This is a genomic window from Devosia sp. MC1541 (genome assembly GCF_012847305.1).
Lineage (GTDB): Bacteria > Pseudomonadota > Alphaproteobacteria > Rhizobiales > Devosiaceae > Devosia.
In genome coordinates, this window is sequence record NZ_JABBDZ010000014.1 from 1 (window position 1) to 56,961 (window position 56,961).

At 58.4% G+C, this 56,961-nt stretch carries 50 protein-coding genes, 1 tRNA gene and 1 pseudogene (1 of these 52 only partly in view); 32 read left to right on the top strand and 20 right to left on the bottom strand.

Annotation, left to right across the window (positions count from 1 at the left end; translation table 11 throughout):
• Positions 1-282 precede the first annotated feature (282 nt).
• Positions 283-2,391: an ATP-dependent DNA helicase RecG gene (gene recG / locus HKD40_RS13585; protein WP_169196323.1), complete on the bottom strand. Its 2,109-nt coding sequence runs from the start codon at positions 2,389-2,391 to the stop codon at positions 283-285.
• A 2-nt stretch (positions 2,392-2,393) separates the two neighbouring features.
• Here recG and HKD40_RS17700 point away from each other — a divergent pair, with 2 nt between their 5' ends.
• The 3 genes from HKD40_RS17700 (at position 2,394) to HKD40_RS13600 (ending at position 7,200) form a co-directional block, all read left to right on the top strand.
• Positions 2,394-2,855 carry a succinate dehydrogenase assembly factor 2 gene (locus HKD40_RS17700; RefSeq protein WP_199531661.1) on the top strand — a complete coding sequence of 154 codons (462 nt, stop codon included), beginning with the start codon at positions 2,394-2,396 and terminating at the stop codon, positions 2,853-2,855.
• Between the two features lie 53 nt (positions 2,856-2,908).
• Complete coding sequence (gene mfd / locus HKD40_RS13595; RefSeq protein ID WP_248306075.1) at positions 2,909-6,340, top strand: transcription-repair coupling factor; 3,432 nt, start codon at positions 2,909-2,911, stop codon at positions 6,338-6,340.
• Between the two features lie 143 nt (positions 6,341-6,483).
• Positions 6,484-7,200 carry an invasion associated locus B family protein gene (locus HKD40_RS13600; protein ID WP_169196325.1) on the top strand — a complete coding sequence of 239 codons (717 nt, stop codon included), beginning with the start codon at positions 6,484-6,486 and terminating at the stop codon, positions 7,198-7,200.
• Positions 7,201-7,277: 77 nt separating this feature from the next.
• Here HKD40_RS13600 and HKD40_RS13605 read toward each other — a convergent pair whose 3' ends face one another.
• Entirely contained in the window at positions 7,278-8,435 is a 1,158-nt protein-coding gene (locus HKD40_RS13605) for an FAD-dependent monooxygenase (RefSeq protein ID WP_169196326.1), read from the bottom strand.
• A gap of 207 nt (positions 8,436-8,642) precedes the next feature.
• Here HKD40_RS13605 and HKD40_RS13610 point away from each other — a divergent pair, with 207 nt between their 5' ends.
• The 5 genes from HKD40_RS13610 to HKD40_RS13630 all read left to right on the top strand — a co-directional run bounded on the left by HKD40_RS13610 (position 8,643) and on the right by HKD40_RS13630 (position 13,430).
• A complete protein-coding gene (locus HKD40_RS13610) occupies positions 8,643-9,572 on the top strand; it encodes a TerC family protein (RefSeq protein ID WP_169196327.1) in 930 nt (309 codons plus the stop codon).
• A complete protein-coding gene (locus HKD40_RS13615; RefSeq protein WP_169196328.1) occupies positions 9,569-10,537 on the top strand; it encodes a quinone oxidoreductase in 969 nt (322 codons plus the stop codon). Before HKD40_RS13610 ends, HKD40_RS13615 begins: the two co-directional genes overlap by 4 nt.
• A 60-nt stretch (positions 10,538-10,597) precedes the next feature.
• Positions 10,598-10,687: transfer RNA gene (locus HKD40_RS13620), tRNA-Ser, on the top strand.
• Positions 10,688-10,891: 204 nt separating this feature from the next.
• A complete protein-coding gene (locus HKD40_RS13625) occupies positions 10,892-11,335 on the top strand; it encodes a hypothetical protein (protein WP_169196329.1) in 444 nt (147 codons plus the stop codon).
• A gap of 178 nt (positions 11,336-11,513) precedes the next feature.
• A complete protein-coding gene (locus tag HKD40_RS13630; protein ID WP_169196330.1) occupies positions 11,514-13,430 on the top strand; it encodes a beta-L-arabinofuranosidase domain-containing protein in 1,917 nt (638 codons plus the stop codon).
• 128 nt (positions 13,431-13,558) lie between these two features.
• Here the strand turns inward: HKD40_RS13630 and HKD40_RS13635 are convergent, their stop codons facing one another.
• The 5 genes from HKD40_RS13635 to HKD40_RS13655 form a co-directional block, all read right to left on the bottom strand.
• Positions 13,559-14,437, bottom strand: a complete 879-nt coding sequence (locus HKD40_RS13635; RefSeq protein WP_199368475.1) for a carbohydrate ABC transporter permease — start codon at positions 14,435-14,437, stop codon at positions 13,559-13,561.
• A 5-nt stretch (positions 14,438-14,442) separates the two neighbouring features.
• The gene (locus tag HKD40_RS13640; protein ID WP_169196332.1) at positions 14,443-15,321 is read right to left on the bottom strand and encodes a sugar ABC transporter permease; all 879 of its coding nucleotides are present in this window, start codon (positions 15,319-15,321) and stop codon (positions 14,443-14,445) included.
• 90 nt (positions 15,322-15,411) lie between these two features.
• Entirely contained in the window at positions 15,412-16,692 is a 1,281-nt protein-coding gene (locus tag HKD40_RS13645) for an extracellular solute-binding protein (RefSeq protein ID WP_169196333.1), read from the bottom strand.
• Between the two features lie 171 nt (positions 16,693-16,863).
• Entirely contained in the window at positions 16,864-17,949 is a 1,086-nt protein-coding gene (ugpC, locus tag HKD40_RS13650) for a sn-glycerol-3-phosphate ABC transporter ATP-binding protein UgpC (RefSeq protein WP_169196334.1), read from the bottom strand.
• Between the two features lie 163 nt (positions 17,950-18,112).
• Positions 18,113-20,884, bottom strand: coding sequence for a glycoside hydrolase family 2 TIM barrel-domain containing protein (locus tag HKD40_RS13655; protein WP_169196335.1), 2,772 nt, complete (start codon positions 20,882-20,884; stop codon positions 18,113-18,115).
• Between the two features lie 141 nt (positions 20,885-21,025).
• On the opposite strand from HKD40_RS13655, the gene HKD40_RS13660 reads away from it, so the two are divergent.
• Positions 21,026-22,048, top strand: coding sequence for a LacI family DNA-binding transcriptional regulator (locus tag HKD40_RS13660; RefSeq protein WP_169196336.1), 1,023 nt, complete (start codon positions 21,026-21,028; stop codon positions 22,046-22,048).
• Here the strand turns inward: HKD40_RS13660 and HKD40_RS13665 are convergent.
• Positions 22,045-23,049, bottom strand: coding sequence for a LacI family DNA-binding transcriptional regulator (locus tag HKD40_RS13665; protein ID WP_169196337.1), 1,005 nt, complete (start codon positions 23,047-23,049; stop codon positions 22,045-22,047). The genes HKD40_RS13660 and HKD40_RS13665 overlap by 4 nt on opposite strands.
• Before the next feature lie 184 nt (positions 23,050-23,233).
• A complete protein-coding gene (locus tag HKD40_RS13670) occupies positions 23,234-24,748 on the bottom strand; it encodes an alpha-N-arabinofuranosidase (RefSeq protein ID WP_169196338.1) in 1,515 nt (504 codons plus the stop codon).
• A gap of 250 nt (positions 24,749-24,998) precedes the next feature.
• On the opposite strand from HKD40_RS13670, the gene HKD40_RS13675 reads away from it, so the two are divergent.
• The 7 genes from HKD40_RS13675 (at position 24,999) to pxpA (ending at position 30,679) form a co-directional block, all read left to right on the top strand.
• Positions 24,999-26,000: a Tim44 domain-containing protein gene (locus HKD40_RS13675; protein WP_169196339.1), complete on the top strand. Its 1,002-nt coding sequence runs from the start codon at positions 24,999-25,001 to the stop codon at positions 25,998-26,000.
• Positions 26,001-26,141: 141 nt separating this feature from the next.
• Positions 26,142-27,536 (top strand): L-serine ammonia-lyase, encoded by a 1,395-nt coding sequence (locus HKD40_RS13680; RefSeq protein WP_169196340.1) that lies wholly within the window; start codon positions 26,142-26,144, stop codon positions 27,534-27,536.
• A gap of 117 nt (positions 27,537-27,653) precedes the next feature.
• Positions 27,654-27,890 (top strand): hypothetical protein, encoded by a 237-nt coding sequence (locus HKD40_RS13685; protein WP_169196341.1) that lies wholly within the window; start codon positions 27,654-27,656, stop codon positions 27,888-27,890.
• A gap of 119 nt (positions 27,891-28,009) precedes the next feature.
• Positions 28,010-28,186: a hypothetical protein gene (locus tag HKD40_RS13690; RefSeq protein WP_169196342.1), complete on the top strand. Its 177-nt coding sequence runs from the start codon at positions 28,010-28,012 to the stop codon at positions 28,184-28,186.
• Positions 28,187-28,290: 104 nt separating this feature from the next.
• Positions 28,291-28,959 (top strand): allophanate hydrolase subunit 1, encoded by a 669-nt coding sequence (locus HKD40_RS13695; protein ID WP_169196343.1) that lies wholly within the window; start codon positions 28,291-28,293, stop codon positions 28,957-28,959.
• The gene (locus tag HKD40_RS13700; RefSeq protein WP_169196344.1) at positions 28,956-29,858 is read left to right on the top strand and encodes a biotin-dependent carboxyltransferase family protein; all 903 of its coding nucleotides are present in this window, start codon (positions 28,956-28,958) and stop codon (positions 29,856-29,858) included. The genes HKD40_RS13695 and HKD40_RS13700 overlap by 4 nt, the downstream gene beginning before the upstream one ends.
• On the top strand, positions 29,855-30,679 hold the full coding sequence (pxpA, locus tag HKD40_RS13705) for a 5-oxoprolinase subunit PxpA (RefSeq protein ID WP_169196345.1): 825 nt from the start codon (positions 29,855-29,857) through the stop codon (positions 30,677-30,679). The genes HKD40_RS13700 and pxpA overlap by 4 nt, the downstream gene beginning before the upstream one ends.
• 38 nt (positions 30,680-30,717) lie before the next feature.
• On the opposite strand, the gene HKD40_RS13710 is transcribed toward pxpA, so the two are convergent.
• The 5 genes from HKD40_RS13710 to HKD40_RS13730 all read right to left on the bottom strand — a co-directional run bounded on the left by HKD40_RS13710 (position 30,718) and on the right by HKD40_RS13730 (position 35,909).
• Entirely contained in the window at positions 30,718-31,434 is a 717-nt protein-coding gene (locus tag HKD40_RS13710) for an ABC transporter ATP-binding protein (protein WP_248306078.1), read from the bottom strand.
• A 50-nt stretch (positions 31,435-31,484) separates the two neighbouring features.
• On the bottom strand, positions 31,485-32,249 hold the full coding sequence (locus HKD40_RS13715; protein ID WP_169196347.1) for an ABC transporter ATP-binding protein: 765 nt from the start codon (positions 32,247-32,249) through the stop codon (positions 31,485-31,487).
• A gap of 11 nt (positions 32,250-32,260) precedes the next feature.
• Positions 32,261-33,397 (bottom strand): branched-chain amino acid ABC transporter permease, encoded by a 1,137-nt coding sequence (locus HKD40_RS13720; protein ID WP_169196348.1) that lies wholly within the window; start codon positions 33,395-33,397, stop codon positions 32,261-32,263.
• Between the two features lies 1 nt (position 33,398).
• Positions 33,399-34,430 (bottom strand): branched-chain amino acid ABC transporter permease, encoded by a 1,032-nt coding sequence (locus tag HKD40_RS13725; RefSeq protein WP_169196349.1) that lies wholly within the window; start codon positions 34,428-34,430, stop codon positions 33,399-33,401.
• A gap of 120 nt (positions 34,431-34,550) precedes the next feature.
• On the bottom strand, positions 34,551-35,909 hold the full coding sequence (locus HKD40_RS13730) for a substrate-binding protein (protein ID WP_169196350.1): 1,359 nt from the start codon (positions 35,907-35,909) through the stop codon (positions 34,551-34,553).
• 191 nt (positions 35,910-36,100) lie between these two features.
• Here HKD40_RS13730 and HKD40_RS13735 point away from each other — a divergent pair, with 191 nt between their 5' ends.
• Genes HKD40_RS13735 through HKD40_RS13750 form a run of 4 tightly spaced genes read left to right on the top strand, consistent with a single transcriptional unit; the run spans position 36,101 to position 41,087 of the window.
• The gene (locus HKD40_RS13735) at positions 36,101-37,729 is read left to right on the top strand and encodes a short-chain fatty acyl-CoA regulator family protein (protein WP_282567898.1); all 1,629 of its coding nucleotides are present in this window, start codon (positions 36,101-36,103) and stop codon (positions 37,727-37,729) included.
• 53 nt (positions 37,730-37,782) lie between these two features.
• Positions 37,783-38,157 carry a response regulator gene (locus HKD40_RS13740; RefSeq protein ID WP_169196352.1) on the top strand — a complete coding sequence of 125 codons (375 nt, stop codon included), beginning with the start codon at positions 37,783-37,785 and terminating at the stop codon, positions 38,155-38,157.
• Complete coding sequence (locus tag HKD40_RS13745; RefSeq protein WP_169196353.1) at positions 38,150-38,380, top strand: hypothetical protein; 231 nt, start codon at positions 38,150-38,152, stop codon at positions 38,378-38,380. The genes HKD40_RS13740 and HKD40_RS13745 overlap by 8 nt, the downstream gene beginning before the upstream one ends.
• A 4-nt stretch (positions 38,381-38,384) precedes the next feature.
• Positions 38,385-41,087: a sensor histidine kinase gene (locus HKD40_RS13750; protein WP_169196354.1), complete on the top strand. Its 2,703-nt coding sequence runs from the start codon at positions 38,385-38,387 to the stop codon at positions 41,085-41,087.
• Position 41,088: 1 nt separating this feature from the next.
• Here HKD40_RS13750 and HKD40_RS13755 read toward each other — a convergent pair whose 3' ends face one another.
• Positions 41,089-41,907: a potassium channel family protein gene (locus HKD40_RS13755; RefSeq protein WP_169196355.1), complete on the bottom strand. Its 819-nt coding sequence runs from the start codon at positions 41,905-41,907 to the stop codon at positions 41,089-41,091.
• 178 nt (positions 41,908-42,085) lie between these two features.
• Between HKD40_RS13755 and HKD40_RS13760 the strand changes: the two genes are divergently transcribed.
• The 3 genes from HKD40_RS13760 to HKD40_RS13770 all read left to right on the top strand — a co-directional run bounded on the left by HKD40_RS13760 (position 42,086) and on the right by HKD40_RS13770 (position 44,862).
• The gene (locus tag HKD40_RS13760) at positions 42,086-42,826 is read left to right on the top strand and encodes a glycosyltransferase family 2 protein (protein WP_169196356.1); all 741 of its coding nucleotides are present in this window, start codon (positions 42,086-42,088) and stop codon (positions 42,824-42,826) included.
• A gap of 75 nt (positions 42,827-42,901) precedes the next feature.
• The gene (locus tag HKD40_RS13765) at positions 42,902-44,587 is read left to right on the top strand and encodes a flagellar hook-length control protein FliK (protein ID WP_169196357.1); all 1,686 of its coding nucleotides are present in this window, start codon (positions 42,902-42,904) and stop codon (positions 44,585-44,587) included.
• Positions 44,584-44,862, top strand: a complete 279-nt coding sequence (locus HKD40_RS13770; protein WP_169196358.1) for an EscU/YscU/HrcU family type III secretion system export apparatus switch protein — start codon at positions 44,584-44,586, stop codon at positions 44,860-44,862. Before HKD40_RS13765 ends, HKD40_RS13770 begins: the two co-directional genes overlap by 4 nt.
• 5 nt (positions 44,863-44,867) lie before the next feature.
• Here HKD40_RS13770 and HKD40_RS13775 read toward each other — a convergent pair.
• A pseudogene (locus HKD40_RS13775) lies at positions 44,868-45,332 on the bottom strand (cell wall hydrolase); the annotation flags it as partial.
• Positions 45,333-45,425: 93 nt separating this feature from the next.
• Positions 45,426-45,776, bottom strand: coding sequence for a hypothetical protein (locus tag HKD40_RS13780; RefSeq protein ID WP_169196360.1), 351 nt, complete (start codon positions 45,774-45,776; stop codon positions 45,426-45,428).
• 107 nt (positions 45,777-45,883) lie between these two features.
• Between HKD40_RS13780 and HKD40_RS13785 the strand changes: the two genes are divergently transcribed.
• Entirely contained in the window at positions 45,884-46,228 is a 345-nt protein-coding gene (locus tag HKD40_RS13785; RefSeq protein ID WP_199368465.1) for a hypothetical protein, read from the top strand.
• On the opposite strand, the gene HKD40_RS13790 is transcribed toward HKD40_RS13785, so the two are convergent.
• Positions 46,225-46,818 carry a 5'-methylthioadenosine/S-adenosylhomocysteine nucleosidase gene (locus HKD40_RS13790; RefSeq protein ID WP_169196362.1) on the bottom strand — a complete coding sequence of 198 codons (594 nt, stop codon included), beginning with the start codon at positions 46,816-46,818 and terminating at the stop codon, positions 46,225-46,227. The two genes, HKD40_RS13785 and HKD40_RS13790, sit on opposite strands and share 4 nt — an antisense overlap.
• Positions 46,819-46,915: 97 nt before the next feature.
• Here HKD40_RS13790 and HKD40_RS13795 point away from each other — a divergent pair, with 97 nt between their 5' ends.
• Positions 46,916-47,203: a hypothetical protein gene (locus tag HKD40_RS13795; RefSeq protein ID WP_169196363.1), complete on the top strand. Its 288-nt coding sequence runs from the start codon at positions 46,916-46,918 to the stop codon at positions 47,201-47,203.
• On the opposite strand, the gene HKD40_RS13800 is transcribed toward HKD40_RS13795, so the two are convergent.
• Positions 47,204-48,421, bottom strand: a complete 1,218-nt coding sequence (locus HKD40_RS13800) for an MFS transporter (RefSeq protein WP_169196364.1) — start codon at positions 48,419-48,421, stop codon at positions 47,204-47,206.
• A gap of 146 nt (positions 48,422-48,567) precedes the next feature.
• On the opposite strand from HKD40_RS13800, the gene HKD40_RS13805 reads away from it, so the two are divergent.
• Complete coding sequence (locus HKD40_RS13805) at positions 48,568-49,581, top strand: pseudouridine synthase (protein WP_169196365.1); 1,014 nt, start codon at positions 48,568-48,570, stop codon at positions 49,579-49,581.
• On the opposite strand, the gene HKD40_RS13810 is transcribed toward HKD40_RS13805, so the two are convergent.
• Positions 49,582-50,598 (bottom strand): Gfo/Idh/MocA family oxidoreductase, encoded by a 1,017-nt coding sequence (locus HKD40_RS13810; protein ID WP_169196366.1) that lies wholly within the window; start codon positions 50,596-50,598, stop codon positions 49,582-49,584.
• A 506-nt stretch (positions 50,599-51,104) separates the two neighbouring features.
• On the opposite strand from HKD40_RS13810, the gene nrdH reads away from it, so the two are divergent.
• From nrdH to HKD40_RS13840, 6 genes are all read left to right on the top strand, one after another.
• Positions 51,105-51,326, top strand: a complete 222-nt coding sequence (gene nrdH, locus HKD40_RS13815; RefSeq protein ID WP_169196367.1) for a glutaredoxin-like protein NrdH — start codon at positions 51,105-51,107, stop codon at positions 51,324-51,326.
• A gap of 14 nt (positions 51,327-51,340) precedes the next feature.
• Positions 51,341-51,745, top strand: coding sequence for a class Ib ribonucleoside-diphosphate reductase assembly flavoprotein NrdI (gene nrdI / locus HKD40_RS13820; protein ID WP_169196368.1), 405 nt, complete (start codon positions 51,341-51,343; stop codon positions 51,743-51,745).
• On the top strand, positions 51,727-53,880 hold the full coding sequence (gene nrdE, locus HKD40_RS13825) for a class 1b ribonucleoside-diphosphate reductase subunit alpha (RefSeq protein ID WP_169196369.1): 2,154 nt from the start codon (positions 51,727-51,729) through the stop codon (positions 53,878-53,880). The genes nrdI and nrdE overlap by 19 nt, the downstream gene beginning before the upstream one ends.
• Before the next feature lie 16 nt (positions 53,881-53,896).
• The gene (gene nrdF, locus HKD40_RS13830; protein ID WP_169196370.1) at positions 53,897-54,871 is read left to right on the top strand and encodes a class 1b ribonucleoside-diphosphate reductase subunit beta; all 975 of its coding nucleotides are present in this window, start codon (positions 53,897-53,899) and stop codon (positions 54,869-54,871) included.
• 163 nt (positions 54,872-55,034) lie between these two features.
• Positions 55,035-55,517, top strand: a complete 483-nt coding sequence (gene greA / locus HKD40_RS13835) for a transcription elongation factor GreA (RefSeq protein ID WP_169196371.1) — start codon at positions 55,035-55,037, stop codon at positions 55,515-55,517.
• Positions 55,518-55,957: 440 nt separating this feature from the next.
• A protein-coding gene (locus HKD40_RS13840) for a reverse transcriptase domain-containing protein (RefSeq protein ID WP_169196372.1) crosses the window boundary here: on the top strand, positions 55,958-56,961 show its 5' portion. Its footprint extends 265 nt past the window's final position; the window shows 1,004 of its 1,269 coding nt (coding positions 1-1,004); it begins with the start codon at positions 55,958-55,960; its stop codon lies off the right edge, out of view.

Consider the following 56,961-nt stretch of genomic DNA (forward strand, 5'->3'; position numbering starts at 1 on the left):
GAATGCCGGTGCCGTTGAGATACATCTGAACGGCCTGCGCTTTTGTCTGAGCGCTGAATTTAGGGGCGCGATCAGTAAAGTACCGACCACACTCCTTACAGCTAAATCGCTGGTAACCCGCCTTGAGGCCGCGCTTGACCGTGGCAGTGCTAGAACAATCTGGACAATCCATCTCAAACCCTCCGGCAAATCACCCCCAAGCAATCAAACTAGAATCCCAAATGAGCAAGTTGTAAACAGTCCCCCCTGGTAGGGGGAGGGGACGCGCCAGTGCCGGCCTGATTAGCCCGCCCTGATCAGTGGAATCGCCAGATCTTTTCGGAATAAATACAACAGCGTACGAGCGGCTTCGCCGTCGGGGCCGGTGAGGCCGGGGTTGCGTTGCATCAGGGCTTTGGCGTCGTCATGGGCGAACTCAAGCAAGTGCCGATGCACGTCTGGGACGGCGACGCGGTAGCCGGGCATGCCGGATTGGCGCGTGCCCAAGACGTCACCTTGGCCGCGTAGGTCGAGGTCGCGTTCGGCAATCTCAAAACCGTCTTCGGTGGATTTGATGGTTTCGAGGCGCGCTTGAGCGGTTTCGCTGAGCGGTTCTTTGAAGAGAAGCAGGCAGGCAGAGCGTTGCGAACCACGGCCGACGCGACCGCGCAGCTGATGGAGCTGAGCGAGGCCAAAACGTTCAGCGTGTTCGATGATCATGATCGTGGCGTTGGGGACGTCGACGCCCACTTCGATGACCGTTGTGGCGACGAGAAGTTTGATTTCATTGGCTTTAAAGCGCGCCATAACCTCTTGCTTGGCGGCGGCTGACATGCGGCCGTGGACGAGGGCCACCTGATCGCCGAAGACTTTCTGCAGTTCGGCGAAGCGATCTTCAGCGCTGACGACTTGGATAAATTCGCTTTCTTCAACCAGCGGGCAGACCCAATAGGCCTGCGCACCTTCGCCTAACCGGGCGATGAGACGGTTGATGACGCGGCCGTAGTCATTGATCGAGAGCACTGCCGTATCAATGGGTTGGCGGCCGCGCGGCTTTTCTTTGAGAACAGAGACGGCCATGTCGCCGAAGTGGGTGAGTACCAAAGTGCGCGGGATCGGCGTGGCGGTCATGACGAGAAGGTCAGTGTCGCGGCCTTTGTCAGAGAGGGCGAGGCGCTGGTGGACGCCGAAACGGTGTTGTTCGTCGACGACGGTGAGGGCCAGATTGTGGAAGGCGACGCCGGATTGGAAGAGGGCGTGGGTGCCGAGGGCGATGTGGATCGAGCCATCGGCAAGTCCTGCTAGAATCTTGCGTTTTTCGGCTGCGGGCATTTTTCCGGTGAGCAATGCGCAGCCTAGGCCTGCCGCTTCAGCGAGAGGCTGAATGGTTTTAAAATGCTGTGAAGCCAGCAATTCGGTCGGAGCCATCAACGCCGATTGCGCGCCGCTTTCTGCCATTGCCGCCATGGACATAAGAGCTACAACGGTCTTGCCGGAGCCCACGTCGCCTTGCAGGAGGCGGGACATGCGGTCCGGGCTGGCGAGGTCGGCGCGGATTTCTTCGAGGGCCTGGTTTTGGCCATCGGTCAGGGAGAAGGGTAGCGCGGCGGCGACGCGGGAGGTGATACTCCCGTTGAAAGTACGGGACTTGCCCTTTTGGGCGACCATGGTCGAACGCACCAATTGTAGGGTGATTTGGCCCGCTAAATACTCATCATAAGCAAGGCGTTGGCGGGCCGGGGACCAGAGTTGGCCCTGGTCAGGATTCTCTGGCAAATGGACTTCGCGCATGGCTTGGGCGAAGTTTGGCCATTTGCGTTGGCGCATGGTTTCGGCGTCGATCCATTCCGGTAATTCGGGAATGATATCAACGGACTGGCGCACGAGTTTCGCTAAGGCTTTGGAACTCAATCCACTTGTGAGGGGATAGACCGGCTCGACGAGGGGGAGTTCTGCGAATTTTTCGGCTTCGACGATATAGTCCGGGTGCGTTATCTGCTTTTGGCCGTTGAAGAAATCGACCTTGCCAGAGACATAGCGCTCTTCGCCGACTGGGAGAGCTTTTTCGACCCAGCCGCCTTGGGCGCGGAAGAACACCAAGGACAGTTCGCCGGTCTCGTCATGCGTGAAAACGCGATGTGGCACATGTAGCTTTCCGCGTGGTGGCGGTTGGTGCCGGTCGATGTGGAGTTTCAGCGTAACGATTTGATTTAAATAGGCGTCTGCAATGCCGACCTGTCGGCGGCGATCGACGACGCCGGAGGGCATATGCATCAGAATGTCGAGGACGATGGCCTCTTGTCCGTCAGGGGCGCCGAAGAATTTGGTCAGCAGTGCTGCGAGCTTATCGCCCACGCCTTTGATGGAGTGGAGCGAGCGGAACAGGGGCTGCAATTCATCGGGACGGGACAAGAATGATTCTCCTTACCGAGGGGCATCTATTGGCACTTCTGTGGCCTTTGGCCGGCACTTTTGGGCCTCTGAAGGGGCAAATTGCTGACATTCAGGGGCATGACGGAATAGGGCTGACATTGTTGGCTAACACGCGTAAAGAACAAGTCCAAATCGAGAACAAAATTCAATCATGGGTGTCGCAAATGACGGCCGGTGAAGAGATCGCTATTCGACGTAAACGGCTCCGCTATCGCGCGTGGCATCGTGGGACCAAGGAAATGGACTTGGTGCTCGGTCCATTCGCGGATGCGCATCTGGAAAACTACGATGAGGCGCAGCTCGACAAGCTCGAAGCGCTGATGAACGAAGAAGACCCGCCATTGCTGAAATGGGTGCTCCGGCAGGAGGAGCCGCCAGCGCATGTGGATCGTTCTTTCCTCGACCTTCTTATTGCCGACCACGAGGCCCGCGTCGCCCGATGACTTCTTCTGACATCACGCCCACCGTTCGTACCATCTCCAACGTACCTGATGGCATGCAGCCATTGGTGTTGGCACGGCTGGTTGAACAACGCCTCAAAAACGCGCCGGATGATGCGGCGGCTGTGGTGTTCGTGGCGCGTGATGGACGGCGCTTGCAGCGCATGGCGGAAGTGTTGGGGGCGATGTTGCCCGGACACACGATATTGCAACTGCCTGCCTGGGACAGCCTGCCATATGACCGTGTGTCGCCAAACAATGTGACCATCGCGGCGCGTATGAAAACGCTGGCGGCGCTGACCAGCGGCACCAAGGGCGCGATTGTGCTGACGGCGGTTAATGCGCTGGTGCAAAAGCTGCCGCCGCGCGCTGTGGTCGAAACCATGTCGTTTTCGGCGGCCGTTGGTCGGGTGGTCGATGGCGATAAGCTGATCGGTTGGGCGGCGAACAATGGCTATTTGCGCGTGCCGACGGTGCGCGAAAGCGGCGAATTTGCAGTCCGGGGTGGGTTGATTGACCTGTTCCCGGCCAATGCGGACGCGCCGCTGCGCTTTGACTTCTTTGGGAGCCAGTTGGAAACGATCCGGACGTTTGATCCCGATACACAGCGGACGACGGGTAATCTGAAGCGGATTGATCTGACGCCGATGAGCGAGCTGGTGCTCAATGAAGACACCATTCGCCGTTTCCGTCAGAACTATACGGCGACTTTTGGTGGCAACACCCATGATGACCCGCTCTATTCATCGGTAAGTGGCGGGTCGCGCTATTCGGGCACGGAGCACTGGCTGCCGTTCTTTTATGAAAAGCTCGATAGTCTGGCGGATTATGTGGGCGATGCCCCGTTCGTCTTCGACGATCAGGTGAACGAAGCCTATGGCGAGCGTGTCGAGCAGATTGCCGATTATTACGACGCGCGCGAGACGGCGCGTTTAGCGCCGCAGGTGGCGGGGGCAGGGGCGCCCTATAAGCCGATTAAGCCAGAACTGCTTTATAATGTTGATGTGACGCCAGCGCAGTTGGCGGGGGCGTCGGTCATTCAGCTTTCGGCGTTTCTGTCGCCGCAGACGAAATCGGGTGACGATGCCGGTGGGCATATTGCGCCAAGCTTTGCAGCCGACCGTTTGGCGAATGACGTCAACCTTTTTGAGAAGGTGGTGGAGCGGCTGCTTACGGAGCGCCGCAATGGTCGCCGCGCAATTGTGGCCTGCTGGAGCGCGGGGACGCGCGATCGCATGGCGCAGGTGCTCAAGGATCACGGGCTGACCAATCCGCGCCTCGGCGAGAATTGGAAAGACGCGGAAACTACGAGCGCGGCGACCACTTCGTTGATCGTGTTACCCCTCGAATCTGGCTTTGAAACCAAAGACCTGCTGGTTCTGACCGAGCAGGATATTTTGGGCGAGCGCATTTTGCGGCCGCAGCGCAAGAAGAAGGCTTCGGATGCGCTGACGGAAGCGGCCAGCTTGAGTGCAGGCGATCTCGTGGTGCACGTCGACCACGGTATCGGTCGCTTCTTGGGGCTGAAGGTCATTCAGGCCGGTGGCGCGCCGCATGAGTGCGTTGAGCTTGAATATGGCGGCGAGACTAAGCTTTACCTGCCGGTCGAAAACATCGAGCTGCTGACCCGCTATGGGGCGGACGATGCGTCGGTGACGCTCGATAAACTCGGTGGCGTGGCCTGGCAGGCTAAGAAGGGCAAGCTCAAGAAGCGCATCCGCGAAATGGCGGAACAGCTTATCAAGTTGGCGGCGCAGCGCTTGCTGGTCCGCGCCGATGCGGTGGACCTCAATTCTGGCGCTTACGATGAGTTCGTGGCGCGCTTCCCTTATGAGGAAACGGAAGATCAGCTCAACGCCATTGGGGCGGTGTTTGACGATCTGACCTCGGGCAAGGTGATGGATCGCCTTGTCTGCGGTGACGTGGGCTTTGGGAAGACCGAAGTTGCGATCCGCGCGGCCTTCGCCGTGGCGCTTTCGGGCAAGCAGGTGGCGGTGGTTGTACCGACAACGCTCTTGGCGCGCCAGCATTTCAAGAACTTCTCTGAACGTTTCCATGGCTTGCCGGTCAATGTGCGCCATGCCTCGCGCATGGTGCCAGCGGCCGAATTGAAAGCGACCAAGGAAGGCTTGGCCAATGGGCATGTCGATATCGTTATCGGCACCCACGCGCTCTTGTCGAAGTCGATCAGTTTCAAGGACTTGGGCCTGCTGATTATCGACGAGGAACAGCACTTCGGCGTGAGCCACAAGGAGCGTCTCAAGGAGCTCAAGGCCAATGTTCACGTGCTGACGCTGACGGCAACGCCGATCCCGCGCACGCTGCAACTGGCGCTGACTGGCGTTCGCGATCTGTCGCTGTTGGCGACGCCGCCAGTCGACCGCTTGGCGATCCGTACCTTTATTTCGCCTTTCGATCCGCTCTCGATCCGCGAAGCTTTGCTGCGCGAAAAATATCGCGGCGGGCAGAGCTTCTATGTGGTGCCGCGCATCAAGGATCAGGCCGATATTGCCGAGTTCTTGCGCGTGCAGGTGCCGGAAGTTTCCTATGTCATCGCCAATGGGCAGATGCCGCCGGGCGAACTCGACGACATCATGAACAATTTCTACGACGGCAAGTTCGACGTTTTGTTGGCGACGACCATTGTGGAATCGGGGCTCGATATTCCGAACGCCAATACGCTGATCGTACATCGTGCCGACCAGTTTGGTCTGGCGCAGCTTTATCAGATCCGTGGGCGTATCGGCCGGGCCAAGCAGCGCGCCTATGCGCTGTTCACCGTGCCTGCCGACAAGAAGCTCACCGACACCGCAGAGCGTCGTTTGGGCGTGCTGCAGTCGCTCGAAAGCCTTGGCGCTGGCTTCCAACTGGCGAGCCACGATTTGGATATTCGCGGGGCAGGGAATCTGCTCGGCGACGAGCAGTCGGGCCATATCCGCGAGGTTGGTTTCGAGCTTTACCAGTCGATGCTGGAAGAGGCCGTGGCGAACTTGCGCGCTGGTGGCGACGAGGAATACGACGACAAGAACGAGTGGAGCCCGCAGATTTCGCTTGGCATGCCGGTGATGATCCCGGAAAGCTATGTGCCTGATCTGCAGTTGCGCATGCAGCTCTATCGTCGCTTGGGTGATCTCAGCGATATTCGCGATATTGATGCTGCGGGTGCGGAGCTGATCGATCGGTTCGGGCCGCTGCCGGAAGAAGTGGAATCGCTGCTCAAGGTCATTCTGGTGAAGGCACTCTGCCGTCAGGCCAATGTCGAAAAGGTCGATGCTGGTCCGAAGGGCGCGGTGGTGACGTTGCGAAACAACGAGTTCCCCAATCCGATTGGTCTGGTGCGCATGGTTTCGGACCTGTCGAACCAAGTGAAGATCAAGCCTGATCAGAAGCTCGTGTTCGTGCGCAATTGGCCAACGCCGGAGCAAAGGCTCAAGGGTGCAGCCGCAATTATGAGTAAACTGGCGCGTTTGGCTGAGAATAAGAGTTAACTGAAGTCTCGGACACGAGGCGCTATAATCTTTTGGCAACTCTCATCGGTCATGTTATTGCCCGATTTGAGCCCTTGAAGGGCAGTTCAGGTATTTCGGTAGCTTTGGGCTGCCCGGACCGCCAAGGAAGACAAGGACATTTTATGACGTTCAAGAAACCCCTCGTGGCCGGAATCGCAGCGGCAGCGTTTTTGCTGACCCCGGCTGTATCTTTCGCGCAGGACGCGGCTCCTGCAGCACCGGCTGCTGAAGCGCCAGCTGCGGCCGAGGGCGGTGCTGTCGCTGAAGTCGGCGCTGCCGTCGACAATATGCCATCGCAGAACTGGCTGAAGGTTTGTGACCCGCTGGACGACGGCCAGAAGGCTTGCGTGATGCGCCAAGTGGTGCTCGCAAACGGCCAGTTCCTCGGCTCCTTCCTGCTGCGTGACGATCCAGGCCAGGAAAGCCGCCTGTTGGCTGTTGCTGCCGTCCCGCTTGGCGTGCTGCTGCCGTTCGGCCTGACCTGGCAGATCGACAACGCAAAGCCAGTTCGCGTGCCGTACATGCTGTGTGATCAGCAGTCGTGCTCGACTCAGCTCGTGATCAACGAGCAGTATGTCGCTTCGCTCAAGAAGGGTTCGACCCTGAAGCTGACCGCTAAGAACCGTCAGAACCAGGACCTGACCATCGATATCAACCTCGCTGGTTTCACCGCGACTTATGATAGCGATACGGCCCTGACGTTCGAACAGCTGCAGAGCCAGGAATCGGGCGAAAACGCGCTTGAGCAGGTTCTTCAGGATCGTGCCGAGCAGCTCCGCAAGCAGCTGAGCGAAACGCCAGCTGAAGGCGAAGCGCCAGCAGCACCTGCTGCACAGTAAGCTCTACGCAGACGAATTTGAAAAAGGCCCGGGAAACCGGGCCTTTTTTGTTGTGCAGGTGAGAGGCAAGACAGGGATTAGCGTTGGCCCATGCCCACGGCAAAAGCCTGCTTGCGCAAGAACGGGGACAGCTTGAGTGCCCACAAGCCGCCAGCCCGCAGGGTTTGGCTGGGGAGCATGTCGGCGAGAAGCGATTTGAACAGCGTGTCGACAATAGTGCTGGTTTGCGCCAGATCGGCTGCGCGGCGGCGCGCATAATCATCAGCGGCCTTGGCGCCCCAATCGGGCAGGGTCGTGTCAGCGGCTTTCAGGGCGGCGATAAGATCGGCGACATCCCGCAGACCCAGATTGAGGCCCTGTGCGCCAATGGGTGGGAAGGCGTGAGCAGACTCGCCGACCAAGGCCACCCCAGATGCTCCGGCCTTATCAACGGTTAGTGTCGAGAGTGGGAAGACGAAGCTGGGGGAGACAATCTTGAGATCGCCGAACAGGCGCTGTGAGGTCTCTAGGATGGCGTTTCGGAGGGCCTCTGGCCCGGCAGCCTGAAGAGCACGCAACTTGGCCTCATCATCGATCCAAACGAGATTGGCGCGGTTCTCACCGGCCGGCACCAGCGTGAAGGGCCCACGCGGGTAGTGGAACTCGATGGAAGTGCCACCAACGCTACGGGTCAAGTCTAGATCACAGACGAGGGCACCCTCGGTGAACTGATGCTCGCGCGTGGTAATGCCAACGGCGTTGCGCAGCAGAGACTTTTTGCCATCGGCACCGACTACGAGGGGCGCACAGAGGGTCGAACCATCGGCCAGTGTGACTGTGCCCAGCTTGCCATCATGGCGATAGGCCGACACGCTTTCGGTTCGGATAGTGAATCCGGTTTTTGGGGCAGTGCTTTGAAAGTGCTCAAGAAGTCGCGCATTGCCAAAGTTCCACCCGAAAGCGGGAAGACCGATTTCGACCGCTTCAAAGAGGGTTTCTGGCGCGCGGAAGAGGCGGGGCGTGGCATCGATGATGCGAATGGCGGTGAGCGGATGGCCTAGGGTCGCTGGTTCGGAGACGAGGCCGCTTTCAACGAGGAATTCGACGCTTGGCATCATCAGGGCCGAGGTGCGCCGGTCTGGCGGGGCAGCAGGGGCCAGATGGATGACGTCAAACCCGAGCCGCGCCACGGCGACAGCAGCGGCGGAGCCCGCAAGCCCGCCTCCCACCACGATGACATCAGCATCCTTATTCATGGCGCATCCTCTTGGGTGTCGGTCGAAAAGCCTTTTGCGACGGTGGAACCGCCGCAGGGCGTTTGCTGTTCCGGCCATAGCAGTGCTTGGGGCTGAGCGGTAGCCCAAGCGTGGCCATTTTCGCGGTTCGGAGGCGGGTGCTTCACCACTCGCTGCCCACACCATACACTGACAATTGAGCCCGAGTCGGCTTTGGGAGACACTGCCATGATGGAACTCCTCTCCGATCCCAATGTGTGGATCGCATTTGGTACGCTCACGGTCATGGAGATCGTGCTTGGTATCGACAATATCGTTTTCATCTCTGTGCTGGTTTCGCGCCTACCGCGCGAACAGGCGGAATTTGCGCGAAAGCTCGGGATCGGGCTGGCCCTGGTGTTTCGCATCATCCTGCTGTTCCTGATTTCTTGGATCGTGCAGCTCAAAGATCCGGTGTTTGAAGCCTTCGGGCAGCCGTTCAGCTGGAAGGATATCATCCTGCTCGCCGGTGGTGCGTTCCTGATCTACAAGGCGACGCACGAAATGCATGCCGCCATCGAGGGCGACCATGAGGTGAGCGCTGCGAGTGCGGGAACGGCTACGCTGCAGGCCATTCTGGTTCAGATCGTGATCATCGACATGGTGTTCTCGATCGACTCGATCATCACCGCGGTCGGCATGGTTCCGGCAGATCAGGTGGCGGTTATGGTGGCGGCAGTTCTGGTGGCCGTCGCGGTCATGTTTTTTGCCTCCGGCCCGATCGCCAAGTTTGTGGCCGATCACCCGACGACGAAAATGCTGGCGCTGGCGTTCCTGCTGTTGATCGGTGTGACGCTGGTGGCTGACGGCTTGGGCTTCCATATTCCAAAGGGTTACATCTATTCGGCCATGGCCTTCTCGGTGCTGGTCGAGGCGTTCAATGTGTTCGCCAAGCAGCGCAAAACCAAGCGCAGTGGCGGGCATAAGTTTTCGCCCTTTACCGGCAATGTGGGCGGTGTTTCTACCGATGACGCTCTGTCATCTATGGGACAGTCCCACAGCGTGATGCCGGCGCGCCCAGCGCCAGTGAGTGATAAATCTCTACCGCGTTCGACGCCGATTTCGCGGGCACAATCGCGCCCGAAATCAGCGCCCCGCAAGCCAAAGGCTCCTAAATGAGTAAAGTCGTCGTCGTCCATGAAACTGGTGGTACTGAAGTCCTGAAGGTCGAAGATTGGGACATCGGCGCGCCCAAAGCCGGAGAGGTCAAAATCCGGCAGACGGCCATCGGGCTCAACTTCATCGACACCTATCAACGCTCGGGGTTGTACCCGGTGCCGCGGCCCTTTGTGGCGGGCAATGAAGCTGCCGGCGTGGTGACAGCGGTGGGCGAGGGCGTCAGCGAACTCCGTGAAGGGGATCGCGTCGCCTATCAGGGTACGGTCGGTGCCTATGCCGAGGAGCGGATTATCGCCGCCAATCGGGTGGTGCCGATCCCCGATGGGGTCGATGATGAGACGGCGGCGGCAGCTTTGCTCAAGGGGCTGACGGCCTACTATCTTCTGTTCAAGACCTGGCCGGTGGCAGAGGGGGAGACCATCCTCTGGCATGCGGCGGCGGGCGGTACGGGGATGATCGGGACGCAATGGGCCAAGGCCCTAGGCGCAACGGTCATCGCCACGGCCGGGGGAGCAGAAAAGGTCGCGAGCGCGCAGCGGTTTTGTGACCATGTTATCGACTATAAGGCGGAGGACTTCGCGCCACGCGTGAAGGCGTTGACCGGGGGCAGGGGCGTTGATGTCGTTTATGACGGCGTCGGCAAAGCGACGTTTGACGCCTCGCTCGATTGTCTGCGTCCGTGTGGACTGATGGTGAGCTTTGGCAATGCCTCGGGCGTTGTTGCTATCCCGGACCTTGGCGTTTTGGCGCGCAAGGGATCGTTGTATGTGACCCGGCCAACGGGGGCGCATTATTTCGCGGAACGCTCAGCACTGCTCGAAGGGGCGGAGGCGTTGTTTGGCGCGATAGCTAGCGGGGCGATCAAAGTCGAGATCAGCCAGCGCTTTGCGCTGGAGGAGGCTGCGAAAGCCCATTCCGCCCTTGAGTCTCGGGGCACGACGGGATCAGTTATCCTCAAGCCATAGCGAAAAAACGAGGGGGGCTACTGGACAGGTGCGCTCCCCCTCGTTAAACGCATTGTCGTCGGGCAGGTGGTAGAGTGGTTGATTGCTCCGGTCTTGAAAACCGGCGAAGGTGCAAGCCTTCCGGGGGTTCGAATCCCTCCCTGCCCGCCATAAATCTCCAAAATTGTAGCTGAGAGAAAACCGGTTTTGCCGGGGCCTTGTGGCGTGCTCTTTTCCGAGCGGGACGCGCATTCGCAGGGCAATTGGCCCTGTTGAATGATGGCGTCACCATAAAAGCACCATTGTTTGCTTGATCTTGGTATGCAGTGCGCAGGACTAAGATACTAAGCTATTCAAAGAAGGTGATTTTCATAGATGTCATTTAACGCTGCTGGGCTTCGCAATATCGTACTCGCTTTGGGTCTGGTGGGCGCCTGTGGCGCCGTGTCGGCGCAAGAGGCGGTGCCGCTGACCGACGAGCTCTTTGACCTCCATTGGGTCGCTATCGAATATGAAGGCAAGATCGAAGGCGTTGATCTGGCGCCAACCACTCTTGTCGTTTCAGATAGAGAGTTCGGTCATGTGGGCGGGCAAACGGGTTGTGAAACCGATTGGACTGCGAAAGTTGAGATTGCACTGCCGAAGTTGAGTTTCAGCGAGGTAGAGGGTTTTTATGAGGACAGCTGTCCGGCGTATAAAAACACCATCGCGCTGTTGAATGCGCTGGAGCAGGTGTCATACGCAGAGACCTCGCCTGAAGGGCTGGAACTCAAGGCCGAAGATGGCCGTCGGGTGATGCTGATGGTCGCCGGCGGCTAGGCGTGCGGACACAGTGCGAGAGGGCAGGCTTTGGCCTGCCTTTTTTGTTTTCGCGCCTTGCGTTACGAGCTGCTGCATGAGTGGAAATCATGTATGGCAGAGGGGTGAATCTCTATAGACTGGTCAAGAGGAGGGCGCGGCCGAGGGGCTGGCGCGCTGACTATCTATGGGAACGAAAATGACTATGTCTGAGAACCGTCAGTTCAGGCCATTGCCTGTGCCATCCGTCTCGATTGGTGGGTATTGGGGGGATTGGCAGGACGCTGTTTGTGACGAGACTGCCAAGACGCTTTTGGATCGCTGTGTCTCGGCGCGGATGCTGGAGCAGATTAACCCGGATGTTCCGAGCCCGGGCGTTGTTCTTCCCATTATGAATTGGGGCGGGACCACCCAGATGTTCTGGGATAGCGACATGGCAAAGTCGATCGAGACCATTGCCTATTCGCTTTATCACAAGCCGAATGCAGAGCTGGAACGGCGGGCCGATGAGATTATCGACATGTACGCCAAGCTCCAGGACGAGGACGGGTATCTCAACTCCTTCTTCCAGCGGATTAAGCCGGAGTGGAAGTGGAGCAATCTGCGCGACTTCCATGAGCTCTATTGTGCCGGGCATATGATTGAGGCGGCGGTGGCCTATTATCAGGCAACCGGCAAGCGCAAGTTCATGGATGTCATGAGCCGGATGGCGGATTATTGCGTCGCCAAGTTTGGCTATGGGCCGGGGCAGATGCGCGGCTATTGTGGGCACGAGGAGATCGAGCTGGCGCTGGTGCGCCTCGCACGCGAGACCGGTAACCAATCCTACATGGATCTAGCCAAATTCTTCGTGGATGAGCGCGGGCAAGCGCCGAACTTCTTTATGGAAGAAGCGAAGGCGTTCGGTCGCGACCCGAAGGGCTGGCAGAAGAATATTCTGGAGTATTCGCAGTCGCATGTTCCTGTGCGGGAGCAGAGCAAGGTGGTGGGGCACGCCGTTCGAGCGATGTATCTCTATTCGGCCATGGCGGACCTTGCGACCGAGTATAATGATGACAGCCTGACAGCGACGCTGGAAACGCTGTGGGCGGACCTGACGCAAAAGCAGATGTATGTGACCGGCGGTATCGGCCCGGCGCATTCCAATGAAGGTTTTACTGACTATTACGACCTGCCCAATGACACGGCCTATGCGGAGACTTGCGCATCGGTTGGGCTGGTGTTCTGGGCGTCGCGCATGTTGGGGCGTGGGCCGAAGCGGCTCTATGCGGATACGATGGAGCAGGCGCTTTATAACGGGGCGATCACTGGCCTATCGATGGATGGCAAGACGTTCTTTTATGACAACCCGCTCGAGTCGACCGGCAAGCACCACCGCTGGATTTGGCATCCGTGCCCATGCTGCCCGCCGAACATTGCGCGGCTAGTGACGTCGCTGGGCTCGTACGTCTATCAGGTGGCGGATGATGAAATCGCCGTTCACCTTTATGCGCAGAGCGAAGCGCGGGTGGAGCTGGCCAATGGCGCAAAGTTCACGCTGACGCAGAAGACGGACTATCCGTGGTCGGGCGATATCGCCATTGAGATTGCGCCAGAGCAAAGCGCAACTTTCGCGGTGTCGCTGCGTATCCCTCAGTGGGCGCGGGCCGCAAAGCTCTGCGTCAACGGGCAGCCTATTGTGCTGTTTGACTTGGGTGCCGATGGCTATGTGCGCATTGAGCGCGAATGGGCGAAGGGCGATGTGATCCAGCTGACGTTGCCGCTGGAGCCGCGTGCGGTCCGGGCCCATCCCTATGTGCGCCAGAATGCGGGCAGGGTGGCGATTATGCGCGGGCCACTGGTCTATTGCATGGAAGGCGCTGACAATGGCGTGGGGCTCAATTCCGTTCTGTTGGGGAATGGCTTGGGCAAGGCGCAGACTGCCGTTATTCCCGATCTGCGCGGGGCCATTGCCATCGATCTGCCGGTGCTCAAGGAGAGCGCTGGGGCCTGGGGGAATGCGCTTTACGCGGAAGCTGAAGCCGCGACCGAAGCTGTCAGCGCAAGGCTCGTGCCCTATCATCTATGGGACAATCGCGCGCCGGGCGAAATGTTGGTCTGGATGCGCAACGCCTAAGAAAACTCTTCACCTCACACATCAAGACCGGCAACGAAACTGTTGCCGGTCTTTTGTTTTGACGTGATGAATTGGCAAAGAAAAACCCCGCCGGAGCGGGGTTTTGGAGGCGGAGTTTTTTGGGGGTGTTAGCCCTTCACGCCAGCCGAGAGCATGATCGCCTGGGTCACGCGGCGCTGGAAGATGAGGTAGACGATGGCGACGGGCAGGCCGGTCATGACCGCAGAGGCGAGCTCGCGGGCATAGGCAACGCCGAAGGCATCGTTGACCTGCGTGATCCCGACAGCGACGGTCATGGCTTCTTCCTTGGTGACGGCCAAGAATGGCCAGAGGAAGGAGTTCCATGCGCCGATGAAGGTGATGATGGCGAGCGCGGTGGTGACACCCCAGTTCATCGGCAGGAAGATGCGGAACAACATGCGGAATTCATTGGTGTTGTCCATGATCGCGGCTTCGCGGAATTCCTTGGGAACGCCATCGAAGAACTGCTTGTAGATCATGGTGGACATTGGCGCGATCAGCGAAGGCATGATGATGCCTGCCCAAGTGTTGATAAGCTTGAACTGCGCGGCGAGAATGTAGTGGTTCACGATCAGGGCCTGAATAGGCACCATGAAGCTGGCGAGAATGACGAACCACAGGACCTTACGGCCGGGGAAGTTCAGCTGGCTGATGGCATAGCCGCAGCAGGCCGACATCAGCACCACGATGACCGTGGTCAGCAGTGCTATGGCGATGGAGTTGAAATACCAAAGGCCAATCTTGGTGTTGAAGAGCACCGCCGTATAGGCATCCAGCGTGAACGTGCGGGGCCATGGGGCGAAGCCGGGCTCAACCACCTGGCTTTCGGGCTTGAGGCTGGTGATGATCGCCCAATAGAGCGGGAAGGCCCAAACCACGGCGCAGATGATGGTCAGCAGCGAAATCACCAGACCCACTTTGTCGACGGTCTTGATGATGTTGAGTTTTCGCGTCGAAACGGTCTTTTCAGGAAGGCTCGAGGTCATAGCGGTCATTTTGCACCTCGTGCGCGCAGCGCCGTGTATTGCAGAACCGAAACGGTGATGATGATGACGAAGAGCGCGACAGAGATCGTGGCGGCGTATCCGCCTTCGCTCTTCTGGAAGGCCTGATTGTAGATGTACTGCACCAGAACCATCGAGGGGTCAGCGCGTCCGCCCTGGACGAAGAGATAGACCTGATCGAAGATTTTGAGCTGCAGGATGAGCTGGATGGTGAGGACCAGCGCCGTCACCGGCCAGATCAGCGGCCAAGTGATGCGGAAGAACTGCTTGAAGCGGCCAGCATTGTCGAGGGAGGCGGCTTCATAGATCTCGGGGGAGATCGAGCGCAGGCCAGCCAAGAACAGCAGGATATTGAAGCCGCAGGTCCACCAGATGGTGACGAGCGCCACCGCAGGCATGAACAGCCAAGTGGTACGGAAGACGTGGGTGGGCTTGCCGAAGATCATGGTCAGCGGGCCCTGCATGATGCCGAACTGGGTGTCGAACATCCAATTCCACATCAGATAGACCACGGACACGGGCAGGATATAGGGCAGGAAGAACAGCGCGAGGACGAGAGACTGCTGCCAGCCTTTGAGACGATTGACGCCAATGGCGATGAGCAGGCCCACGAGCGTGTTGGGAATGACGGTGAGCAGAACGAAATAGCCGGTATTGACCACTGCCGTTTTGAAGCGGCGATCTTCGAACATTTCGAAATAATTGTCCAAACCGATCCAGTTTCCGGGGCCGATGAGCGGCGCGTCGGTGAAGCTGAGCAACACCATTTGGATGGTTGGCCAGATGAAGAGCACAAGGTAGGCGGCGACAAATGGCGCGACCAGTATCAAGGCCCACGTGATCTCGGAACGTCTGCTTCTAATCATCCCAAGGCTCCCCGATAGAGCGCGGTCTTTGCGCGCGCTTGCTAGACAATAGGACCGGCCGGGTTGCCCCGGCCGGCGAGAGGTTTGGGATTAGTCGCGCTGATCGTTCAGATCGTCGCGCATTTCTTCGATAGCCTGACGGGCTTCCATTTCGCCGTTGATGGCGGGGACCATGTAGTTGCCAACCGCGTCATAGACTGGGGAGGCAACGCCAGCGAGCTTGGACTGTGGATCAAAGACTGCAGTGTCAGCGAGGGTCGAATACACAGCGTTTGGCTGCATGTTCTTGAATTCTTCGCTTTCACGGACGGCGGTGTAAGCTGGGATGTGGCCAGCATTGGCCCAAGAGATCGAGTTCTTGTTCATCCAAGCGATGACTTCCATCACAGCCTTACGCTTCTCAGCGGTCTGTTCCTTGCCAACGTTGTTCGGGATGACGAAGGAGTGGGAGTCAGCCCAAGTGCCTGGCTTGTCGTAGAAGGTTGGGAGCTGGATAGCGCCCCATTCGAACAGTTCGCCCTTGGCATGCAGGTCGGTCATGGTAGGAACTTCCCACACGCCGTTGATGTGCATTGCGGCTTCGCCCGAGGTGAAGAGCGCGATGGACGCTGCGTAGTCGGTCTGCTCTGGAGCCTGGCCATTGGCAACCCAAGAGGCAACCAGTTCGGTTACGTTGACGGCCTTGTCGAGGTTGTCGCCGGAGAGGAACTCGCCGTTCGCGTCCATGAACTCGCCGCCCTGCTGAGCCAGCAGGCCGAGGAAGATACGCCACTGGCTATCGGCCGCTGCAGAGTGGATCGAGACGCCGTACTGAGTGCCGGCAGCCTGGAGCTTTTCAAGTGCAGCGTTGAAGTTGTCGACGCCATCGAGACCGGTTGGCAGGCCGTTGTCGCCGATCAGACCAGCTTCGGCCAGCTTGTCCTTGTTGTAGTACAGAATGACAGAGTGGATATCGAATGGAACAGCATACTGCTTGCCATCGGCCTGAGCAGCCTGCCAGTTCGAAGCAGCGAAGTTGTCGCCCGAGAGGCCAACACCAGCCAGATCGTCGGCGGTGATTTCAGCCAAGGTGCCGGTCGAAATGCCGAGCGGCATGCGCGAGAGGTGATAGGTCATCACATCTGGGCCTTCGCCAATGGCAGCAGAGGTCTGCGCCTTGGAGTAGAAGGGCACGCCCCACTCGAGAGTGGTTGGCTGGATTTCGATGGTGTCTGCGTGTTCAGCGTTGAACTTTTCGATCAGCGCCTTCATGCGGACGCCGTCGCCGCCGCTGAGGAAGTCCCACCAGACGACAGTTTCTTTTGCTTGTGCGCCGAACGACAGCATGGCTGCTGTGGTTGTAAGCAGGGCAATCTTGATGAATTTCTTCACGACTATTCCTCCCATGGGGCAGAGCCCCGTCGCCTTTCCTCCGGCATACGAACCGCTGGCGAAACGGTCCGCGCCTAACTTCAGAACGCTCCTCGCGATCCTGAACTCTGTTCACAGGGGTGTCTTCGTGACGGGCGCTGTGCGCTGGCTCCCTGCGTCTATGGCGCTGCCTTATTGGACAGCGTGGTAGGCTTTTCCTGCTTCGTCGAACAGGATGGCAGTGGCGCCATCAAAGGTGAGCTTGATCGTGTCGCCCGCGCTGACCGTGCTGAGGCCAGCGTCTTCAGCAACAACAATCGAGCCATCGGTGAGGCGCGTGTAAACGAGGGTGCGTTCGCCGAGGCGTTCCACGACATCCACCGTACCGGTTACGCCCTCATCACTCTTGCTGACGCGAACGGCTTCGGCACGGATGCCCAGGGTGAGCCCGCTTTGGGCTAGGCCTGCACTTGGTACTGCGGTGGCAATCACGTCGCCCGAGCCGATGGTGACTTTGGCTGTGCCGACGCTGTCGACTGAACCCGTGACAGGCAGGAAGTTCATGCCCGGCGAGCCGACGAACCCGGCAACGAAACGGGTCGCTGGGCGGGTGTAGATCTCCATAGGCGTGCCGATCTGCTCAATTTTGCGATTGTTCATGACGACGATACGCGAGGCTAAGGTCATGGCTTCGGTCTGATCGTGGGTCACGAAAATCATCGTCGCCTTGATGCGATTGTGCAGCTGCGCCAGCTCGAGACGGGTGCGCACGCGCAGGCCAGCGTCGAGGTTGGACAGCGGTTCGTCGAGCAGGAAAGCCTTTGGGTCGCGCACAATGGCCCGGCCAATGGCGACGCGCTGGCGTTGACCGCCAGAGAGCTGCGCGGGCTTGCGATCCAAGAGCTGGGTGATTTCCAGCATGCGAGCGGCATCATCAACGAGGCGGGTGATTTCTGCCTTTGGGGTGCCGATGTTTTGGAGGCCGAAGGACATGTTGTCCCGCACGGTCATGTGCGGATAGAGCGCGTAGTTCTGGAAAACCATGGCGACGCCGCGCTGGTTTGGCGGCTTCTGATCGACGCGTTCATTGCCGATATAGATCTCGCCGCCGTTGACCTCTTCAAGTCCGGCGATCATGCGCAGTAGGGTCGACTTTCCGCAGCCGGACGGGCCGAGAAAGACGATGAACTCGCCTGAGTGGATGTGCATCGACACGTGGTCAAGAACGCTCACCACACCATAGGACTTGCTGACGTCCTTGAGAACGATATCGGCCATATTTCCTCCCGCGCCAGAACTGCGTTCCGGCCTATTTTTGTAGAGCGGAAAATCTCCTCATTCGCCGCTCTATTTATCATACTATTCAGTCTCGAAACGTCTGTCGCGTCAATCCCTAAGTCGTGATTTGAGCGCGATTTTCTCACTACCCAAGCGGTTTGCCTTAGACGTCTTGGCTGAGCCCGGCAGTTGCCGAGATCAGACGGTCGAGAAGGGCTGCTGCAACAGGGTCCGCGCCGGGTGCTTCACGAGTCAGGCGGAAGGTCGTGGCGACGACGCCACCCCGGCCAATCTGCTTTTTGCCGATGATGGCAGCGGGCTTGTGAACCCATCCGCAGACGATGCCAGACTGGACATTGTTGCCGAATTCCCAAGGCTTGAAGCCGGTCAGAAGGCTGAGCGGGACCACGCCGGAGAAGCTGAGATCAAAGATCGGGCCACCCGGAATATCGGCGAAGACACCATCGCGGCGGAGCCAAGAGAAGCCAGCGATCCAATCGCCGCGCCAGATGGTGCCGTCACGCTCAACCAGATTGATGTTGGGCAGGTGGTGGTCATAGGCGGGCTTGAACTGCTTGCCATCGGCGACGATGGAACGGTGGGGCAGCTCGCCATCGGGCATGTCGGTGCGCAGATTGTGGTTGGTCTTGACCGAGCCGTCGGCCAGGATCAGGTATTTCGCACCAGCCTTCATGGCGTCGACGTCTTCGCCATTGACGGCGTGGACGAGCACGATATCGGCCTTTTTCTTGTCGACAACCTCATAGCCTAGGCCGCGGGCATAATCACCCAGAGCCGCGTCATTGACTGCGATGGTTGGGCGATCGGCGGTTTTGCGCTCGGCATAGAGCGCGATGGTGCAGGTGTTGGTGGCCAGAACTGAGCCGCCAGCTTCCAGCGAGAAGGAGAGGGTCAGCTCCTTATTGGTCGAAACCTTCGGCATGGTCAGCATGGTGTTGCCAAGGTCAGCAACTGAGACCGGGCCAGTGGCTGGTACGTTGATCGAGTCGGAGATGTCGCCGCTCCAGTGAAGGACTGCGCCCGCTGGGATGGAGAGGCCGCCGGTGGCGACACGCAGTTCAAGTGCGAGCTGCTGGCCGGAATAGGCCGAGTAGCGTTCTGGGCGCGGAACGATGACGATGTCGGCGTTGATGGTTCCGAACACATCATGGAAGACGCGCGGATTGCGCTCAATATCCAAGAGGCCGTTGGCCTCCCAGTGAACGTCGGTCAGCTCGGTGATGACATAGCCCTGGATCGAAGAATAGCGGCGCATTTCTTCGATTTCGTAGCGCAGGTTCATGAACTGGTACCACTGCACCTTGTCGATGAACTGATCGAAATCACCAAAGGTGCGGTAAAGGTCGAGGGCGGCAAAGCGCTGCTCGATGCCGTGTGGCAGGCCAACACCATCGCCCCAGAGTGAGCCGGTTTCAAACCATGTTGGTTCTTTGCCGTTTTCGCCCCGGAGCAGTTTTGGATTGGGGAGGCCCCAAACACCAAACTCGGAAACGATCAGCGGTTCGTCGCCACGGCGTTCGGCGTCGCCGAGTGGCGAATAGGTCCAATCGGCACCGGCTGCGAACTGGGCGGTGAGATCATCCCATTCCTGACGGCGTTCTGGAACGGAGCGGTAGTAGTGGAAATCGTTGAGGTCGGTTTTGACGTGCCAGTTCGGGAAGCAAGCCGAGTTGTCGACGACGAGACGGGTTGGGTCTTCGGCCTTGAGCCATTCATAGCTGTCTTTGAGCCACTGACGGTGTTCGGCGTTTTCGACCAGACGCGTGCCCCAATCTTCATTGATGAGGGTCCAAGCGATAATGGAGGGGTGATTGCGGTCGCGCTGGAGAATGCCTTCCATGGTTTCGCGCATGCGGCGCGCGGAATCCGTGGTGAAGATCGCAACGTTGGGGACTTCGGTCCAGACGAGGAGGCCGAAGCGGTCGGCGACATCATAATAGCGCGGATCTGGGATTTTGATGTGGCAGCGGAGGGTATTGAGGCCAAGCTCAATGGCTTTTTGCGCTTGGTCTTCGAGGAATTCCAACGAAGGGGCGGTGTAGATGCCTTCAGGGTAATAGTCCTGATCGAGCGCGCCGCGCATGTAAACGGGCTTGCCGTTCAGGAGGATAGAGCCGTTTTCTGTGGTGACGGTGCGGAAGCCGAAAGTCTCGGTGACTTCGTCCTCGCCGTTCCCCAAGGTGACGGTGAGCGTATAGAGATTGGGCTGGAAGACATCCCAGAGCTTGGCATTAGCCACAGCCAGGGCGACATCAACCGCCTCGGAGGCTGCGGCGGCGCTTTCGGCGACGGCTTTGCCTGCATCATCGCGCACGACAATCTTGGCCTCAAGGCCAGACGCGGCAGGGGTGAAGCCAAGGTTGGCGACGAGGGTGCCGTGCATATTGGCGGTGATGGTGAGGCTGGTCAGGCGCTTCTTGTTGCGCGCTTCCAGCGACACAGACTGCCAAAGGCCGCCCATGCGCCCATACCAGCTCATCTTGCCATGGGGCACTTCGCTGAAGGGGTATTCGGGGAAGGCATGCTGATCGGCAGAAGGCGTGGTGACGCGCACTTCAACTTCGTTTTCCGCGCGGAGCAGAGCCGGATCAATGGCGCATTCAAAGGGGAGATAGGCCCCCTCGTGATCGCCGATCTTGGTGCCGTTGAGGTAAACCTCGCAGGCATAGGCAACAGCGGCAAAGCGCAGAGCGAGATCCTTGCCAGCGAAATTGGCTGGGACAGTGAAGCTGCGCTTATAAACGGCGTGGCCGAAACTATCGAAGAGATCATCGAACTCAGCCTGCCAAGGCTGGGGGACGTGCGCCTCGCGCCAATCCCCATCTTCAAAGCGGAACTGCCAGACACCATCGAGCGACACAGTCTGTCGCGTCGCGTTGTGGTGGTCGGCGACAACAGCGCGGCCCAAGTTCATAATCCCTCCGTAGGCAATATTAGTTATATTTTTATCAGCATAGGATCGAATCCAACTTACATACAAGAGCGAAGTGTGCTGGATAGGAAAACAGTTTCAGCGCGCATGGGAGCAGGGCGCTCGCCAAAGGATTGAATGAGTATGGATAAGCGCGCGACCATGCAGGATGTGGCTGAAAAGGCAGGCGTTTCGCAGGCGACAGTGTCGCTCGTGCTCAATGGCGTTGCGAATGCGCGCGTGTCCGCAGCAACGCGGCGGCGTGTGCAAGATGCCGCCGATGAGCTGGGGTATCGACGGGGGCCGCAGCGTCCGGTGCCCGCAGGACGCGCTAAGGTCATCGGCTTGTTTGTCGACGAAGTGACGACGACGCCCATGCTTGGACCGTTTCTCGAAGGAGCGATGGAAGAAGGGGCGTTACAGGACGTCGCTGTGGCAGTGTTTTTTACCGGGGGCGATCCGCTGCTGGAGAAGACGGCCATAGACATGCTGGTGGCGCAGAACGCGATTGGCGCGGTGTATACGACGCTGATTACGCGCGAGGTGGTGGTGCCAGAGCATTTTGCGCAGCTGCCGCTGGTTCTGCTCAATTGCTACGAGGGCGAGTTGCGATACCCCTCCGTTGTGCCGGGCGACGTGGTTGGCGGCTATGTTGCGACGGAAGCGCTGATCAAGGCGGGGCATCGCCGGATCGCGCATTTGGCCGGTGAGGACATTATCGCAGCGTCGACCGATCGCTATCAGGGGTTCCGGATGGCGATGGAGAAATATGGTGTTGGCATTGAGGAAAGCCTCGTAACGCAGGGTGGCTGGAATGTGCGCGAGGGGCGGGAGCGGGCGATGGCGCTGCTGTCGCGGCCGGATCGACCCACGGCCATATTTTGCTTCTGTGATCGGATGGCGGTCGGCTGTTATGATGCGGCGCGTATCCTGGGGCTTTCGATCCCAGAGGACATTTCCATCATTGGGTTTGATGATGAGGACATTGCCGCAAACCTCTTGCCGCCCCTCACAACGCTGGTGCTGCCGCACAATGAAATGGCGCGCTGGGCGGTGGGGCAATTGCTCGAGAGTTTTGAGGGCGTAGACGACGACGAGCGGCTGCAAAAGCTCAAGATCGAGTGTGAGCTTGTTGAGCGGCAATCGGTGGGTACGCCAAAACTCTAAGGGCGTGGTGGGGCAACGGAAGCGCGGATAATAAGCGGGCATTCGACCTTGGTCATGCCGGAGGCACGCGCTTCAGTGCCACCGAGGATTTGCTCGGCAGCCCACTGACCCATTGCACGGTGGGGGAGAACCGAAGTTGTGAGCTGTGGGTGTAAATGGCGCGCGATCTCTTCGTCGTCATAGCCCACCACCGACATATCCTGCGGAATGGACAGGCCTGCCTCTTTGAGTGCCTGATAACAGCCGACCGCCATGCGATCATTTTGACAGAAGACCGCGGTGGGTCGGTCGGGGAGGGCGAGGATTTTGCGGGTGGCTTCATAGCCAGCGCTGGTCGACCAATCGCCCTCAAAAACCAGATATTGCTCGAAGGGGATGTCGGCGGTGGCAAGGGCGCGGCGGTAGCCTTTTAGGCGGTCTTGCGCGGCTTCCATCCAGATTTCGCCGGTGATGGTGGCGATACGGCGGTGGCCCTGGGTGATGAGGTGATGGGTGGAGCGCTGACCGCCCGCGATTTCACTGGGAACGGCAGACGGCGTCGCCTGATTGGCGGTGTAGCAATTGAGAAGGTAGACCGGCACTGGCGCATTGCGCAGGGCGGTGGTCGGCGTCACTTCGCGCGTGAAGATGGTCAGATAGACGAGCGCCGAAATTCCCTGCTGGAGAAAATCGTCGATGAGCCGGGCTTCGACATCGCTGTCGCCACGGCTTTGACCAACGTAGACGAGGCCGCCGCGCTCTTGGATGGCGGCGCTGAGCCCATCAATGGCCTGAACGGCTTCGGGGCTGGTGGCGATCTGATCGACGATAATGCCGATGCGGTTGGGCATTTCGGCGGCTATTGGTGCGGTGGCGGCTTCGGGAATGGCATAGCCAAGTGCGGAAGCGGTTTCGAATACGCGCTGGCGCGTTTCGGCGGAGAGCTTCATGCCTGCTGTATTGTTCAGCACAAAGGACACGGTGGCCTGCGAGCAGCCTGCCGCTCGCGCAATATCTGTCATGGTGACCCGACGACCGGTGCTGGACAGTTTTTTGTGCCCCTTCGGTGGCGGCGCTTGTGGATCGACAGGTTTCACAACACTACCGGAAAAGAGAACGGCTGGCTCTTTTGTAGACGGCGTGCAGGGTTATGCAAGAGATGACAGAAGCGCGTCCGAACCAGAGCCCGGGCGCGCATGGGGGTGATTAGCCGAGGCGGACGCGCACCATCTGATAAGAGTATGGCGGCAGGCTGACCGAGATATTGCCATTGGCAAGCTTGGCGCCTTCGCCCTTACGGGGGGCGACTTCGTTCTGCTTGGCGCTGGTGTTGATCGCCTTAAGGTTCTGATGTGTCATGACCTGATGGTCGATGACTTCAACCCCATTGAAGCCCTGGAGGCTAACCGAGGTATCGACGGTTTCGCTCGGATTGCGGTTGACGAGGAAGAAGGTCAGAACGCCTTCGTCTTCGTTGTGCACGCCCGATACGTCGACAAACTTGGTTTCAGCCGAGTGTGGGGTTTCGTAGGTCGGCGAAGTGGTGACCAGCTGAAGCGCGGTGCCGCGACCGTAAACCGAGGCGAAGTAATAAGGATAATAGATGGTCTGGGCCCAAGCGGGGCCGCCCTTTTCGGTCATGATCGGGGCAATGACGTTCACCAGCTGCGCGATGCAGGCGATTTTGACGACATCGGAACGGCGAATGAAGGTGTTGAGGATCAGGCCCACCATCAGCACGTCTTCAAAATTGTACATGTCCTCCAACAGGCCCGGCGCGTGTGGCCAGCCGCCATTGCCCTCGAGGATCTCGCGATCCTTCTTGTTGGAGTGGTACCAAACGTTCCATTCGTCGAAGGAGATGGTGACATCTTTCTTCGAGCGCTTCTTGGATTTGACTTGGCGAATGGTCGCCGCGACGGTCTCGATATAGGTGTCGAGCTTTTCCGCGAGGCCGAGGAAGTTCGGCGTGTTGTCGTCGCGGTTGGCGAAGTACATGTGCAGGCTGATGTGATCGACATGCTCATAGGTATGTTCGAGCACAATGCGTTCCCAATCGGGATAGCTCGGCATATCAGCATTGGACGAACCGCAGACGATCAGCTCAAGGTTCTTGTCGAACATGCGCATGGCGCGGGCCGTGTTGGCGGCGAGTTTGCCATATTCATCGGCATCCTTGTGGCCGACCTGCCAAGGGCCGTCCATTTCGTTGCCGAGGCACCAGAGCTTTACGTTCCACGGCTCTTTACGGCCGTTCTTGATACGCAGATCGCTCCAATAGGAGCCGCCCGGATGGTTGACGTATTCTAGGAAGTTGCGAGCTTCATCGACGCCGCGTGAACCCAGGTTCACCGCCAGCATCATTTCGGTGTTTACCGTGGCGCACCAATCAGCGAATTCGTGAATGCCGACAGCATTGCTCTCGGAGGTGTGCCAAGCAAGGTCGAGGCGGGTAGGGCGGTTTTCGCGCGGGCCAATGCCGTCTTCCCAGTTATAGGCAGAGACGAAATTGCCACCTGGGTAGCGAACGAAGGGGACGTCGAGCTTTTTGACCAGATCGGCCACGTCGCCGCGCATGCCATCTTTGTCAGCGGTTGGATGATCGGGCTCGTAAATGCCTTCGTAGATCGCGCGGCCCAAATGCTCCAAAAATGCGCCATAGACACGATCATCAATTTTGGAGATCGTGTAATCCTTATTCGCCACAACACTGGCCTTCACCGCTTCCTCCCAAAGATACCGGTTATCTGATTTGTATCAGCTAATCCGGTTGTACTTCTTGTATGGTTGGTGGGCAAGTTGATTTGTATGATTTATCGGTAAGGCCGATCACCGGGCGATTTTTAGGTCGGTTGTCGGTCCGGCGACACGCACTTAGGTATTTTTGCCGATTTTATGGTGTGTGATCCTTCAAATCAGCGTTGTGGTTCCCTATATTCCCACTCAACTATATTTAATCTGGATCAAACCTATGTTCGCTTCCCGGAGCTTCCGGTTCGCTAGTGTCTTCGCCGTATTGGTTATGGCGTTCTCCATGGTAGCCGTTGGCGAAGCTGAGGCCCGTAAGGGTGGCAGTTTTGGTAGCCGTGGTGGCCGCACCTTCCAACAGCCTGCTGTAACGCAGACCGCGCCAAATGCTGCGGCTCCCGTTCAGCGCTCGATGACCCCGAACCAGCAGGCGAATAACCCTGCCGCTGGCGCGGCCCAGAGCGCAGCGCGTCCGGGCGGCTTTATGAGCGGTTTCGGTGGCTCGCTTATGCGCGGTCTCATGCTCGGCGGTCTGATCGGCTTGCTCATGGGCGGCGGTCTCGGCGGGATGGGTGGCATCATGGCCATGATCGTGCAGATCGCCGTTATCGGTGGCGTGATCTGGCTGGCTATGCGTATTTTCGGTCGTCGTCGTCAGCCACAGGCTGCCGCGGCAAACGGCTATGCAGCACCACAGTATGAGGTTCCACAGCCAGAAGCGCAGCAGCACACCACTGCACGTCAGGGCGAAAACCGTCTCGAAGGCCTTTTGGGCAACTTCGGTCGCGGTGGTTCGGCAAAGGCCCCGGCTGATCCGAACGAGCTCGGCATTGGCATGGAAGACCTCGAAATCTTCGAAAGCATGCTGACCCGCGTTCAGGCGGCGTTCTCGAACGAAAACTATGCTGCTCTGCGCGCGCTCACCACGCCAGAAATCATGGGTTATCTTTCGGAAGAACTCGCGACCAACGCCACCAACGGCGTGAAGAACGAAGTGACCGATGTGACCCTGCTGCAGGGTGACATGGCCGAAAGCTGGCGCGAAGGCCAGACTGAATACGCAACCGTTGCGATGCGCTATTCGGCTATCGACTTCGTGCGTGAACGTTCGAGCGGTCGCGTTGTTGAGGGCGACGAGAACGAGCCAAGCGAAAGCACCGAACTCTGGACCTTCGTTCGTCCAGTCGGTGGCACCTGGCAGTTGTCGGCTATTCAGGAAGCGTAATCGCTTTTCACTGATGATCGATTTGGAGCGGCGCGACACAATCGCGCCGCTTTTTTATTGGCCGTCCGGCCCGAATATCGGGGCGTGAGAAGCAGTTCTGCTGCGTTTTGAATTCGGCGCAGAACATGCTTAGATTTGCGCATGTTTCTGTCGGTTTTTGACGTTTTCAAAATTGGTGTTGGCCCCTCAAGCTCCCATACGATGGGACCTATGTCGGCGGCTGGACGGTTCCTTGCAGAACTCAAGCGTCTCGATCGTCCGCGAGCGGTGGGTGCGCGTCCCGCTTCGATAGTGGCGACGATGCATGGCTCTCTCGCATTTACGGGCGTCGGGCACGGCACCGGGCGCGCGGTTATTCTGGGCCTTTGTGGTCAGTTGCCAGCGAGTGTCGACCCGGACCAGATGGACGCCATGATTGCCGAGGTCGAGGCGACTGGCGAAGTGCGGCCCGAGGGGCATCCGGCGTATCGCTTTAGGCCGGCGGTCGATCTGATTTTTGATATGAAAACGCCCTTGCCCGGGCATCCCAATGGCATGGAGTTTGTGGCGCGCGATCAGGGCGGGCAGGTGGTCTATCGGCAACGCTATTTCTCTGTCGGGGGCGGCTTTGTGCTGAGCGCCGATGAGCTGGCTGCTGGGCCAAGCGCCGACCCCCGGCTGGTTGATGTGCCGTTTCCGTTCGAAAATGCGCAGACCATGCTGTCTATGGCGGAGCAATCGGGCCTATCCATCGCGCAGATGAAGCGGGCGAATGAAGAGCGGCAGATGAGCCGGTTGGAATTGGACCGAGGGCTCGACGCGATTTGGGCGGCGATGAACGGCTGTATTCTGCGCGGGATGGAGCAGGATGGGACCTTACCCGGCGGACTTAAAGTCCATCGGCGGGCGAAAAAGCTCCATGAGCAATTGCAGGCGTCGCAGCGCCAAAACATGCCCTCACCAACGGCCGCCAATGATTGGCTTTGCCTCTATGCCATGGCGGTGAATGAAGAGAATGCGGCTGGAGGGCGGGTGGTGACTGCCCCGACCAATGGCGCGGCGGGCGTGGTTCCGGCCGTGTTGAAGTATACCGAGCAGTTCCTGCCCGGCATGGGGCGGAGCCAAATCCATGACTTCCTTCTTACCGCTGCCGCTGTTGGCGGGCTGATCAAGCACAATGCTTCGATTTCAGGCGCGGAGGTCGGGTGCCAAGGTGAGGTGGGTTCGGCCTCTGCTATGGCGGCGGCGGCGATATGCGCCGTAATGGGCGGCACGCCCCGGCAGGTTGAGAATGCGGCCGAGATCGCGCTCGAACACCACCTCGGCATGACCTGCGACCCGGTCAAAGGTCTGGTGCAGATTCCGTGCATTGAGCGCAATGCGTTTGGCGCGGTGAAGGCGATTACGGCCGCGTCGCTGGCGTTGCGGGGGGACGGCGAGCACGTTGTGTCCCTCGATGCTTGCGTTGAAACCATGCGGCAGACGGGCTTGGATATGAGCGAACGCTACAAGGAAACGAGCCTTGCGGGGCTGGCGGCGAATGTGACTGTCTGCTGAGCTGGGGCGCATATGCGTCAGCACGGCAGGGGGCTTGATCGCCCCTTTAGGGCACAAGGCTGGACAGATGCGCTGACTGTAGGCAAAAGGGGCGGAATTGACTTTGGAGTGGTCTTGATGAGCCGCAAGGAATTTGACGCTTCGCGTATGCGCCGCATGAAGCGCATTGCTGCCCGCTATGGTTTGACCATTATGACGGCTGAAAAGATGAAGATTTTGGGCGGTCACGGCGGCCACCAGATCCGCGAAGACGAAAGCTACAAGATCATCTTTGGCGACGTGCCGAAGCCATTTTCGGCGACGTTCGACGAAGTTGAAGCCTATATCGAAAATCTGGAAGCGGGCGAAGAATAAGACGGCTGGCTAAGTTGGGCAAGACTCTCTCTGCCCAAGGCGAGGCGAAAGTGCAGTTTCACGGCGCGGCGGAATCAACCACACTGGAACGGTAGGCTCACCGACAGGAGGCGCGTTCCATGTATTCTTTGATCAACGCCGATGCCGAAGACGACGATGCCGAAATCACCGATCCCCAAGAAATCGCTGAGCTTTTCGCAGCTATTGTGGAAGTAGCGGTTGAGACGATTGGGACGGAACAAACCAAGCTTTTGTTCGAGGCGGTGATTGAACAGGAGGGGCGCGACCCAAACTGACAGTGAAACCAGCGTCTCATACAGAATTTTCAATTTAGACTGACAAAATTGGAGGGCGCGGGACATGCACTCTCGCGTTCTCTTTTGACAACATGGAGCGGTCCATGATTGGCACTTCTGCCGCAGATGTGCAGCGGGCTTGTATTGTGCCTCTCGGCGACGCCGCCGCGCTGGTTCGCTTTGCGGATCGGCTAGACGATCAGGCGAACCGCGCAGCTCTGGCTTTGGCCGATGCACTTGAAAGAAGCCCGATTACCGGTGTGCTCGAAATCGCCCCCAGTCTCGTATCGGTACTGGTCCGATATGACAGCGACGTCATTGATTTGGTGCGCCTTTCTGGCGAGATCGGGCTTCGGCTGAGCAGTGAGGCTGCACCGAGCGCCGCAAAGATCCACGATATTGCTGTGCGTTTTGGCGGGGAGGATGGCCCCGATCTCTTGGAGGTCGCCGCGCAATCGGGGCTGACACCGAGCGAATTTATAGCCCAGCATAACGCGCAACCTCTGCGTGTTCTGACGACTGGCTTCGCGCCGGGGTTCGTCTATTGCGGCTTTCATAGCCAAGAAATGACAGTGCCGCGCCGCTCCAGCGTGCGGGCACGGGTTCCGGTGGGCAGTGTTTTGTTTGCTGCGGGGCAGACGGCCATTACGGCTACCGAAGTACCGACGGGTTGGCATGTGATCGGGCGCACAGAGTTTTGTAATTTCAACGCTTTTGCCAATCCGCCCACTGTGTTGAGCGCGGGCGATAACCTGGTGTTTTCGGCCCTATGAGCGCGCGGATAAAGTTGCTGCGCTGCGGGCCGCTGACGACCATTCAGGACGCTGGTCGCTACAATGGCCTGCGCCACGGCGTCAGCGCTTCAGGGCCGATGGATGCCGGAGCCTTTGCACGGGCCGGGATTTTGGCGGGCACATCTGGGACGACGGGGATCGAATTCACCACCGGGGGTATAGCGCTGAAAAGTGTCGAGGGCACGGTGCGCATCGGCTGGAGTGGGGGCGATTTCCGCGCAGCCGTCGATGGTGTGGCTGTGCCGTGGTCTTCCGGTGCGGATTTACAGCCCGGGAGCGTTTTGGAGATCGCGGCGGGGGCTTGGGGCAATTTTGGCTATCTGCGCTTTTCTGGCGAGATTGATGTACCGGCTCTTATGGGCAGTCGCGCGACCAGTATGCGGGCGCGTATCGGTGGGCTCGACGGGCGGGCTTTGAGACAAGAGGATGAGCTGACCATTGTTGGCGCCGGGCTGGAGCGGCAGACGGTCGATGCAGTCGACCAAGATCTGTCGCCGGTTCGGTTCATCTGGGGTATTCACGCTGAGCAATTTACGAAGGACGTGCGGCAGCGCTTTGTAAATTCATCGTTTTTTGTCACTGCGGCGATGGATAGGATGGGGTTTCGTCTCAAAGACGCGGGCAATGTTTTTGAGGGGAAAAGTTCGCTGTCGCTGGTGTCTGAGCCGGTTCTGCCCGGTGATGTGCAGATCCTTGGCGATGGCACGCCGATTGTGTTGATGCGGGATCATCAGCCGACGGGCGGCTACCCTCGTATCGCGACAGTCATTCGCGCCGATCTTGATCGTTTGGCACAAATGCGACCCGGAACCGAGCTTGCGTTCACGTCCGTAACAGTTGAGCATGCGCAGGCCTTGTGGCGGAGCCGACAAAAATGACCAGTATTGACCTCAATGCCGACCTCGGTGAGGGCATGGGCACAGACGATGATCTGCTCGAAATTGTGTCGAGCGCGTCCATTGCCTGTGGTGGTCATGCGGGAGATGCGGGCACCATCCGGCGTGTGCTCAAGATTTGTAAGCTTCGCGGCGTGCGTGCGGGCGCTCATCCCGGTTACGCCGATCCGGTGCGGTTCGGTCGTTTTCGCTTGGTTATGCCGCTGGACCAATTGCTCTCGCAAATTCGCGAGCAGATGTTTCTGGTTCGGCATATTGCCGATGAGGTCGACTATCCACTGTCCTATGTCAAACTGCACGGCGCTTTGGCGAACCAAACGGCGGAAGAGCTGACCTTTGCTATCGGCGTGTTCGCCAGCATTCAGGCCATGGATAAGAAAATGGCGGTGTTGGCGCTCGACAATAGCGAACAGGTGCGGGCGGCCATGGCCGTGGGTCTGCCGCTCATTCGAGAAGCCTATGCCGACCGGGCTTACACAGCTGAGGGACTATTGGTGCCGCGCAGCCAAGACGGTGCGGTTATTCATGATGTTGATGCCGTCATCGCCCGTTGTTTGCGGCTGGCGCAAGCGGGAGAGATTGTCGCCATTGATGGCAGCGTTCTGAAGTCGAAAGCGCGTTCGATTTGTCTACACGGAGACACCCCCGGAGCCGTTGATCTGGCACGGGAGGTTCGTGACGCGCTGGAGGGTGAGGGGATTACGATTGCGGCATCACAGCCGGAAGTGGAATTACCCTGGGACCACGGGTTGGGAGAGGGTGATATCGGCATTATGCCTTTGAACCCGAAAGACCCAGGGTAGCTCGCTTCTCTCTCGACGCGAAGGCCGAGAGAGAAAGATCAGATCGCCAGATATTCGTGGCGGAGTTCGGTGTTATCGAGGACTTCCTTGGCGGTGCCGGCGAACGCCACTTCACCCGTGTCGAGAATGACGGCGCGGTCGGCCAGCTTGAGCGCTGCAACGGCGTTTTGTTCAACGATGATGGTGGTGATGCCCAAAGGCTTGATCGAATGCAGAATGCGCTCGATTTCGTGGACGATCACCGGGGCCAAGCCTTCGTAGGGCTCGTCAAGGAGCAGCAGCTTGAGATTGCGGGCCAGAGCGCGGGCAATGGCCAGCATCTGCTGTTCGCCACCGGAAAGCGTGACGCCTTCCTGCATGCGACGCTCAGCAAGGCGCGGAAAACTCTCATAGATCTGTTCAAGGCTCCAGCCGTTGCCGGGCGCGACCTTAGCCAGCTTGATGTTTTCTTCGACGGTGAGTCCCTGGATGATGCGGCGATCTTCCTGCACCAGCTGAATGCCCGCGCGCGCCGCCTCAAAGTTTTTCATGGCATGGACGGGTTCACCGTCGAGCCAGATTTCCCCTTGTCGCATGTGCGGATTGGCGGTGCGGGCGATGGTGCGCAGTGTTGAAGATTTGCCAGCGCCGTTGCGTCCGAGCAGGGCGAGGATTTCGCCCTTGCGGATGTCGAGGCTAACGCCCTGAACGATGTAGCTTTCACCGTAGTAGGCGTGGATGTCGCGCACGGAGAAAAACGGGCGGGACGTTTCCATGGCCGCGGCGTGTGAGGTTGTTGTGTCCATTTGCATTGCAACCGCGCTCATCAGTGGGTTCCTCCGAGATAGGCTTCTTGCACCTTGGGATTGCCGCGCACTTCGTCAGGGGTGCCATCAGCGATGATACGCCCCTGCGCGAGCACGGAGATCTTGTCGGCTAGCGAGAACACCACATGCATGTCGTGCTCGATGATCACCTTGGTCATGCCACGGCTTTTGATCTTCTTGAGGAGCTCGATCGTGGTGTTGGTATCGTGGCGGCTCATGCCAGCGGTTGGCTCATCGAGCAGCAGCAGGCGTGGGTGCTGGATAAGGCACATGGCCAATTCCATACGACGCTTGTCGCCACGGCTGAGACTGCCCGCCTGCATATGCTGGCGATTGAGCATGCCCACATCCTCCAGCATGTGCTCGGCCTCTTGGCGAATGATGGTTTCGCTATCGAGTGAACGCAGCATGTTGAGGGTGAACTGGCCATCGCGCTTGGCGAAGGCCGGGATCATGACGTTATGCAGAACACTCAAATCGGCGAAGATTTCGGGCGTCTGAAACACGCGGGCGATGCCCAGCTGATTGATCTCATAGGGTTTTCTGCCGGTGAGATTGGCACCATCGAAGACCACTTGCCCGGATGTGGGGGCGAGCTTGCCGATGATGACGTTGAGCAGGGTGGATTTACCGGCGCCATTGGGGCCGATAATCGCGTGGGTCTTGCCTTCCTCAACCGCAAGGTCGATGTCGGCCAGAGCGTGCAGGCCACCGAAGCGCTTGTGGACGTCGGCAACGTGGAGAACGATGTTTGGAGTGCTCATTATACGTTCTCCTATTCAGCAGCTTGTGGTGCGGCGCGGCGCTGACCGCCACGGCGTTTCGTGATGGCATTGTTGACGCGGCGAGCGCCTTCCATGATGCCACCAGGCAGGAAGATCACGATGATCACGAAGACAAGGCCCAAGGTGAGGTGCCAACCGTCGCCAACGAACTTGCTGGTGATGGTGACGACCACATCGGCCACACCATCGGGCAAGAAGCTCCAGAAGGCTTTGAGAACGTTGTCGTTGAGTGCCGACAAGATGTTTTCAAAATACTTGATCACCCAAGCGCCGATGACTGGGCCAACGAGCGTGCCAACACCACCAAGGATGGTCATGAGCACGATTTCGCCCGATGCGGTCCACTGCATGCGTTCAGCGCCTGCCAGTGGGTCGGTTACGGCGAGGAGTGCACCGGCGAGACCGGCATACATGCCCGAGATGACGAAAGCCGATAGCGCATAGGGGCGGGTGTTAAAGCCGGTGAACTGCATGCGCGTCTGGTTGGACTTGATCGATTTCAGCATCATGCCAAATGGCGAGCCAGCAATGCGCTGGGCGATGAAGAAAGCGACGATCAGGAAGACGGCGCAGAAGTAAAAGCCGCCGAGGCCGCCCATTTGCGAACCGAGGAAGGTCGGAACCGGCTGGCCGACATAGGTATGGCCAACCATTGCGTCGACGACACGGGTGTCGCCAAGGGTGAGTTGCAGCCCGGTTTCACCATTGGTTATCGGGGTCAGTACCGAATAGGCGAGGTTGTAGCTCATCTGCGCAAAAGCGAGGGTCAGGATCGAGAAATAGATCCCCGAACGACGGAGGCAGAGGAAGCCGATGACCAGAGCAAACAGGCCCGAGACGATGATGGCAAAGATAATCGCCGGGATCACGTCGAGCGTGAGCAATTTGAAAGACCAGACGGCAGTGTAGGAGCCCACGCCAAAGAAGGCGGCGTGGCCAAAGCTGAGGTAGCCGGTGAGGCCGAAGAGGATGTTGAAACCAACGGCCATGATGCCGAAGATCATGAAGCGCTGCATCAAATCCGGGTAGGACGCGCCGAAGGGCGCCAGCCAGATCGGCATGAGCAGGACGACGGCGGTAAAACCGAGGAAGAGGGTGAGGTCCTGACGGGACATGGATAGGTTCATCTTAGCTCTCCATGACGCCGCGGCGGCCCATCAGACCACGTGGACGCACGAGTAGAATAACAACGGCAATCAGATAGATGATGATCTGGTCGATGCCGGGGAAGACGGCCTTCACCTGGTTCATGGAAGCGAAGGACTGGAGGATGCCGAGCATAAAGCCAGCGGCAACCGCGCCAGGCAGAGACCCCATGCCACCCACAACCACGACCACGAAGGAGAGGACGAGGAAGTCCATGCCGATGTGATAGTTGGGCGGCAGCAGCGGCGTATACATGACACCTGCCAGGCCCGCGACGACGGCGGCGAGCCCGAACATGATGGTGAAGCGACGGTCGATGTTGATGCCCAGAAGGCCAACGGTTTCGCGATCAGCCATGCCAGCACGAACGACCATGCCGAAGGTGGTGAACTGGAGGAAGGCGAACACGCCACCGATGATCACTGCGGCGAAGAGGAAGTAGACCAAACGCCAGATGGGGTAGGTGATGATATTGGCCTGCATGCCAAGCCAAGCGCCGATATCGGCGGCACCACGCAGCTCGATAGGCATGGGCTGTGGCATTGGATTGGGGCCGAAGATCGACTTGATCACTTCCTGCGCCACAATGGCGAGGCCGAAGGTGACAAGGATCTGTTCGGCATGAGGACGCTTGTAAAAATGCTTGATGATGCCGCGTTCGAGCGCGATGCCAATGACCAGCATGATCGGGATGGCAACGATGATGGAAACTGGCACGGAATAGTTCACCAGCACGGCACCGAAATCGCCAAGCCAGGCCTGTACCAGCGGCTCACGGATTTCCAGCGGCGCACCCCAGGGGGAGAGTTTTTCTGGATCAAGCGTGACTGTTTCCAGGGTGAGGAACATGCGCACGGTGACGGCGATGAATGCGCCGAGCATGAACAGGGCGCCGTGGGCGAAATTGACCACGCCGAGGGTGCCGAACACCAGGGTGAGCCCAAGGGCGATCAGCGCGTATGCCGCGCCCTTATCAAGCCCATTGAGAAATTGCAGAAAGATAACTTCGAACATGAGGAGCGTCCTACGCTTTGACCGATGCGCCGTGTGGTCATTGAGAGCTTGCCCTCTCCCCGCGAAGGGAGAGGGCTGATCACAGTGCTGACCGGTGTGTCAGAAGAGGCCAGAGGCCTCTTACGCGCACATAGGCGCGGGTTCTGCCGGGCCGAGTTCGCCGCCAAAGATCGAGGCGTCGTAGGTCGAGGTTTCGCGATCGACTTCCTGAACGACGTTGAGAACGTCGAATTCGCTGGTCGGAGCGGCGTTACCCTGCACCACAAGAACGGACTTCATGCACTGGTGGTCTTCAGCGCGGTAGAGCGTCTTGCCGTTACCCATGCCGTCGAACTCATGGCCTTCGAGGGCCTTGATGACTTCTGGCGGATAGAAGGTGCCAGCACGTTCAACGGCATCTGCGTAAAGCAGCATCTGCACATAGGCCGTATGCGCGGCCTGTGACGGCGGCGAGCCGTATGCAGCGCCGAACGACTTGGTGAAGGCGATAGAGCCTGGGTCTTGCAGGTTCCAGTGCCAGTTCGAGGTGCCGAAGACGCCACGAACAGCTTCGCCAGCGCCCTTCGCCATCAACTCGGAGATGAGCGGAGTGACGATTTCGAACTGGTGACCGTTTGCCTGACGGTCACGCAAGCCGAACTGAACTGCCTGTGGCAGCGAGTTCACCATGTCGAGGCCGTAGTGGTTGAGGATCAGTACGTCCGCGCCCGAGTTCAGAATTGGGGTGAGGTACTGAGAGTAGTCGGACGAGCCGAGCGGGGTGCGAACGGCGGCAACGGTTTCCCAACCGAGTGCTTCGGTAGCAGCCTTGATCGATTCTTCCTGGGTCCAGCCCCAAGTGTAGTCGGCGGTGAGGTGGTAGGCGCGACGGGCCTTGCCATACTGCTCGCCAAGAACTGGACCAAGAGCGATACCGGACTGGTAAGCGTTGAAGAAATGGCGGAAGCCATAACGACGCTTGTCCTTGCCGGTGGTGTCGTTGGAGTGCGTTAGACCGGCCATGAAGATGATGCCGAGTTCCTGACACAGGCTCTGCACCGCAATCGCTTCACCAGAGGACGAACCGCCGGTGATCATGATTGCGCCGTCGCGTTCGATCATGCGGGTGGCACCAGCACGCGCCACGTCGGATTTGGTCTGGCTGTCGGACGACACATAGCCGACCTTCTTGCCGAGGATGCCGTTGCCCTTGAGGGCAGTCGGGGTGAGCACATTGAGCAGACCGCCATCGCCTTCACCGTTCAGGTGCGCAATTGCCAGCTCATAAGCTTTCTGTTCGTCAGCACCTTCTTCGGCGTAAGCGCCGGTCAGGGGCAGGTTGAGGCCGATGGTAACAGTGTCACCAGTCGGGTTGTTGCAGAACTCTTGAGCCCAAGCCCCCTGGGTGAACACCATAGGAGCAACACCGGTACCGATGATGCCCGCCATGCCAGTCTGCAAAACCCTGCGTCGGTTCAATCCACGCGTGAGTAGTGTCATTGATCTCCTCCTTTGCGCGCGGGGCAATTGATACTTCGCCAATGGCTCACCGCACACCGCAGTATTCACGCGATTAGAAAATCTCGACAATAGGTCATTGTAAAAGCTCGAATATTTTGTAAAGACTTGACCTTGTGGTGTCTGGTATTTGTAAATTCATTTACTGATCGCTGTTGTGGTGGGGGCGGAAAATGCGTGCGCCGATTGGGTTTAGGGTCAGTAATGCGCGGAAATCTTTGAAGATTTCTCAGGCGGATCTGGCGCGTAAAATTGGGATCTCACCCAGCTATCTGAATTTGATCGAGAACAATAAGCGCGACGTTGCGGGGGCGCTCCTGCAGCGCATTGCCCATGAGCTGAACATCAATATTGATGATCTGACCGGCGAGGCGGAAAGCAAACTGCTCTCAGACCTCGAAGAAATTTACGCCGATCCGCTGCTTGATTCACTGCCGTTCCAGCCGGATGAGCAACGCAATCTTGTCGCGCAATATCCGGCCAGCGCTATGGCAATCGCACGGGTTCATCGAGCCTATGCGCAGGCCCTTGAGCACGCTGACAGCTATGCGGACCGTTTGCGATCCGACCCCTTGCTGGCGCAATTGCTGCACCAAGTGTTGTCGAGCATTACCGCTGTGCGCTCTGGGGCGGAAATTCTCGAAGATGTGCCAGATTTGGGAGAAGCGGAGCGCAGGCGGTTTGTTGATGCAATTGGGCGTGAAACCCGCAGTTTAAGCGATCTGGCGCGCAATCTCATCGGTCACTTTGAAAACGCCAGCGATGCGCGGCGCAGTGTTTCGCCGGCGCGCGAGATCGACGATCTTCTTATCGAGCGAGAGAATTATTTCCAGTCGCTGGAAGACGCGGCGATGGGTTTGCGCTTGCAGATCGAGGCGGGCGGGGGCTTTGGCATGACCACGCTGACGCGGCTGCTGGAAGATAAATTCGGGGTGCGCGTTGTCGTGGGCGGGAAAGCGCCGGGGCGCGGGACGGATTTCCCCGGGCAGTATCGGTTTGATCCGCCGAGCAACATTCTCTGGCTGCAAGGGGCGAGCACGCTTGCGACGCGGCAGTTTCAGCTGGCGCGGCTCTTTGGGGAAATGACAGCCGCGGATGTGATCGATCGCGAGATGGCCAGTTTCAAGCTAACGACAGAAGAGGCGTTGCGTCTCGCGCGTCGGGCGCTTGGGTCCTATCTCGCCGGGGCGATCGTGTTTCCCTATTCTCAGTTTCTGGCGGCGGCGGAAGCGGCGGCCTATGATATTGACGCGCTGCGCCAGCATTTTAACGCCAGCTATGAGCAGGTGGCGCATCGCCTCGTGACGTTGAGACGGCGCGGTGAGGAAGGCATACCCTTCGGCTTTTTGCGGTCCGATCCTGCAGGGCGGCTCACCAAGCACTTTCCATTGCCGGGCTTGCTGCTGCCATATTCGGGACATGCGTGTCCGCTTTGGGCGATCTATGGGGCTTTCCGTACGCCCGACGTGCCGGTGCGGCAGTTGGTGCAGTTCTCGGACGGAGGGCGATATTTGTTTCTGGCGCGCACTGTGCAGCGGCGGTCTGCGGCGTTTCATGAAGTGCCGGTCATGGCCTCGGTGATGCTGGCGTGTGACGTGCTGCATGTGGATCGCACCGTTTATGGCAGGGGTATGAATTTGGCCGATAGCGCGGCCGACGTGCCAGTTGGGCCAAGCTGCCGATTGTGTACGCGGGCCGATTGCACCAGCCGCCAAGAGGAAGCGATGGGCCCCTCTGGGAGTGTGCCAGCCATGCGGACCGCGCTGGTGCCTGATGGATTTACCCTTGGCTCCGCGCCTTGATTATGCGTAACTAGTCCTGCCTGCGGAGGGGAGACTGCGGGCAAGGGGGGAAATTGGCTATCGATGTTTTGATTGCCGAAGATGAGCCAAGCATATTGGATTCGCTCGACTTTATTCTGCGCCGTGCGGGGTGGAATATTGAATCAGTGACCGATGGCGACGCCGTCTTGGAAAGAGTGCGATTCAATCGCCCTCGCGTTTTGGTGCTCGACGTTATGCTGCCGAAGCGCAGTGGCTTTGATGTGCTCAAACAGCTGCGCAGCGAAGCGAGTACGCGGGACCTGCCCGTGCTCATTTTGACTGCAAAAGGCCAGCAGCAGGATCGACGCATTGCCGAAGATCTGGGCGCAGATGCCTTTGTAACCAAGCCCTATGCCAATGCTGAGGTGGTGGGCGTGGTTCGGCAATTGTTGGGCGAAGATGGTTGAGGGACGCCGCAAACTGGTTGCGGGTCTTTTTGTGCTGACGATTGGCTCAGCGCTGCTGGTGCTGCCACCGTTTGTGCATCTGTTCAATCATCCAGCCCATATCTTCGGCATTCCCAACATTGTCGCCTATCTCTTTGCGGTATGGGCGCTGATGATAGCTGCGACGGCTGTTTTGAACGCAGCTGTGGGCCGCAAGCGCGGGCGCAAGGGCGAAGGCGGGTAGGGCAATGCTGTCAGCTGATTTCGTCATCGCGACAGCTATAGCGTATGTCGGCCTGCTTTTCCTTTTGGCCTATGTCGGGGATCGGCGCGCGCGGCAGGGGCAAAAATCCTGGCTTAACTCCTCGCTGGTCTACACGCTCTCCATTTCGGTCTATTGCACCAGTTGGACCTTTTATGGTGCGGTGGGAAACGCGGCCCGTAGTGGATTGGAATTCCTGACGATTTACCTCGGGCCAACGCTGGTGTTCGTCGGCTGGTATTTCCTTTTGAGGCGATTGGTGCGGATTGGTCATATCCATCGCATCACCTCGGTCGCCGACCTTTTGTCGTCGCGCTTCGGCAAGTCGAGCCGCTTGGGCGTTTTGGTCACTTGCATCGCCGTGGTGGGGATTGCGCCTTACATCGCGCTGCAATTGAAGGCGGTGACATCGTCTATTCAGGCCGTTGCTGGCGCGTCTGAATTCGGTCAAGGCAGTTTGAAGGGGATTGACGACATAGGCCTCGCCTTCGGCATTGCCGCCGGGATGGCGCTGTTCACAATTCTCTTTGGCACACGGCATGTCGACGCCAAGGAGCAGCACCACGGGGTTGTTGCCGCTATTGCCTTTGAAGCGGTTGTCAAACTCGTCGCCTTGGTCGCGGTGGGGCTCTTTGTGGTCTACATCGGGGGCGGCTTTGAGGGTATTTTCACCCGCGCTGCTGAGAGTGGCATCGTGCTCGATACGCGGCACAGCTTTGATAGTCGTTGGATCACGACCATGATCTTGTCGGTGGCAGCGATTGTCTGCCTGCCGCGACAGTTTCAGGTAACGGTGGTTGAGAACTCCAATGAGGATCATCTGCGCGTCGCTGGCTGGGTGTTCCCGGCCTATATGATGCTGATGAGCGTCTTTATTCTGCCAATCGCAATCTATGGGCTGACGGTGTCGGAGCCGGGCGCAAATCCGGATATGTTCGCGCTGACTATTCCGCTGCAATCGGGGCAGACAGGTTTGGCGCTGTTTGCCTTTATCGGCGGGTTCTCGTCGGCGACGTCGATGATCATTCTGGAGTCGATCGCGCTCTCGATCATGGTCTCGAACCATATCATTATGCCGCTGGTGCTCCGCTTCACTGCGGCGGGGCAAAACTCAGACGGGCAAGGGGTGAGCCATGTGCTGCTGCCAGCGCGTCGATTGTCAATCGTTCTGATCCTGTCGCTCGGTTTCTTCTATTATTTCTTCACGCGGGACAGCGATGCGCTGGCGCCGATTGGGCTGATTTCATTCGCCGCAATTGCGCAGTTTTTCCCGTCGCTTCTGGCGGCGATCTTTTGGAAGGACGCATCGCTTAAGGCGGTGACGACGGCCATTCTCACTGGCTTTATTGTTTGGGCATGGTGCTGCTTCCTGCCCTCTTTTGAGAGCGTCTCGCCTTCGGTTTCGGCGCTGTTGCAGGCTGGGCCTTGGGGCATAAGCTGGTTGCGACCGGAAGCCATGTTTGGGCTTGAAGGCTGGGACTCCCTTGCTCATGCCACCTTCTGGAGCCTGTCGGTCAACATCGCTGTGCTGATCATTGGGTCTCTGATCACGACCCCTTCAACCTTGGAGCGCATTCAGGCGACGGCGTTTGTCGATGTGTTCAAGCGCGGCAATCTCCTGCAGCATAATTTTATGCGCGGGTCGGCGACCGCAAATGATCTCTACTTTGTGGCAGAGCGGGTGCTGGGGGATCGGCGGGCTGCGGCACTTTTTGAAAGCGCGGCGCGCGAGAGTGGGGTGGAGCCAGCGCTGCTTGAGCCAACGCCGGAGTTTATCGGGCGACTTGAGCGCGAACTGGCGGGTTCGATTGGCGCATCGTCGGCCCACGTTATGCTGTCTAAGGTTGTGGCCGGTGGTGACGTGTCGCTCGAAGAGATGATGCAGATGGCTGATGAAACGCAGCAAGTCATTGAATATTCGCAGCAATTGGAGAAAACCTCGGCGGAGTTGCGGGTGACGGCGCGCAAGCTGGAGGATGCCAATGCGCAGTTGCGCGAGCTGGATAGTCAGAAGGACGAGTTCCTAAGCCAGGTGAGCCATGAGGTGCGCACGCCGATGACCTCCATCCGTTCGTTCTCTGAAATCCTGCTGGAAGCGGGCGATTTGGACGATGGGCAAAGGCGCAAGTTCACCACCACCATCCATCAAGAGAGCCTGCGCTTAACGCGATTGCTGGATGAAATCTTGGATTTGAGTGCGCTGGAGCGTGGGGAGCGGAGTTGGCAAAACCAGCCCGTTGATGCGGAAATTGCGCTCGATCGTGCCATCACTGTTTGCGATGCGCTGTTGCGGCAGCGGGGGATGCGGCTCGAACTGGGTGAGCGCGCACATGTGACCATGATCGAGGGGGACGCTGACCGTCTGTGTCAGGTGTTCATCAATCTCATTTCCAACGCCGTGAAATACAACGATGCGGAGGAGCCGCTGGTGCGGATTTCCTCTTCGGTGCGCGCGGGCAAATATGTGGTCGAAATCTCTGACAACGGCCCGGGGATCTCCAAGCATAACCGCAAGCTCGTGTTCCAGAAATTCTGGCGCGGTGTGGAGGGAAGCGGGGATCAAGGTGGCGCGGGTCTGGGGCTTGCCATTAGCCGCCAGATCGTGACGCGGATGAACGGCACATTGGAGCTTGTGCCGGGCGTGTTACCCGGCGCAAGTTTCCGCATTCGCCTGCCGGTGATCAAATAGCTCAGTCGTGGCCGTCGTCGGGAATGGCGAGGATGTGGCCGCAGGCCTTGCAGTGGATGGCGTCGGGCTCGTGCCGACGCAAGCCGCATTGCGGGCAGGGGAAGGCGACCTTGTGCGGGCGGAACACCAGCTGCGCGAGGCGCACGAACAGCGAAATGCCGATGATCATAATGACGATCGACACCAGCTTTCCGAAGGGGCCGGGCAAGGTAATGTCGCCAAATCCTGTCGTCGTCATGGTGGTGACGGTGAAGTAGAGCGCGTCGATATAGCCATTGATGTCGGAATCGCGCTTGGCGAAGGCGGTATAGACGAACCCCGTGACCACGAAGATGAAGACCAGAAGGTTGATGATCGCCTGAATGGTCTCGCGATAGTCCGAAAGCCCGTGCTTTTCCAAATCACGCCAGAAGAAGTTGGACTTCGAGAGGGTCCATAGGCGCAGTATGCGCAAGAAGCCGAAGTTGAAGAGCCAGGTTGGCGCCAAAAGGGTGATCAGAATAAAGATGTCGATCACAACCGGCAGCTGCCGCGCCCAACGCAATGGATGCGTTGACGCGAGGCCTCGCGCGACGAGATCGAGACCCAAAAGCGCCGCGATGGAATAGTCGAGCCAGATATAGGTGCTGGATTCGCGCAGGAATGGAGTGGCGATAAAGAAGCCGATGATGGCAAGGTCGACGACCAGAATCGTTGCCTGAAACCGCACGGCCAGAGGCGACTGGCCGTGGTAGAGGATGCGCAGGAGAGATCGGAACCGGGTAAATGGGTGGGCCGGGACACGCTTTTCCCGCGGTGAAGTGTCGTCGCTATGTGCCATGGTCCCCGGCGGGTTTTGTTGCATTCTCGGCGTATCACGCCACCACTTGCAAAAGCCTCAACGCAATATCGGTTCCAAAAGCGCCATTTGATGACATGCTCGGTGTTGCCGATACGGGCGCATCACTGTATGTGCGTTAACCTAATAAACGCCGCACTGTCTGCGGCAAGGGTGCCTTATGAAGCTTGCTTTTGTTATTCCGGCCTACAATGAAGAAGTGCTGATTGGTCAGTGCCTCCAATCTGTGCTGGCTGAAATTAAGCGCGCTGGCATTCCTGCCGACGTGATTGTGGTCAATAACGCTTCGACCGACCGGACCGGCGAGATTGCGCGCAGTTTCGATGGTGTCACCGTGGTTGATGAGCCCAAGAAGGGGCTGGTCAATGCGCGCGACGCGGGCTTTGCCGCGAGCGAGGGCTATGATCTCGTCGCCAATATCGACAGCGATACCATCGTGCCCGAAGGCTGGCTGGATGTGGTGATGCGCGAATACGCGGCAGATCCAAAGCTGGTGTGCGTTTCCGGCCCCTATATCTATTACGATATGGCGTGGCACAACCGTGCGATGATTGGCGGTTTTTATCTGCTGACCAAGCTGATTTATATCCTCAACCGCTACATCCTGCGCGTCGGTTCTGTGGTGCAGGGCGGCAATTTCGTGTTCAAGCGTCAGGCTTGGGCCGATGTCGGCGGTTATAATCGCGAAATCGAATTCTTCGGTGAAGACACCGACGTGGCGGTGCGCCTGTCGCGTGTTGGCAATGTTAAGTGGACCTATAAGCTGCGGATGAAGACCTCGGGTCGTCGTCTGGAGAAGGAAGGCGTCTTCGCAACTGCTGGAACTTACACGCTAAATTTCTTTTGGGTGACGTTCCGCGGCAAGCCTGTCACTAAGGAATATAAAGATATCCGCGATTAAAATTCGCGGACTCTCAATCTGATAATGATAGGTTAGACTGATGCAACCGCAGGCGCGGTTGGAGGCAGTCCATCTATGAGTGTCACTACTGATCTTCCAAGTGTAGCAGCCGTTCAGGCTCTGGCCCGTCAACAGGGGCAGACTGTGGAAGCGCGCGTGGTTGGCCAGCTGCCCAATGGCTCGACGGAAGTTCAGGTCGGGCGGCAGACCATGACACTGCAACTGCCCGCGGCCCAGCCGGTTGGTACGACGCTCACTTTAGCGGTTCAGCAAGTTGAAGGGCAGGTTCGGGTTTCGCTGCTCTCGGTCACCCCGGCCGTGACAAATACGCTGGCGCCGCCGACCAGTTCGCCAGCAGGCTCCCCCATTTTGCCGGTTAATCCGCCCGCGACGCAGGTGCAGCTTTCGCCCTTGGCGCAGCATGTGACCTTGCCGCCGCCAGGGCCGAGCAATGGTGGCGCTCCGGTGACGCCGCAGGCCTTGCCCCCGGGTGCTCCGCTGCCGCCGCCGACGCCGCCAGCACAGACTTACGCACCGACGCACCAGCAATATTCCAATCCCCAGGCAGGAGCGCGCTCTGATGCGCCGCCACAGCTGCCTATTGCCACTGCCGTTCCGCCCTTTGTGAAGGGGACGGTGGCCTACCAGCCTGCGCCGATGCCCGTTATCGCAGCGGTTGATGCTGGTGGGGCGGCACAACTGGGTGACCGCCCGCCTTATGGGATGTCGTCGTCGGGGCAGCCGTTTGGGCAGGCGAATCTAGGCTCGCCAGCGCGTGCTGATGGGGTGCCGGCCAATCCTGCGGCCTCCGCAGCGACGCCGCTGAGCGCGAGCGCACAGGCCACTGCCAATGCGCAAGCGGCAGTGGCGCAAATGGTGTCGCAAGCGTTGCCAAAGCAGAACAGTGTTGCGGCGTTGAATTCGGTCATTTCGGCGGTCGCTGGCCGCGTGCCTCTGCCGCCTGATGTGCTGAAAGCGGCGCAGGGCGTGTTCGGCCAGCAGATGAATCTGGATGGTGGCGCAATCGATCCGCTCGTGCTCAAAAATGCCGTCAAACAATCGGGCATTTTCCATGAGACACTCCTAGGGGCTGGTCAGGCGCAAAGCGCAAATGGCGACCTCAAAGGATCACTTCTGGGCCTGCAGCGCGCCCTCGGCGCATGGCTCGGGAGTAATGCGGAGATGGTGCAGCAATTGTCGCAATTGCCTCCGCCGCTCAAGGGGCTCAATCCACGGGTGCGGCAGCATCGTGAGGATGCCAATGGCCTACCGCGCGATCCGACCGAGATCGGCAAGATCCTTTTCGATCGGACTGAGGCCAGTCTGGCGCGCTTGCGCTTGCATCAAGGGGCTTCCATGCCGGACCAAAGCCAAACTGTGGGGCGGCAGGATCAATCGTGGAGCCTTGATATCCCGGTGCAATACGCCGGGCACCACACGGTGCTGAGCCTTCAAATTCAGGGGGAAGCGCCCGAAGAGGAGACACCAACCGCCGACCGCGGATGGCAGGTTCGTTTCGCAATCCATTTGGCCGAGCAGGGCGAAGTCGGCGCGCAGTTGTCTCTGCGTGGCAAGCGGACCAACGTATTGATCTGGGCCGATCAAGAAGCGACGGGGCAGGCGCTTAAAGAGCACATTGAACAGCTGCAAACGGGGCTTGAGAGCGTCGGACTACAACCGGGCGCGGTGATTGTGCGTGTCGGGGCTCCAGCCAGCCCGGAACGCGCTGCCGGCCATAGCTATGTGGATGCGACGACATGAGCGATGACGCAATGCCCACCAAGCCGCGGATCGCGGTCGCTCTGCAATATGAGGAGGGGGCACTCGAGGCCCCGCGCGTTGTTGCTAAGGGCCGTGGCTTTGTCGCTGAGAAGATTATCGAGCTGGCCGAAGAGCACGGCGTGCTCGTGGAAACCAACCCGATACTGGCAGAGGCGCTGAGCGGGGTCGACCTCGACGAGGAAATTCCCGTTGAGCTTTATGAGGCCATGGCCGTGGTCATTGGCTACGTGCTGCGCCAGAGCAAAGGGTTTTAGCGGGTCGAGCGCTTCTCATAGAAGGCGTTGCCGCCCGCTTCGAGCACGTAGTGCATGTTGTTGTACGGGAAGCTGAGCCCTGCGGTGTGGAAGTGCTGGGCATTTTGCACGCCGGGGTGACGATCGCCGCGCATCACCGAGTCTGCAACCTGTGAGGCGAGCACAGCGCCGCTGTCCGTCATCGGCTTGGTGAGTACGCCCTGAGCGAACTGGTTCTTCTGCCCGACAACGCCGCATACGGATTTAGGATAGCGCGGATCGTTTACGCGATTGGCCACAACAGTACCGACCGCAAGCATGCCCTCGGCGCTGGAGCGATTGGATTCGAAATACATCGCGCGCATCATGCATTCTTTTTCGCTCATCTGGTTCCAAGCGAAATTCATGCCGAGGAAAGAACACCCGCCAAGGGTCGACGCTGTGATAGCGACAGCGGTGAGGCGCAATAGGGCGCTGGACAGGCGGGGCATGGACCATCTCCGAGACTAGTGCATAAGCAGCTCTTGGGCAGAAATTGCCCGGTTACGCTTAAGAAAAGCCTCAGAGATGTGGTTAAAATCCAATTACTTGCTGCGAAGCAGGGTGCTCAGCAATACGATCGTGCCGATGACAGCGATAACCGGTAGCGGATCGTTTTTGACGGCGCGTACGGCGCGACGCGATTGTTCTCCTGCGGTCTCAGCGATTTGGGTGCCATAGCGTGCGGCTTCTCTGGTGAGATCGGCAAGGCTGTCGCCCCATTCATCGCTGACATGGGATGCCCTGTGAGAAACCGAACCGGCCAAATGCCCGGCGTGATTTGTCGCACTATGGCTCAGTTTGCGGATGTCGCGGCGCAGGTTTTCGAGCTGGGCTTCAAGTCCACGCTTCTTTGGGCGAACGCCGAGGCGGAGTAAGATGTCGTCAATGGTCATGGTCATCCTCGTTTTGCCAATCAACGAGATAGAATGGCTGCAGGTTCCGACTTGCCCTTGAACGAACACAGTGCAGCGCCATTTAGAAGAAGATGAGAGGTGCTCAAATGAACAAGAGTGCGCAGCGACTGAACCGTCTGTTTGATAGGCTGGAGCGGAGCATACCGCCGTTCGCGGCGCGATGGTTGGCGCGCGTGCGTCGCCCTGAGGCGCGGATTATCCGCGTCCCCTTGGGCATTCTCCTCGTCTTCGGCGGGATTTTTAGTTTCCTGCCGGTGCTCGGCGTGTGGATGTTGCCGCTCGGGTTGCTGCTGCTGGCGCTTGATCTGATCTTCCTGCAGAAGCCGGTGAACTACACGGTTTTGCGCGGTAATCGCTGGTACAACAACTGGAGCCGCTCGCGCCGCGATAAAAAGGCGGAGCGCGAGAAAGACCAAGATCCAGAGGTCTAGGCGCGGTTGGCCCAATAGGCCTCGATGATATCGACGGCCTCGGCCAGTTTCTCGTCTACGATATGGAGATATTGCGTCCAGTGAGCGAGTTCGGTGACGTCTGACTTGCCATCTGAGATGCCGCGCAAGGCGATCAGCGGCACGCTAAAACTCTGGCAAGCTCGCAGGACGGCGAAGGTCTCCATATCGACCATATCTTCAGCTACGCGGTCATAAGCGGCACCCGACACAACATTTGCCCCTGTCGAAAGCGTGGCGGGCTTCAGGCCCGGCACGTGTGGTGCCAAGGGCATGGTGATCGGGATATCGGCGAGGGGTGTTAGGCCCTTTTCAAAGCCTAGCGCTGTGGCGTCCATATCGCGATAAGCGACCGAGGTCGCTTGATACACTTCACATTGATTAAGGCGCTGCGACCCGGCACAGCCCAAAGAAACGACCAGCGTCGGAAGATTGGTCGCGCGTTCGGCGAGAGCACGCATGGTGCCCACGGCCGCCTCGACCGGACCAATGCCGATCATGACAGGTGAAATACGCTTTTGCAGGTGTGGGCCATATTCTGCAGGCGCGGCCATGAGATAGAGAATAGTCATGCCCTTGCCTAAGCGCAGTTGTGATCACGAAGCAAGGATCGTTTGGTATTCAGTAAGACTTTCGGCGTGAAATCACCTTCGTACTGGGGTGTTTGTTATGCGTTATACTGACTTCGTGAATAGGCGCGAGTGGACCGAGAACGGCCAATTTGTCGCTGCTAATCGGCTTATCGGCATAGAAGAGGTTTTTGCCGAAGCGCGGCGTCGCAAAGCGGTACTGAATATCGAGCAATGGCAGATGGAAGAATATGTCTCGGGCAATCCGATGCCCATGCGGGTGCAGCGGCAGTGCAAGGAGATCGATCTCGCGGCGAATGCACTTTCGCGCATGTCGCCCATTCCGAGTGATTTTGCCGACAATGTCTATTGGCCGCCGAGCTGGTGATCAGGCCGGTTGCGGCGTTGCCAAATCGTCATTGGTTGATTTAGGCGGGAACACCAGAGCCAGCAGAGCTGCGCCAACACCAACAGCAGCCGAGGCGATATAGAGCCAGTGGTAGCTGCCATAGGTGTCGTAGAGATACCCGCCGCCGACCGGGCCGAAAGCCATGCCTATAGAGGAGGTCATGGTTATGCCGCCTAGCACGGTGCCCATAACTTTGGGGCCGAAATAGTCGCGCGCCAGAACGGAATAGAGCGGCATCACGCCGCCGTAGACGAGGCCGAGAACGACGGCCAGCATGTAGAAGTGCTGCAGCTCGGTGACGTAAATATAGCAATAGATGCCGATCGCTTGTAGCGCTAGGCCGCCGACGATAACGCGACGCACGCCGAGCTTGTCTCCCATAAGGCCAAAGAGAACGCGCCCGCCGAGCCCGGCCAGGCCCTCAACACTATAGATGCTTGCCGCCGCTAAAGGCGTCGCCCCGCACAATATGGCGTAGCTGACCGTGTGAAAGATCGGGCCAGAATGAGCGGCGCAGCAGAGAAAGAACACGCCTGCGAGAATGATGAACTGCGGTGTGCGGAAGATTTCGCCAATACGGCTGGGTTCTTTTGCAGCCGGAGCAATGTCGCTGCTCGATGGTTGCAACTGCACGTGCGGTGCGCTGCGGATGAGAAATCCTAAGGGAATGATGACGGCCACGGCGGTCAGACCGATGACGGCCATCGACTGCCGCCAGCCAATTGCTTCTATCAATATGGTGGCGAGCGGCGTCATGGTCATGGGCGCGACCCCTGCGCCCAGGGTGACGAGCGACACAGCAAGGCTGCGGTTTTTGTCGAACCAGCCCAATGTGGTGGCGATCAAGGGCGCAAAGAAAGCGCCACCTGCGGCGCCGACAAGTCCGCCGTAAGCGAATTGAAAGACGAGTAGATTTTCTGTGAGGCTGGCGATGAAGAGGCCTAGTCCGAGAATGACCGCAGCGGTGACGATAACGGGTCGAGCGCCAATGCGATCGGTGATGGTGCCCCAGACAAAGCCAGCGATACCCATGACGATAAAGCCAACAGTCATGGCGCCGGAAATCCCCGCTCGAGACCAGCCGGTTTCGTCTGCCATAGGTTGGAGATATACGGGCAGGGCGAACATGGCACCCATTGCGAGGCAGGTAATTACGGCCCCCGCCGCAACGATGACCCAACCGTAATGACGTTCCATTTTTGCCCCTCCCAAAAGCTTTCTGGCGCCGGTGGCGATCAAGCGCTCGTTATTTGGACCTGTCTAGCGTGTGAATGAGAAGAATTTTGCTTCCATTTGTGGCGCAGGACCCGCACTAAGGGGGCAATTCATTATTGGTCAGGTCGATGGCGCGTCTTATACTCCTCAACAAGCCCTATGGGGTGCTTACCCAATTCACCAATGGCGACGGGGAGCAGACCCTATCCGACTTCGTGGACGTGCCCGATGTCTATGCGGCTGGTCGCCTCGATAAGGATAGCGAAGGGCTGCTGATCTTGACCGACAGCGGCACGATGCATGCCCAAATCTCCTCGCCGAAGTTCAAAAAAGAAAAGACCTATCTGGTGCAGGTCGAGGGCAACCCGAGTGACGACGTGCTGCGTAAGCTGGCGCGCGGGGTTGAACTCAATGACGGCAAGACCCGTCCGGCCAAGGTCGAGCGGATTGATCCGCCAGAGCTTTGGGAGCGCAATCCGCCCGTTCGTTTCCGTAAAAGTGTGCCCGATACTTGGTTGAAGCTGACCATTACCGAGGGACGCAACCGTCAGGTCCGTCGCATGACGGCAGCTATCGGCTTCCCAACCCTGCGTTTGGTGCGCTGGGCTATTGGCGATTGGACGGTGGACGGACTGGCGCCGGGCGAATGGCGCGATGCGCCGATGCCCGAAGGTTTTGTTGAGCGCGAGCGTGCGCCACGGACGGAAGGCGCCGGTCGTCCGGCAGGGGGCGGCTTCAAGCGCCCGGAAGGCCGTAAGTTTGAAGGCAAGAAACCGGCTCGCGCTGGCGGCGCGCGTTTTGACGATGGTGAGGCGAAGCGCCCAACTGGTGGTGCGCGTGCTTTGCAGGACAAGCGCAATTCGCCAACACGTTTGGCAGAACGCCGGGCCGAAGGCTCGCGTCGCGCCGAGCGCCTTGCGGCAGGCAAAGTCGGCAAGGGCGGTGGCAAGCTTGGCTTTAAGGGTGCAGGGAAGCCAGCGGGCAAGCCCAGTGCAGGGCGTGGTGCAGCAGGTAAGCCGGTCGGGGGCAAGCCCACTGCGGGTCGCCCAACGTCTGGCCGCCCGACCCCGGGCAAGCCAGCGGCTCGTCCGGGGGCAGATCGACGGGGCGGCCCAAGCCAACCCCGTCCACCAAAGCGCTAATTAGTCTTTCTTGACCGGTGCCCAGGCACCGGTCTTTTCACTTTCGAAGATAGCGTCGAGGATGTGCATCGAGCGGATCGCGTCCTCAACGCCATAGGGCAGGGTGCCTTCTCCCAAAGCCGCCAAGGCGAAGGCCTCGGCCATTTCCGTATACTGGTCACAGGCCGACATGATCTCGCGGCGGGCCAGCGATCCATCAAGAGCCTTGCCTTCATCAACCAATACAGCTGTTGGCGTATCGGCTGGCGCATTGAACGGAATGATCAGTTCGACGCGGCCCTTAGTGCCCAGAAGTTCAAGCGATTGATTGGGCGCCAACTGGGTTGAAACGAGGAAGGTAAGCTGACGACCATTGCCGAAATCGGCAATGACGGACGCCTGACGGTCTGTGCCGAAATTGGCGTCGCGATCCACGAGGGATACTACCCGTAGTGGTTCGCTCTCGAAGAAGAAGCGACCGCCCGTGATGGGGTAGCACCCTATATCTAGTAGGCCTCCGCCACCGATGTCGGCCTTGTTGCGGACGTTGTTTGGGTCGGCATTGTAATAGGTGAAGACCGAGCGAACGGCGCGCACTTCGCCCAATTCGCCCGAGCGCATGATTTCGCGGGCGCGGAGCCATTGCTTATGGAAGCGCACCATGAAGGCTTCCAAGATGAGTCGGTCTGGACGCGCCGTACGCAGGTGCTTTGCGTCTTCAGCAGTGATCGCAACCGGCTTTTCGCAGAGCACATGCTTGCCCGCTGCGTTGGCGGCGAGCGTCATCTCGACATGCAGGTGATTGGGCAGCGGATTGTAAATTGCGTCGATATCTGGGGAGCTTATGAGCTCTTCATAGGACCCAAAAGCCTTAGGAATGCCCAGTTTATTGGCCGCGCGCTGCGCTTGGTCCAGATTTCGCGATCCAATGGCGACGACTTCGGAATGCGCCGATTTCATAATCGCGGGGGTGACTTTTTGCATGCCGATGTTGGCTGTGGAGAGAATCCCCCAGCGAAGTTTGCGCGTATTCCCCATAGTTCATCCCCTCAAAATGTATCGCTATACGGCAGGTTATCGAGACAGTTTTGGTATACATCAAGAGCGATGTTTTTGCTTCACGGTGGCAAGAGCCGAGGGCTTCCGGGTGTTTCACGGAACCGCGATTCGAACGGGTCCGATCACGAAATGCCGTCAAGCCCGAATTAGCCCTTGTCGTGTGCGAAGAACGGTTGAAGCGCCAGCGTATCGGCATACTATATATAGCGTCTGAGACACTCCTGCTCGCCTAGAGTTGGAGTGAGGGAAGGACGGTAAGCTGACTATTCAGACCTACCGAAATTCCGCAACTGTAAGCGTTGAGTTTGCGTCGCGTTTGTCACCGAGCCGTGAGGTTGGGGAGGACAAATTCGGGCGCAAATTTGGATGCCGGTTGAGATCGCTTAGGCGCCAATTGTCCACCGGCGGGGGCTGGGGCGGAATAGGGCGATGACGATCTCGCCGAACTGCTCACTACCCGTCATACAACCTGTCGAGGTTTATCGATGAGCATTACAGTTTACAGCAAGCCAGCATGTGTACAGTGCACCGCGACCACGCGTGCGTTGGACCGTAAGGGTCTTGATTACACTATCGTCGACATCTCTGAAGATGCAGATGCCTACGCTCGCGTTGAACAGATGGGCTACCGTCAGGTTCCAGTGGTGGTGGCTGGTGATCAGCACTGGGCTGGTTTCCGTCCGGATATGATCGGCGCTCTCGCTTAAGCCGCGCCCCGGGCATGGCTTCTCTCGTCTACTATTCCAGTACTTCGGAAAACACTCACCGCTTCGTCGTCAAGCTCGGTTTACCAAGCGTACGATTGCCGGTGGATGCCGCGAGCGACCCACCCGTGGTGAGCGAGCCCTTCGTACTGGTGCTGCCGACATATGGCAGCGGGGACGGGAAGGGGGCTGTGCCGAAACCGGTTATCCGGTTTCTCAATGTGGCCAGTAATCGTGGCCTTATCCGTGGCGTGATCGGCGCGGGGAATACGAACTTTGGTACGGGTTATTGTTTGGCGGGCGATATCGTCTCGCAGAAATGCTCCGTACCGCTCCTCTATCGTTTCGAATTGCTCGGAACGGATGAGGATGTCGCCAACGTCATACAGGGACTCGAACGGTTTTGGACCAGCTCACACTAGAACGTCCGTCGCAGGCGCAAGATCAGTCGCTGGATTACCATGCGCTGAACGCCATGCTGAACCTCTATGACGAAGAGGGCCACATTCAGTTCGATAAGGACCGTCAAGCGGCGCATCAATTCTTCTTGCAGCATGTGAACCAGAACACAGTGTTCTTCCACAATCTGCGCGAGAAGCTGACCTATCTGTGCGAAGAGGGCTACTACGAGCAGGAAGTGCTCGATCAGTACGCGTTCAACTTCGTGCGCGATCTGTTTGACCACGCCTTCGACAAGAAGTTCCGTTTCCCGACCTTCCTCGGCGCGTTCAAATATTACACCAGCTATACGCTCAAGACCTTCGACGGTAAGCGCTATCTCGAGCGCTACGAAGATCGCGTTTGCATGGTGGCGCTGGCCCTAGCGCGCGGCGATGAAAAGCTGGCGACGTCGCTGGTTGATGAAATCATCTCCGGCCGTTTCCAGCCAGCAACCCCAACTTTCCTCAATGCTGGCAAGAAGCAGCGCGGCGAACTCGTGTCGTGCTTCCTGCTACGCGTTGAAGACAATATGGAATCCATCGGTCGCTCGATCAATTCGGCGCTGCAGCTCTCGAAGCGCGGCGGCGGCGTGGCGCTGAGCCTCACGAACATTCGTGAGATGGGCGCGCCGATCAAGCATATCGAAAACCAGTCTTCGGGCGTGCTGCCCGTGATGAAGCTGCTCGAAGACAGCTTCTCCTATGCAAACCAGCTCGGTGCGCGTCAGGGCGCGGGCGCAGTGTATCTGCATGCCCACCACCCAGACATCATGCGCTTCCTCGACACCAAGCGCGAAAATGCGGACGAAAAGGTCCGTATCAAGACGCTGTCGCTGGGCGTGGTTATTCCCGATATTACCTTCGAGCTCGCGCGCGACAACGAAGATATGTATCTCTTCTCGCCTTATGACGTGGAACGCGTCTATGGCGTGCCGTTCACCGAAATCTCGGTCACTGAAAAGTACCGCGAAATGGTGGCCGACAAGCGCATTCGCAAGAAGAAGATCAAGGCTCGTGAATTCTTCCAGGTGATCGCCGAAATTCAATTTGAATCCGGCTATCCGTACATCATGTACGAAGACACGGTGAACAAGGCGAACCCGATTGCCGGTCGCATCACCATGTCGAACCTGTGCTCGGAAATTCTGCAGGTGAGCGACGCTTCGGTGTTCAACGAAGACCTGTCCTATGAGCACATGGGCAAGGACATTTCGTGCAACCTCGGTTCGCTAAACATTGCTGCGGCAATGGATTCTCCGGACTTTGGCACGACGATTGAAACCGCGATCCGTGGCCTCTCGGCTGTGTCTGACATGAGCAATATCAGCTCGGTTCCATCGGTTGCCAAGGGCAATGCTGAAAGCCATGCCATCGGCCTTGGCCAGATGAACCTGCACGGCTATCTGGCTCGTGAACGCATTTTCTACGGTTCGGAAGAGGGTGTGGATTTCACCAATATCTACTTCTACACCGTGACCTATCACGCCATTCGCGCGTCTAACCAGATTGCGACTGAGCGGAACGAAACCTTCAAGGGTTTTGAGAACTCGAAATATGCTTCGGGCGAGTACTTTACCAAGTACACGACCCAGGAATGGACGCCTGCGACCGAACGTGTGGCAAAGCTCTTTGAAGACGCTGGCATTCACATTCCGACCCAGGAAGACTGGAAGGATCTGGAAGCTAAGGTGCGTCTGACCGGCCTTTACAACCAGAACCTGCAGGCCGTTCCGCCAACGGGATCAATCTCTTACATCAATCACTCGACCTCCTCGATCCACCCGATCGTGTCCAAGATTGAAATCCGTAAGGAAGGTAAGATTGGTCGCGTGTACTACCCGGCTGCGTTCATGACGAACGACAACCTTGAGTACTATCAGGACGCCTATGAAATCGGCCCTGAAAAGATCATCGACACCTATGCTGCCGCAACGCAGCACGTCGATCAGGGCCTGTCGTTGACACTCTTCTTCCGCGATACCGCGACCACTCGCGATATCAACAAGGCGCAGATCTATGCGTGGAAAAAGGGCATTAAAACAATCTATTACATCCGCCTGCGTCAGCTGGCGCTAGAAGGCACGGAGGTGCAGGGTTGCGTCTCCTGCGCGCTCTGACCGGGATTTTAGAACAATGAACGTACCATTCCGCCCCATCGTTGCTGCCCGTGCGATCAACTGGAACCGTATTCAGGACGAGAAGGACCTTGAGGTCTGGAACCGCCTGACGTCGAACTTCTGGCTCCCGGAAAAAGTGCCGCTTTCCAATGACATACCGTCTTGGGCGACGCTGACCCCACATGAGCAGAAGCTGACGATCCGCGTGTTCACGGGCCTGACCCTGCTCGACACCATCCAGAATGGTGTCGGCTCGATCCGCCTGATGGGCGATGCGCAGACCCAGCACGAAGAGGCTGTTCTGTCGAACATCTCCTTCATGGAGGCGGTGCACGCACGTTCGTATTCGTCAATCTTTTCAACGCTCTGCTCGACGCCAGACGTGGACGATGCCTATCGCTGGTCGGAAGAAAACCAGTTCCTGCAGCACAAGGCCAAGCTGATCCTTGATCAGTATGAGAGCGGGGATAGCCTCAAGAAGAAGGTCGCCTCGGTCTTCCTCGAAAGCTTCCTGTTCTACTCGGGCTTTTATCTGCCGATGTTCTGGTCGAGCCGCGCCAAGCTCACCAATACAGCCGATTTGATCCGCCTCATCATCCGCGACGAAGCGGTGCATGGCTATTATATCGGCTACAAATTCCAGCGCGAAATCGAAACGCTGTCGGCTGAAAAGAAGCAGGAAATCAAGGATTTCGCCTACGATCTTCTGCTCGAGCTTTACGACAACGAAATCCGCTACACCGAAGAACTCTATGACGACGTTGGCCTTTCGGAAGACGTCAAGAAGTTCCTCCACTACAACGCGAACAAGGCGCTGATGAACCTCGGCTACGAGGCTTTGTTCCCGCCCGAAGCGTGCCAGGTCAACGCGGCGATCCTGTCGGCGCTATCGCCGAACGCTGACGAGAACCACGACTTCTTCTCGGGCTCGGGTTCGAGCTATGTCATCGGCAAGGCTGTCGCCACCGAAGACGAAGACTGGGAATTTTAAGACCTGCTCATACAGCAGAGAGAAAGGGCGGGCTTCGGTCCGCTTTTTTTTGGCCAATTATGGGCATATGGCTGGCATTGTTTGGCCTCTGGCTTGGCGCCGTATGGGCGCGGCGGGGCCTTAGGGCGTGCGAAGTTCCTGATATTTCACTGAGGTTTCCGCGATGAGCGTGGCTTTTACAAAAGAAGACAGTGCTGAAACGGCATCGGAAACCATGCTGCCGGATCGTCCGATCCCGGATGGTCCCAATCTGGTGACGGCAGCGGGGCTGGAGGCGCTGGAGGCGCAGCTGCTGGCGGCCAAACACGCTTATGACACGGCGATGGTGATCGAGGATATCAATGAGCGTCGTCGGCAAGCGGCGTCGCCTTATCGGGACATTCGCTATTATTCAGAACGCATTCGCACGGCGCAGGTGGTGGAATATTCCGTAGATTGCTCTGTCGTGGCCTTCGGTACGACAGTGACCTTTGAGCGCGAAGACGGCCGCGTGCAGACCTATCGCATTGTTGGCGAGGACGAGGCGGACCCAAAGGCGGGCACGATCTCGTTCAGCTCACCCGTCGCGCGGGCGCTGATGGGGAAGGGGGAAGGCGATGTGGTGAGCGTGGCGGGTGGTGAGGTGGAGATTTTGCGGATTGGGTGAGGGGTATAACGACGAGGGGGAGGCGTAGCATTTGCGTACTGGAACGCGCGTGCGTGAGGCATTAGTTCGAGGGCTGCCGCGCTTTGTTTGTTGCGGTGGTTTACGATCTAGTTTCGGTCATGTTAGCGGTGGGTAGGCATAGACCAAAGCAAATTCAGGCTAAGTTCTCTTGAGTTTGTAGATAATGATATGTTTTCACAAGAATACTTGAAGAGCATCTGTGACTTGTGAGATACTTTGATTCTGAGCATTCGCCTTCATTTCTGCGGCTGGTTTATCCAGTGCGTTCGATTTGGAGTGCGGCGGCGAGGCGGTGGCGCAGGTCACGGTCTCATCCGCGCAGAATGGGCGGCAACGTACCTCTGCAGTGGTCAGCGCCTGTCGGACGGGTGGGCTCACAAACAGGACCCTTAGGACATTTGAAACCGCGATCACTTCTCATGAAGTTCGTGCAGAGCAAGGCAACTCTGCACAAAGCATGGCGCGTTATCCAAGATAATGCACAAACGTCTACTTCGCTCGACGTGCGTGCTGAGATTGACAAATTCGCGGCCGATCCGCAGAAAAACATCAACGTACTCAGTGGTCAACTTTCTGCCGGAAGTTTTAAATTTCCGGAAGCCAAGGGCATTCCCGTGGCTAAGAGGAATGCAGACGGAAGTAAAAGTGCCAAGTTCCGTCCGCTTGTGTTAGCGCCGCTACGTTCGCGTATTGTCCAGAGAGCGGTACTCGAGGCATTGGAAACAGTGCCTGGACTCAGTTGTTATTTTCAAAATCCCAACAGCTTCGGCGGAATAAAGAAGCAGAAGGATGGACTCGCAGCAGTCCCCGCCGCCGTTCAGGCAGTGCTAATGGCCATAGGCAATGGTGCTACCCATGTGGCATTTGCTGACATACGTGCCTTCTTCACAAAGATACCCAAACCCCACGTGACGGACATCATTTCGAAGGTCACGGAAGATCCTGAGTTCGTTGTTCTGTTTGAGGATGCGATTAGGCTCGAACTCTCAAACATGGCAGATCTCAAGGAAAAAGCGCAAGCCTTCCCAATTGAGTCCATCGGGGTTGCTCAGGGCAATTCTTTGTCACCTTTGCTCGGCAATATCCTGCTTCATGACTTTGATCGGCGCATGAACGAGGGTGACTGTGTATGCGTCCGATATATCGACGACTTTATTATTCTCGCGCCTTCAGCCGCCGCAGCAAATGCCCGTATGCGGCTGGCCATCGGCATCTTGCACGATTTCGGGATGACCCTTTCTGAGGAAAAGTCTTCAAAGGAGCCTCTTCGAGTTTCAGACAAGTTTGAATGGCTCGGAATCGAGTTCAACAACGGATTCATACGCCCGTCAGCGAAGGCAATCACGAGGCTTGAGCAAAATGTGCAGAAACGCTTTAACGAAAGCGCGAAGGTGATGCGGGAGACGAAAAAAGGCGAAGCTAT

Excerpts from the sequence above, each read along its gene's own strand:
- HKD40_RS17700 (WP_199531661.1), top strand. The coding sequence starts at position 2,394 with ATGATTCTCCTTACCGAGGGGCATCTATTGGCACTTCTGTGGCCTTTG.
- mfd (WP_248306075.1), top strand. The coding sequence starts at position 2,909 with ATGCAGCCATTGGTGTTGGCACGGCTGGTTGAACAACGCCTCAAAAAC.
- HKD40_RS13600 (WP_169196325.1), top strand. The coding sequence starts at position 6,484 with ATGACGTTCAAGAAACCCCTCGTGGCCGGAATCGCAGCGGCAGCGTTT.
- HKD40_RS13605 (WP_169196326.1), bottom strand. The coding sequence starts at position 8,435 with ATGAATAAGGATGCTGATGTCATCGTGGTGGGAGGCGGGCTTGCGGGC.
- HKD40_RS13610 (WP_169196327.1), top strand. The coding sequence starts at position 8,643 with ATGATGGAACTCCTCTCCGATCCCAATGTGTGGATCGCATTTGGTACG.
- HKD40_RS13615 (WP_169196328.1), top strand. The coding sequence starts at position 9,569 with ATGAGTAAAGTCGTCGTCGTCCATGAAACTGGTGGTACTGAAGTCCTG.
- HKD40_RS13625 (WP_169196329.1), top strand. The coding sequence starts at position 10,892 with ATGTCATTTAACGCTGCTGGGCTTCGCAATATCGTACTCGCTTTGGGT.
- HKD40_RS13630 (WP_169196330.1), top strand. The coding sequence starts at position 11,514 with ATGACTATGTCTGAGAACCGTCAGTTCAGGCCATTGCCTGTGCCATCC.
- HKD40_RS13635 (WP_199368475.1), bottom strand. The coding sequence starts at position 14,437 with ATGACCTCGAGCCTTCCTGAAAAGACCGTTTCGACGCGAAAACTCAAC.
- HKD40_RS13640 (WP_169196332.1), bottom strand. The coding sequence starts at position 15,321 with ATGATTAGAAGCAGACGTTCCGAGATCACGTGGGCCTTGATACTGGTC.
- ugpC (WP_169196334.1), bottom strand. The coding sequence starts at position 17,949 with ATGGCCGATATCGTTCTCAAGGACGTCAGCAAGTCCTATGGTGTGGTG.
- HKD40_RS13655 (WP_169196335.1), bottom strand. The coding sequence starts at position 20,884 with ATGAACTTGGGCCGCGCTGTTGTCGCCGACCACCACAACGCGACGCGA.
- HKD40_RS13660 (WP_169196336.1), top strand. The coding sequence starts at position 21,026 with ATGGATAAGCGCGCGACCATGCAGGATGTGGCTGAAAAGGCAGGCGTT.
- HKD40_RS13665 (WP_169196337.1), bottom strand. The coding sequence starts at position 23,049 with ATGACAGATATTGCGCGAGCGGCAGGCTGCTCGCAGGCCACCGTGTCC.
- HKD40_RS13675 (WP_169196339.1), top strand. The coding sequence starts at position 24,999 with ATGTTCGCTTCCCGGAGCTTCCGGTTCGCTAGTGTCTTCGCCGTATTG.
- HKD40_RS13680 (WP_169196340.1), top strand. The coding sequence starts at position 26,142 with ATGTTTCTGTCGGTTTTTGACGTTTTCAAAATTGGTGTTGGCCCCTCA.
- HKD40_RS13685 (WP_169196341.1), top strand. The coding sequence starts at position 27,654 with ATGAGCCGCAAGGAATTTGACGCTTCGCGTATGCGCCGCATGAAGCGC.
- HKD40_RS13690 (WP_169196342.1), top strand. The coding sequence starts at position 28,010 with ATGTATTCTTTGATCAACGCCGATGCCGAAGACGACGATGCCGAAATC.
- HKD40_RS13695 (WP_169196343.1), top strand. The coding sequence starts at position 28,291 with ATGATTGGCACTTCTGCCGCAGATGTGCAGCGGGCTTGTATTGTGCCT.
- HKD40_RS13700 (WP_169196344.1), top strand. The coding sequence starts at position 28,956 with ATGAGCGCGCGGATAAAGTTGCTGCGCTGCGGGCCGCTGACGACCATT.
- pxpA (WP_169196345.1), top strand. The coding sequence starts at position 29,855 with ATGACCAGTATTGACCTCAATGCCGACCTCGGTGAGGGCATGGGCACA.
- HKD40_RS13710 (WP_248306078.1), bottom strand. The coding sequence starts at position 31,434 with ATGGAAACGTCCCGCCCGTTTTTCTCCGTGCGCGACATCCACGCCTAC.
- HKD40_RS13715 (WP_169196347.1), bottom strand. The coding sequence starts at position 32,249 with ATGAGCACTCCAAACATCGTTCTCCACGTTGCCGACGTCCACAAGCGC.
- HKD40_RS13720 (WP_169196348.1), bottom strand. The coding sequence starts at position 33,397 with ATGAACCTATCCATGTCCCGTCAGGACCTCACCCTCTTCCTCGGTTTT.
- HKD40_RS13725 (WP_169196349.1), bottom strand. The coding sequence starts at position 34,430 with ATGTTCGAAGTTATCTTTCTGCAATTTCTCAATGGGCTTGATAAGGGC.
- HKD40_RS13730 (WP_169196350.1), bottom strand. The coding sequence starts at position 35,909 with ATGACACTACTCACGCGTGGATTGAACCGACGCAGGGTTTTGCAGACT.
- HKD40_RS13735 (WP_282567898.1), top strand. The coding sequence starts at position 36,101 with ATGCGTGCGCCGATTGGGTTTAGGGTCAGTAATGCGCGGAAATCTTTG.
- HKD40_RS13745 (WP_169196353.1), top strand. The coding sequence starts at position 38,150 with ATGGTTGAGGGACGCCGCAAACTGGTTGCGGGTCTTTTTGTGCTGACG.
- HKD40_RS13750 (WP_169196354.1), top strand. The coding sequence starts at position 38,385 with ATGCTGTCAGCTGATTTCGTCATCGCGACAGCTATAGCGTATGTCGGC.
- HKD40_RS13755 (WP_169196355.1), bottom strand. The coding sequence starts at position 41,907 with ATGGCACATAGCGACGACACTTCACCGCGGGAAAAGCGTGTCCCGGCC.
- HKD40_RS13760 (WP_169196356.1), top strand. The coding sequence starts at position 42,086 with ATGAAGCTTGCTTTTGTTATTCCGGCCTACAATGAAGAAGTGCTGATT.
- HKD40_RS13765 (WP_169196357.1), top strand. The coding sequence starts at position 42,902 with ATGAGTGTCACTACTGATCTTCCAAGTGTAGCAGCCGTTCAGGCTCTG.
- HKD40_RS13770 (WP_169196358.1), top strand. The coding sequence starts at position 44,584 with ATGAGCGATGACGCAATGCCCACCAAGCCGCGGATCGCGGTCGCTCTG.
- HKD40_RS13780 (WP_169196360.1), bottom strand. The coding sequence starts at position 45,776 with ATGACCATTGACGACATCTTACTCCGCCTCGGCGTTCGCCCAAAGAAG.
- HKD40_RS13785 (WP_199368465.1), top strand. The coding sequence starts at position 45,884 with ATGAACAAGAGTGCGCAGCGACTGAACCGTCTGTTTGATAGGCTGGAG.
- HKD40_RS13790 (WP_169196362.1), bottom strand. The coding sequence starts at position 46,818 with ATGACTATTCTCTATCTCATGGCCGCGCCTGCAGAATATGGCCCACAC.
- HKD40_RS13795 (WP_169196363.1), top strand. The coding sequence starts at position 46,916 with ATGCGTTATACTGACTTCGTGAATAGGCGCGAGTGGACCGAGAACGGC.
- HKD40_RS13800 (WP_169196364.1), bottom strand. The coding sequence starts at position 48,421 with ATGGAACGTCATTACGGTTGGGTCATCGTTGCGGCGGGGGCCGTAATT.
- HKD40_RS13805 (WP_169196365.1), top strand. The coding sequence starts at position 48,568 with ATGGCGCGTCTTATACTCCTCAACAAGCCCTATGGGGTGCTTACCCAA.
- HKD40_RS13810 (WP_169196366.1), bottom strand. The coding sequence starts at position 50,598 with ATGGGGAATACGCGCAAACTTCGCTGGGGGATTCTCTCCACAGCCAAC.
- nrdH (WP_169196367.1), top strand. The coding sequence starts at position 51,105 with ATGAGCATTACAGTTTACAGCAAGCCAGCATGTGTACAGTGCACCGCG.
- nrdI (WP_169196368.1), top strand. The coding sequence starts at position 51,341 with ATGGCTTCTCTCGTCTACTATTCCAGTACTTCGGAAAACACTCACCGC.
- nrdF (WP_169196370.1), top strand. The coding sequence starts at position 53,897 with ATGAACGTACCATTCCGCCCCATCGTTGCTGCCCGTGCGATCAACTGG.
- greA (WP_169196371.1), top strand. The coding sequence starts at position 55,035 with ATGAGCGTGGCTTTTACAAAAGAAGACAGTGCTGAAACGGCATCGGAA.